Source organism: Streptomyces sp. NPDC052682, assembly GCF_040678435.1.
GTDB lineage: Bacteria > Actinomycetota > Actinomycetes > Streptomycetales > Streptomycetaceae > Streptomyces.
Map to the genome: position 1 here is coordinate 1 of NZ_JBFATS010000004.1, position 57,671 is coordinate 57,671.

Annotated in this window: 40 protein-coding genes and 1 rRNA gene (1 of these 41 running past the window's edge); 17 read left to right on the forward strand and 24 right to left on the reverse strand. The window is 73.3% G+C overall.

Annotated features, from left to right (window positions below; genetic code table 11):
• A 5S ribosomal RNA gene (rrf, locus tag AB0K80_RS06920) occupies positions 1-91 on the forward strand; the annotation flags it as partial.
• Positions 92-172: 81 nt separating this feature from the next.
• Here the strand turns inward: rrf and AB0K80_RS06925 are convergent.
• From AB0K80_RS06925 to AB0K80_RS06945, 5 genes are read right to left on the reverse strand one after another with little or no spacing between them, the layout of a single operon-like run.
• Positions 173-1,483 (reverse strand): DUF58 domain-containing protein, encoded by a 1,311-nt coding sequence (locus AB0K80_RS06925; protein ID WP_365666640.1) that lies wholly within the window; start codon positions 1,481-1,483, stop codon positions 173-175.
• Positions 1,483-2,472: a MoxR family ATPase gene (locus AB0K80_RS06930; RefSeq protein WP_365666643.1), complete on the reverse strand. Its 990-nt coding sequence runs from the start codon at positions 2,470-2,472 to the stop codon at positions 1,483-1,485. The genes AB0K80_RS06925 and AB0K80_RS06930 overlap by 1 nt, the downstream gene beginning before the upstream one ends.
• On the reverse strand, positions 2,472-3,665 hold the full coding sequence (locus AB0K80_RS06935) for a DUF4350 domain-containing protein (protein ID WP_365666644.1): 1,194 nt from the start codon (positions 3,663-3,665) through the stop codon (positions 2,472-2,474). Before AB0K80_RS06935 ends, AB0K80_RS06930 begins: the two co-directional genes overlap by 1 nt.
• Positions 3,662-4,366, reverse strand: a complete 705-nt coding sequence (locus AB0K80_RS06940) for a DUF4129 domain-containing protein (protein ID WP_365667290.1) — start codon at positions 4,364-4,366, stop codon at positions 3,662-3,664. The genes AB0K80_RS06935 and AB0K80_RS06940 overlap by 4 nt, the downstream gene beginning before the upstream one ends.
• 58 nt (positions 4,367-4,424) lie before the next feature.
• Positions 4,425-5,780 carry a glycerophosphoryl diester phosphodiesterase membrane domain-containing protein gene (locus AB0K80_RS06945; RefSeq protein ID WP_365666646.1) on the reverse strand — a complete coding sequence of 452 codons (1,356 nt, stop codon included), beginning with the start codon at positions 5,778-5,780 and terminating at the stop codon, positions 4,425-4,427.
• Between the two features lie 140 nt (positions 5,781-5,920).
• Here AB0K80_RS06945 and mtnA point away from each other — a divergent pair, with 140 nt between their 5' ends.
• From mtnA to AB0K80_RS06980, 7 genes are all read left to right on the forward strand, one after another.
• Complete coding sequence (mtnA, locus tag AB0K80_RS06950; RefSeq protein ID WP_365666647.1) at positions 5,921-7,069, forward strand: S-methyl-5-thioribose-1-phosphate isomerase; 1,149 nt, start codon at positions 5,921-5,923, stop codon at positions 7,067-7,069.
• 142 nt (positions 7,070-7,211) lie between these two features.
• The gene (gene mtrA / locus AB0K80_RS06955; RefSeq protein WP_365666649.1) at positions 7,212-7,901 is read left to right on the forward strand and encodes a two-component system response regulator MtrA; all 690 of its coding nucleotides are present in this window, start codon (positions 7,212-7,214) and stop codon (positions 7,899-7,901) included.
• A 1-nt stretch (position 7,902) separates the two neighbouring features.
• The gene (mtrB, locus tag AB0K80_RS06960; protein WP_365666652.1) at positions 7,903-10,020 is read left to right on the forward strand and encodes an MtrAB system histidine kinase MtrB; all 2,118 of its coding nucleotides are present in this window, start codon (positions 7,903-7,905) and stop codon (positions 10,018-10,020) included.
• On the forward strand, positions 10,010-11,842 hold the full coding sequence (locus AB0K80_RS06965; protein ID WP_365666654.1) for an LpqB family beta-propeller domain-containing protein: 1,833 nt from the start codon (positions 10,010-10,012) through the stop codon (positions 11,840-11,842). Before mtrB ends, AB0K80_RS06965 begins: the two co-directional genes overlap by 11 nt.
• Positions 11,843-12,023: 181 nt before the next feature.
• Positions 12,024-12,977, forward strand: a complete 954-nt coding sequence (locus AB0K80_RS06970; protein WP_365666656.1) for a ComF family protein — start codon at positions 12,024-12,026, stop codon at positions 12,975-12,977.
• A 313-nt stretch (positions 12,978-13,290) separates the two neighbouring features.
• Positions 13,291-13,986, forward strand: coding sequence for a ribosome-associated translation inhibitor RaiA (raiA, locus tag AB0K80_RS06975; protein WP_365666659.1), 696 nt, complete (start codon positions 13,291-13,293; stop codon positions 13,984-13,986).
• 203 nt (positions 13,987-14,189) lie between these two features.
• The gene (locus tag AB0K80_RS06980) at positions 14,190-14,936 is read left to right on the forward strand and encodes a response regulator transcription factor (protein ID WP_365666661.1); all 747 of its coding nucleotides are present in this window, start codon (positions 14,190-14,192) and stop codon (positions 14,934-14,936) included.
• Positions 14,937-14,952: 16 nt separating this feature from the next.
• Here AB0K80_RS06980 and AB0K80_RS06985 read toward each other — a convergent pair whose 3' ends face one another.
• Complete coding sequence (locus AB0K80_RS06985) at positions 14,953-16,125, reverse strand: crosslink repair DNA glycosylase YcaQ family protein (protein ID WP_365666664.1); 1,173 nt, start codon at positions 16,123-16,125, stop codon at positions 14,953-14,955.
• Positions 16,126-16,161: 36 nt separating this feature from the next.
• Entirely contained in the window at positions 16,162-16,740 is a 579-nt protein-coding gene (locus AB0K80_RS06990; protein WP_365666667.1) for a GNAT family protein, read from the reverse strand.
• A 280-nt stretch (positions 16,741-17,020) separates the two neighbouring features.
• Here AB0K80_RS06990 and secA point away from each other — a divergent pair, with 280 nt between their 5' ends.
• On the forward strand, positions 17,021-19,882 hold the full coding sequence (gene secA, locus AB0K80_RS06995; RefSeq protein ID WP_365666669.1) for a preprotein translocase subunit SecA: 2,862 nt from the start codon (positions 17,021-17,023) through the stop codon (positions 19,880-19,882).
• A gap of 77 nt (positions 19,883-19,959) precedes the next feature.
• Here the strand turns inward: secA and AB0K80_RS07000 are convergent, their stop codons facing one another.
• Positions 19,960-20,595 (reverse strand): Rv3235 family protein, encoded by a 636-nt coding sequence (locus AB0K80_RS07000; protein ID WP_365666671.1) that lies wholly within the window; start codon positions 20,593-20,595, stop codon positions 19,960-19,962.
• 334 nt (positions 20,596-20,929) lie between these two features.
• On the opposite strand from AB0K80_RS07000, the gene AB0K80_RS07005 reads away from it, so the two are divergent.
• From AB0K80_RS07005 to AB0K80_RS07025, 5 genes are all read left to right on the forward strand, one after another.
• Positions 20,930-21,445, forward strand: coding sequence for a hypothetical protein (locus tag AB0K80_RS07005; protein WP_365666674.1), 516 nt, complete (start codon positions 20,930-20,932; stop codon positions 21,443-21,445).
• Positions 21,446-21,519: 74 nt separating this feature from the next.
• Entirely contained in the window at positions 21,520-22,188 is a 669-nt protein-coding gene (locus AB0K80_RS07010; RefSeq protein ID WP_365666676.1) for an HAD family hydrolase, read from the forward strand.
• 883 nt (positions 22,189-23,071) lie between these two features.
• Positions 23,072-28,009 (forward strand): NAD-glutamate dehydrogenase, encoded by a 4,938-nt coding sequence (locus AB0K80_RS07015; RefSeq protein ID WP_365666679.1) that lies wholly within the window; start codon positions 23,072-23,074, stop codon positions 28,007-28,009.
• Positions 28,010-28,140: 131 nt separating this feature from the next.
• A complete protein-coding gene (locus AB0K80_RS07020; protein WP_365666681.1) occupies positions 28,141-28,599 on the forward strand; it encodes a GtrA family protein in 459 nt (152 codons plus the stop codon).
• Complete coding sequence (locus tag AB0K80_RS07025; protein ID WP_365666684.1) at positions 28,583-30,067, forward strand: hypothetical protein; 1,485 nt, start codon at positions 28,583-28,585, stop codon at positions 30,065-30,067. The genes AB0K80_RS07020 and AB0K80_RS07025 overlap by 17 nt, the downstream gene beginning before the upstream one ends.
• A 61-nt stretch (positions 30,068-30,128) precedes the next feature.
• On the opposite strand, the gene AB0K80_RS07030 is transcribed toward AB0K80_RS07025, so the two are convergent.
• The 4 genes from AB0K80_RS07030 to AB0K80_RS07045 all read right to left on the reverse strand — a co-directional run bounded on the left by AB0K80_RS07030 (position 30,129) and on the right by AB0K80_RS07045 (position 35,890).
• The gene (locus AB0K80_RS07030) at positions 30,129-31,796 is read right to left on the reverse strand and encodes a glycosyltransferase family 2 protein (protein WP_365666685.1); all 1,668 of its coding nucleotides are present in this window, start codon (positions 31,794-31,796) and stop codon (positions 30,129-30,131) included.
• The gene (locus tag AB0K80_RS07035; protein ID WP_365666687.1) at positions 31,793-33,988 is read right to left on the reverse strand and encodes a CDP-glycerol glycerophosphotransferase family protein; all 2,196 of its coding nucleotides are present in this window, start codon (positions 33,986-33,988) and stop codon (positions 31,793-31,795) included. The genes AB0K80_RS07030 and AB0K80_RS07035 overlap by 4 nt, the downstream gene beginning before the upstream one ends.
• Positions 33,989-34,140: 152 nt before the next feature.
• The gene (locus AB0K80_RS07040; RefSeq protein ID WP_365666689.1) at positions 34,141-34,983 is read right to left on the reverse strand and encodes an ABC transporter ATP-binding protein; all 843 of its coding nucleotides are present in this window, start codon (positions 34,981-34,983) and stop codon (positions 34,141-34,143) included.
• Positions 34,976-35,890, reverse strand: a complete 915-nt coding sequence (locus AB0K80_RS07045) for an ABC transporter permease (protein WP_365666691.1) — start codon at positions 35,888-35,890, stop codon at positions 34,976-34,978. Before AB0K80_RS07045 ends, AB0K80_RS07040 begins: the two co-directional genes overlap by 8 nt.
• A 152-nt stretch (positions 35,891-36,042) precedes the next feature.
• Between AB0K80_RS07045 and AB0K80_RS07050 the strand changes: the two genes are divergently transcribed.
• A complete protein-coding gene (locus tag AB0K80_RS07050) occupies positions 36,043-36,669 on the forward strand; it encodes a TetR/AcrR family transcriptional regulator (RefSeq protein ID WP_365666693.1) in 627 nt (208 codons plus the stop codon).
• Between the two features lie 617 nt (positions 36,670-37,286).
• Here AB0K80_RS07050 and galE read toward each other — a convergent pair.
• From galE to AB0K80_RS07065, 3 genes are all read right to left on the reverse strand, one after another.
• Positions 37,287-38,279, reverse strand: a complete 993-nt coding sequence (gene galE, locus AB0K80_RS07055; RefSeq protein ID WP_365666695.1) for a UDP-glucose 4-epimerase GalE — start codon at positions 38,277-38,279, stop codon at positions 37,287-37,289.
• Positions 38,280-38,343: 64 nt separating this feature from the next.
• Positions 38,344-39,948: a glycosyltransferase family 2 protein gene (locus tag AB0K80_RS07060; protein ID WP_365666697.1), complete on the reverse strand. Its 1,605-nt coding sequence runs from the start codon at positions 39,946-39,948 to the stop codon at positions 38,344-38,346.
• A gap of 265 nt (positions 39,949-40,213) precedes the next feature.
• Positions 40,214-40,672: a MarR family transcriptional regulator gene (locus AB0K80_RS07065; RefSeq protein ID WP_365666699.1), complete on the reverse strand. Its 459-nt coding sequence runs from the start codon at positions 40,670-40,672 to the stop codon at positions 40,214-40,216.
• 117 nt (positions 40,673-40,789) lie between these two features.
• Between AB0K80_RS07065 and AB0K80_RS07070 the strand changes: the two genes are divergently transcribed.
• Positions 40,790-41,203, forward strand: a complete 414-nt coding sequence (locus tag AB0K80_RS07070) for an organic hydroperoxide resistance protein (protein ID WP_365666701.1) — start codon at positions 40,790-40,792, stop codon at positions 41,201-41,203.
• 9 nt (positions 41,204-41,212) lie between these two features.
• Here AB0K80_RS07070 and AB0K80_RS07075 read toward each other — a convergent pair whose 3' ends face one another.
• The 9 genes from AB0K80_RS07075 to AB0K80_RS07115 all read right to left on the reverse strand — a co-directional run bounded on the left by AB0K80_RS07075 (position 41,213) and on the right by AB0K80_RS07115 (position 56,986).
• Positions 41,213-42,769, reverse strand: a complete 1,557-nt coding sequence (locus tag AB0K80_RS07075; protein ID WP_365666703.1) for a hypothetical protein — start codon at positions 42,767-42,769, stop codon at positions 41,213-41,215.
• 72 nt (positions 42,770-42,841) lie between these two features.
• Positions 42,842-44,110, reverse strand: coding sequence for a hypothetical protein (locus AB0K80_RS07080; RefSeq protein WP_365666704.1), 1,269 nt, complete (start codon positions 44,108-44,110; stop codon positions 42,842-42,844).
• Complete coding sequence (locus tag AB0K80_RS07085; protein WP_365666706.1) at positions 44,107-46,329, reverse strand: bifunctional glycosyltransferase family 2 protein/CDP-glycerol:glycerophosphate glycerophosphotransferase; 2,223 nt, start codon at positions 46,327-46,329, stop codon at positions 44,107-44,109. The genes AB0K80_RS07080 and AB0K80_RS07085 overlap by 4 nt, the downstream gene beginning before the upstream one ends.
• Position 46,330: 1 nt before the next feature.
• Entirely contained in the window at positions 46,331-48,535 is a 2,205-nt protein-coding gene (locus AB0K80_RS07090; protein WP_365666708.1) for a bifunctional glycosyltransferase family 2 protein/CDP-glycerol:glycerophosphate glycerophosphotransferase, read from the reverse strand.
• A gap of 163 nt (positions 48,536-48,698) precedes the next feature.
• Positions 48,699-49,016, reverse strand: a complete 318-nt coding sequence (locus AB0K80_RS07095) for a hypothetical protein (RefSeq protein ID WP_365666710.1) — start codon at positions 49,014-49,016, stop codon at positions 48,699-48,701.
• A gap of 157 nt (positions 49,017-49,173) precedes the next feature.
• Complete coding sequence (locus AB0K80_RS07100) at positions 49,174-50,091, reverse strand: carbohydrate ABC transporter permease (protein WP_365666711.1); 918 nt, start codon at positions 50,089-50,091, stop codon at positions 49,174-49,176.
• Complete coding sequence (locus AB0K80_RS07105; RefSeq protein ID WP_365666713.1) at positions 50,088-51,434, reverse strand: sugar ABC transporter permease; 1,347 nt, start codon at positions 51,432-51,434, stop codon at positions 50,088-50,090. The genes AB0K80_RS07100 and AB0K80_RS07105 overlap by 4 nt, the downstream gene beginning before the upstream one ends.
• A gap of 5 nt (positions 51,435-51,439) precedes the next feature.
• Positions 51,440-52,867 carry an ABC transporter substrate-binding protein gene (locus tag AB0K80_RS07110; protein ID WP_365666715.1) on the reverse strand — a complete coding sequence of 476 codons (1,428 nt, stop codon included), beginning with the start codon at positions 52,865-52,867 and terminating at the stop codon, positions 51,440-51,442.
• Between the two features lie 237 nt (positions 52,868-53,104).
• Positions 53,105-56,986, reverse strand: a complete 3,882-nt coding sequence (locus tag AB0K80_RS07115) for an FHA domain-containing protein (protein WP_365666717.1) — start codon at positions 56,984-56,986, stop codon at positions 53,105-53,107.
• A gap of 365 nt (positions 56,987-57,351) precedes the next feature.
• Between AB0K80_RS07115 and AB0K80_RS07120 the strand changes: the two genes are divergently transcribed.
• Positions 57,352-57,671, forward strand: the beginning of a protein-coding gene (locus AB0K80_RS07120; protein ID WP_365666719.1) for a serine/threonine-protein kinase. The gene runs 1,363 nt beyond the window's last position; the window shows 320 of its 1,683 coding nt (coding positions 1-320); its start codon is at positions 57,352-57,354; its stop codon lies off the right edge, out of view.

The window sequence follows — 57,671 nt, forward strand, 5'->3', positions numbered from 1 at the left end:
GCCCGGTTACATTCCGAACCCGGAAGCTAAGCCTTACAGCGCCGATGGTACTGCAGGGGGGACCCTGTGGGAGAGTAGGACGCCGCCGAACAATTCTTGGGAAAACCCCGCATCCATGTGATGCGGGGTTTTCTGCGTTTAGGGTGCATGAGGGGGCCGAGCCCCCTTCCTGCTACAGACGTCCCGCCATTTTCAGGGCCAGATACGCGTCGGCCAGAGCCGGCGCGAGGTCCTCGGGGGTCGCGTCCACGACCGTGACGCCGTGGCGGCGGAGCTGCTCCGCTGTGCGATGCCGCTCCGTCTGGGCCTGAGCCGCGGCTGCAGCGTCGTACACGGCGTCCGTGTTTCCGCGTGCCTTGGCCATCCGAGCGATGTGGGGGTCTGCCACCGAGGCCAGCAGGACCGTATGGCGCTGGGTGAGCTGGGGGAGGACAGGGAGCAGGCCCTCCTCGATGGGGGCCGCGTCCAGGGTGGTGAGCAGCACGATCAAGGAGCGGCGGGGGGCCGTACGCAGGGCTGTGGCGGTGAGGCCGCGGGCGTCTGTCTCGACGAGCTCGGGTTCGAGCGTGGCCATCGCGTTGACCAGGGACGGGAGTACGTCGCCGGCCGTGCGGCCTTGGACGAGGGCGCGGATGCGGCGGTCATAGGCGAGGAGGTCGACGCGGTCGCCGGCGCGGGAGGCCAGGGCGGCCAGGAGCAGGGCCGCGTCCAGGGAGGCGTCCAGGCGGGGGGCGTCGCCGACGCGGCCCGCCGAGGTGCGGCCCGTGTCGAGGACCAGGAGGATGTGGCGGTCGCGTTCGGGGCGCCAGGTGCGGACGGCGACCGTGGACTGGCGGGCCGTGGCGCGCCAGTCGATGGAGCGGGTGTCGTCGCCGGGGACGTACTCGCGCAGGCTGTCGAACTCCGTGCCCTCGCCGCGGGTGAGGACGCTGGTGCGGCCGTCCAGCTCGCGCAGGCGGGCCAGTTTGGCGGGCAGGTGTTTGCGGCTGGTGAACGGCGGCAGGACCCGTACCGTCCAGGGCACCTTGTGGGTGCCCTGGCGGGTGAACAGGCCGAGTGGGCCGTACGAGCGGATCGTCACGCGGTCGGCCTGGCGGTCGCCTCGGCGGGTCGGGCGCAGGCGGGTGGTGACGCGGCGGCGTTCGCCGGGTGGGACCGTCACGCGGTGGCGGGAAGCCGCCGTCTCCGTGCCTGGCAGCCAGGTGCTGGGGGGCCAGGCGTCGCGCAGATGGGCGCGGAGCGGGCGGCGGGACGGGTTGGTGACGGTGAGGGTGACGTCCGCCGTGTCGCCGAGGCGGACGGAGGTGTCGCCGGAGCGGGTCAGGCCCAGGCGGCGTACGGGGGCCGCCAGGGCGAAGTCGCAGGCGCATGCCACGGCCAGCGGGGCGTTGACGGCCAGGATGCCCGTCCAGCCGGGTTCCCAGATACCGACGGGGAGTGAGCCTAGGGCCGCGAGGAGCGCGGCGCGTCCGGTGAGTGCCATCAGCGGGGAACCGGGACGTGGGACAGGACGGCGTTGATGACGGAGTCGGTCGTCACGCCCTCCATCTCCGCCTCCGGGCGCAGCTGGACGCGGTGGCGCAGGGTGGGCAGGGCCAGGGCTTTCACGTCGTCCGGGGTGACGTAGTCACGGCCGGTCAGCCAGGCCCAGGCGCGGGCGGTGGACAGCAGGGCCGTGGCGCCTCGGGGGGACACGCCGAGGGTCAGGGACGGCGACTCGCGGGTGGCGCGGCAGATGTCCACGACGTAGGCCGCGATCTCGGGGGAGACCGTCGTCTTGGCGACGGCCGTGCGGGCTGCCTCCAGGTCGGCCGCGGTCGCGACGGGGCGTACGCCGGCGGCGCGCAGGTCGCGCGGGTTGAAGCCTGCCGCGTGACGGGTGAGGACGTCGATCTCCTCCTGGCGGGAGGGGAGCGGGACGGTGAGCTTGAGGAGGAAACGGTCCAGCTGGGCCTCGGGGAGGGGGTAGGTGCCCTCGTACTCGACCGGGTTCTGGGTCGCGACGACCAGGAACGGGTCGGGGAGCCGGCGTGGGGTGCCGTCGACCGTGACCTGGCGTTCCTCCATGGCCTCCAGGAGGGACGACTGGGTCTTGGGCGGGGTGCGGTTGATCTCGTCGGCGAGGAGGAGGTGGGTGAAGACCGGGCCGGGCTGGAAGGAGAACTCGGCGGTGCGGGCGTCGTAGACCAGGGAGCCCGTGATGTCGCTGGGCATCAGGTCGGGGGTGAACTGGACGCGCTTGGTGTCGAGTTCGAGGGCGGCGGCGAGGGCGCGGACCAGGAGGGTCTTGGCGACGCCGGGGACGCCTTCGAGCAGGACGTGGCCGCGGCAGAGCAGGGCGACGACGAGGCCGGTCACCGCGGGGTCCTGGCCGACCACGGCCTTGGCGATCTCGGCGCGCAGGGACTCCAGGGAGGCTCGGGCGGTGCCCGGGTCCCCGGTCTGCCCGGCGTTGTCAGTGGTCGGGTCCATCATGGACGGCGTACCTCTCTTTCGAGGGCGTCGAGTCGGTCGGCGAGTGCGATGAGTGCCGCGTCGTCGCTGGGCGGCGGGCCGAAGAGGAGGGTGTGCAGGTCCTGCCCGGTGTCGTGCAGGTGGGCGGAGAGGGCGGGGAGCAGGGCCTCGGGCGCGTGCGCCTGGGCCACGGGGACGCCTACGAGGGGGGCGAGGCGGGTGCGGGTGGTGGAGCGCAGAGCGGCGGCCGCGCGGTCGCGGGCGGCCGCCTTGCGGTAGAGGCGGGCGCGGCCTTCGACGGTTTCGGAGGCGCGGATCGCGACGGGGAGTCTCTCGGGCACGAGGGGGCCGAGCCTGCGTGCCCGCCACAGGGCGGCCAGGGCTGCCGCGATGAACAGTTGCAGCGTGCCCCAGAGCCAGCCCGCCGGGAGCAGGTCGAACAAGCCGCGTTCGTCCCGGTCGAGGGCCGTGGCGTCGGCGAGTGAGGGGAGGTACCAGACCAGATGGGGGCGGGAGCCGAGGAGTTGGAGGGCGAGCGAGGCGTTGCCCCGCTCGTCGAGGCGGTCGTTGAGGAGGATGTCGGGCGCGCCGAGGACGACGGTGTCACCGTCTCCGGAGGCCTCCGGGAGACGCAGCAGGGTGGCCAGGCGCTCGCTGCGGTAGCACTGGTCGGCGTCGAGGTGGGTGGTGGTGTAGCGGACGCCGCCGGTGTCGGCGGAGCCCGCGCGTCGGGCGGCGGGCAGGTCGCAGCCGGGGGAGAGGGTCGTGTCGAGGCTGGTGGCCGGGTCGGCGGTGACGCCGGGGGCGAGGCGTTCGACGGAGGCGCTGCCGGCGGCGACCAGAACGGTCCGGCCGCCGGAGTCGGCGAACGCCGAGCGCAGCCGGGACTGCTGAGCGGGCGTCAGGAGGTCGGGTACGGCGACCAGGAGGGTGGTGTCATGGCCCGGCGCGGCGGCCGCCTGGTCGAGGGTGGTGACCACGCGGGTGTCCACGCCCCGGTCGGCGAGGAGTTGGGCGACGGCGCGGCTGCCGTAGGGGTCGGCGGAGCGCGGGTCGAGTTCGCCGTGGCGGGCGTCGGACCGGACGACCGCGATCGCGACGGCCCCGACGAGGAGCAGGACGAGGGCGAGCACGATGCCTCGCGCACGGGTCCACAGCCGGCGGGCGGTGGGCGAGGCCGAGGTGGAGGGGAGGGTGGCCTCGGTGGTCATCCGGCGGCTCCCTGGCGGGTCGTGCTGTGGGTGGTGGCGGTGGCCAGGTGGGGCTTGGCCCGCTCCAGGTCGCGGTCGAGGTCGGCGATGCGGTGGTACGCCTGCTCGGTCGCGGACCGGCCGCCGTATGTGACGTCGTCGAAGTCCCGGGCGGCGGCGCGCAGTCGGTCGGTGTGGCCGGGCAGGGCGTGGCCGGCCTCCGCGGCGGCCTCGTCGGCGGTGCGGCCGGGGCGGACGTCGAGCAGGGCGCGTTCCTCCAGGGCGCGGACGATGGCGCGCATGCGTTCCTGGAGGGCCTGGCTCCAGTGGCCCTGGGCGGCGTGTGCCTCGGCGGCCGCGCGGTGTTCGGCGGCGCTGCGGGGGCGGTCGTCGAACAGGGCGGGGGCGGAGGTGGGCTGGCGGCGTGGGGTGCCCAGGCGCCACCACAGGGCGCCCAGGACCGCGACGACGGCCAGGACGATGACGACCAGGCCGAACGTGCCGCCGGGGGCCGCGTGGGAGGCGGTGTCGAGCAGGTCGCCGACCCAGTCCCAGAAGGCGTTGAGGGCGCGCTGGAACAGGCTGGGGTCGTTCTCGTGGTACATGCGCCTGGACAGTTCGCGCCGGGCCGCCTCCCGCGCGGGGTCGCGTGGGAGGGTGAGGGGCGGCTCGTCGCTCGAACGGGTCAGCGACAGCACGGTGGTGCCGTCGGTGCGCAGCACCGCCCGTACGGCGATGTCCGGCACCGTGCTGAGAACTCCCCCCGCCGAGATCACGCCATCAGCTCCTCGGGGTGGTGCCGGGGGCGTCCGAGCCGTAGCCCTGGACGCCGGCGGCGCGGGCGAGCTCCAGGTCGAGGGCCTCGCGGCGGATGCGCTGGTCGATGTAGAGGAGCACGGTGACGCCCGCGGTGATCGGGAAGGTGATCGTGGAGCCGATCACCGAGCCGATGCCGCTGACGACGAGGAACGTCCAGCCGATGTCGCCGGCGCCGTTGAGGAATCCGGCGATGCCGTCACCGCTGAGGGCGGCGGCGAGGAAGGTGAACGGGATGACGATGATCGAGGCGACGATGTTCGCGATGAACGTGGCGAGCAGCTGAATGCCGAAGATGCGCCACCAGGAACCGCGGACCAGCTTCGTGGAGCGGCTCATCGCCTTCGTGATGCCCTGCTTCTCCAGCATCAGCGCGGGCGAGGCCAGCGAGAAGCGGATCATCAGCCACAGCGCGACGACGCCGGTGCCGAGCATGCCGAGGATGGCGAGGGCGAGACCGGCTCCGCCGCCGCCCGCGACGGTCACCAGGATGCCGGGCAGGGAGCCCGCGGCGACGGTGCCCGCGGCGACGAGCAGCAGCAGGAAGATCAGCCCGAACAGCCGGGGGATCCGGGGCCGGGCGTCGCGCCAGGCCTCGCCGAGGGTCACCGACTTGCCGAGCACCGCGCGGCTGGTGACCGTGGTGAGCAGGGCGGTCGCGACCACGGTGCCGATGAGGGAGATCAGGAAGACGGCACCGGAGCTGAGCAGGGCGTCGCCCATGGCGCGGCTGAGTTCGTCGAGGCTGGCGCTCGGGTCGTTCAGGGCGTCGGTGCGGGTCTGGTCCAGGACGAGGCCCTGGAACAGCACGGCGACGACCTCGGTGAGGACGGCGACGGTCAGCGAGATGCCCAGGACCGTGCGCCAGTAGGTGCGCATGGTGGAGACGGCGCCGTCGAGGATCTCGCCCACGCCGAGCGGGCGGAGCGGGATGACGCCGGGCTTGGCGGCGGGCGGGGGTCCGCCCCAGCCGCCTCCCCAAGCGCCGTGACCGGCAGGGCCGCCGTAGCCTCCGGGGCCGCCGTAGCCTCCGGGGCCGGCGGGTGGCTGGGTGCCCCAGCCCGGGCCGGGCGGTGGGGGCGGCGGGGCCTGGCCGGGCGCGGGGCCGGTGGGGCCGGTGGGCGCGGACCACTGGCCGGGTGGCGGCTGCTCCTGGGACCACTTCACGCCCGGGCCCTGCGGGGCCTGGCCGGACTGGTCCGGCTGGTCCGAGGGCGGCCGGCCCGGTCGGTCGGCGGGCTCGGCAGGGCCGGACACGCCCGGGTTCTGCCCGTCGGACGGGGCGGATCCGGGCGATGCCCAGCCCGGAGTGTCGTTCATCGTCGCTCCTTCACGGTGCCCGTCCGCGGTCGCGGCGGCAGGTTGGCAGCCATCGTGCCATGGGGTGGTCATGGGCGGACCGGGCGAGGTAGGCGCTGCGTACCTTCAATTGTCCGCGGAAAAAGGGGCAGACTGACCGCATGGCTGATCAGTACGCGCACAGCGGCGAGGACAAGCGGCCGACCGACCTCCCGGCGATCCGCTGGGAAGAGCCCCCGGAGGGTCCCGTTCTGGTTCTCCTCGACCAGACGAGGCTGCCGGCCGAGGAGGTGGAACTCGTCTGTACGGATGCGTCCGCGCTGGTGGAGGCGATCAGGTCGCTCGCCGTGCGCGGGGCGCCCCTGCTCGGCATCGCGGGGGCGTACGGCGTCGCGCTCGCCGCCGCGCGGGGGTTCGAGGTGGACGACGCCGCCGACGCGCTGGCGGGCGCCCGCCCGACCGCGGTGAACCTCGCCGTCGGGGTGCGCCGCGCTCACTCCGCCTACCAGACGGCGCTGGCCAAGAGCGGTGATCCCCGGCAGGCGGCCGGGGCCGCCCTGGAGGCGGCACGGCAGCTGCACCGCGAGGACGCCGAGGCCAGTGCCCGGATGGCCGAGCACGGGCTGGCGCTGCTGGACGAGTTGCTGCCGGCCGGCGGGCACCGGATCCTGACCCACTGCAACACCGGGTCGCTGGTCTCGGGCGGTGAGGGCACGGCGTTCGCGGTGGCGCTCGCCGCGCACCGGGCCGGGCGGCTGCGGCGGCTGTGGGTCGACGAGACGCGTCCGCTGCTCCAGGGCGCCCGCCTCACGGCGTACGAGGCGGCGCGCAGCGGCATGGCGTACACGCTGCTCACCGACAACGCGGCGGGCTCGCTGTTCGCGGCCGGTGAGGTGGACGCGGTGCTGATCGGGGCGGACCGGATCGCGGCCGACGGCTCGGTGGCGAACAAGGTGGGGAGCTATCCGCTGGCGGTGCTCGCGCGGTACCACCATGTGCCGTTCATCGTGGTGGCGCCGGTGACGACGGTGGACCCCGACACGCCCGACGGGGCGTCCATCGAGGTGGAGCAGCGGCCCGGGCACGAGGTGACCGAGGTGATGGCGCCGCAGGTGCCGATGGCCGGTACGGAGGCCGTCGGCGGGATCCCGGTGGCGCCGCTGGGGACGCAGGCGTACAACCCGGCGTTCGACGTGACCCCGCCGGAGCTGGTGACGGCGATCGTCACCGAGGAGGGCGCCGTGTCGCCGGTGACCGCCGAGGCGCTGGCCGAGCTGTGCGCCCGGTCACGGCATGTGACGTCCGGTTGACGCGGCGGCGTCGTCCGGCGGCGACGAGGGCGGACCGTCCCCGCGGCTGCGGGCGAGGGCAGACAGTGGCGATGCCGTACGACTATCGTCACTGGCCAGTGAGGTGTCTCACCACTGCCTTCGCCACCGTTATGAGAATGGGATGATGTCGTTTATGAAGGGACGAGTCCTTGTCGTCGACGACGACAGCGCACTGGCCGAGATGCTCGGCATCGTGCTGCGGGGTGAGGGTTTCGAGCCGTCTTTCGTCTCCGACGGCGACAAGGCGCTGGCCGCGTTCCGGGAGACCAAGCCCGACCTGGTGCTGCTCGACCTGATGCTGCCCGGCCGGGACGGCATCGAGGTGTGCCGCCTGATCAGGGCGGAGTCCGGGGTGCCGATCGTGATGCTGACGGCCAAGAGCGACACCGTCGATGTCGTGGTGGGCCTGGAGTCGGGTGCCGACGACTACATCGTCAAGCCGTTCAAGCCGAAGGAGCTGGTCGCCCGTATCCGGGCGCGGCTGCGCAGGTCGGAGGAGCCGGCGCCGGAGCAGCTGTCCATCGGTGACCTCGTCATCGACGTGGCCGGTCACTCCGTGAAGCGGGACGGGCAGTCGATCGCGCTGACGCCGTTGGAGTTCGACCTGCTGGTGGCGCTGGCGCGCAAGCCGTGGCAGGTGTTCACCCGCGAGGTGCTGCTGGAGCAGGTGTGGGGCTACCGCCACGCGGCGGACACCCGCCTGGTCAACGTGCATGTGCAGCGGCTGCGTTCCAAGGTCGAGAAGGACCCGGAGAAGCCCGAGATCGTGGTGACCGTCCGTGGTGTCGGCTACAAGGCAGGACCGAGCTGACGTGTCCGGGGACAGTGCCGCTTCGGCGCCCGGCCGGTCCGGGGCCCGCGCGGAGCGGCCTGTCGGCCGGACGGCGCAGGGTTCCCGCTGGTCCCGGCTCCTGGAGAGCGGGCTGCTGCAGGGCGGGGTCCAGGGCAGTCCGGTCATCCGCCTGTTCGTGCGGTGGGTGCGCCGGCCGCTGCTGCCCGTCATGCGGCTGTGGCGGCGCAACATCCAGCTCAAGGTCGTCGTCACCACGCTGCTGATGTCGCTGGGCGTGGTGCTGCTGCTCGGCTTCGTCGTCATCGGGCAGGTCCGCAACGGTCTGCTGGACGCCAAGGTGAAGGCGTCCCAGAGCCAGGCCACCGGCGGGTTCGCGGTGGCCGTGCAGAAGGCCGAGGAGGCGGCGAGCGGCACCGGCGACGACGGCAGCACGGTGGACGGCCGGCCCGCGCAGAACGTCAACACGTGGCTGAGCGACCTCGTCGAGTCCCTCTCCAGCGGCGGCCAGGGCGCCTTCGACGTGGTGACCCTGCCCGCGGACGACGAGAGCGGCGGCGGGCGCGGGCCGCGCGCGTCCGGGTTCGTCGATCCGACGGCCAGCATCCCCAAAGCCCTGCGCGCGCAGGTCAACCACAGCACCGTGGCGGCCCAGAGCTACACGCGGATCATCTACAGCAACGGCAAGGACTCCCAGCCGGCGCTGGTCATCGGCAAGCAGGTCAGCGACCCCAACAGCGACCGGTACGAGCTGTACTACCTCTTCCCGCTCAGCCAGGAGGAGAAGTCGCTGAGCCTGGTCAAGGGCACGCTGGCGACCGCGGGGCTGTTCGTCGTCGTGCTGCTCGGGGCCATCGCCTGGCTCGTCGTACGGCAGGTCGTCACGCCGGTGCGGATGGCCGCGGGGATCGCCGAGCGGCTGTCCGCCGGCAAGCTCCAGGAGCGGATGAAGGTCACCGGCGAGGACGACATCGCGCGGCTCGGCGAGGCCTTCAACAAGATGGCGCAGAACCTGCAGCAGAAGATCAGCCAGCTGGAGGACCTGTCGCGGATGCAGCGCCGGTTCGTCTCCGACGTGTCGCACGAGCTGCGTACGCCGCTGACGACCGTACGGATGGCCGCGGACGTCATCCACGAGGCGCGGGAGGACTTCGACCCGGTGACCGCGCGGTCGGCGGAGCTGCTCGCCGACCAGCTCGACCGGTTCGAGTCGCTGCTCGCGGACCTGCTGGAGATCAGCCGGTTCGACGCGGGCGCGGCGGCGCTGGAGGCCGAGCCGATCGACCTCAGGGACGTCGTGCGGCGGGTGGTCAGCGGGGCCGAGCCGCTCGCGGAGCGCAAGGGCACGCAGATCAAGGTCGTGGGGGACCAGCAGCCGATCGTCGCCGAGGCCGACGCCCGGCGTGTGGAGCGCATCCTGCGCAACCTCGTCGTCAACGCGGTCGAGCACGGCGAGGGACGGGACGTCGTCGTCAAGCTCGCGGCGGCCGGCGGGGCGGTCGCCGTCGCGGTGCGCGACTACGGGGTCGGGCTCAAGCCGGGCGAGGCGACCCGGGTCTTCAGCCGCTTCTGGCGGGCCGACCCGGCACGCGCGCGTACCACGGGCGGTACGGGCCTGGGGTTGTCGATCGCCCTGGAGGACGCGCGGCTGCACGGCGGCTGGCTGCAGGCGTGGGGCGAGCCGGGCGGCGGCTCGCAGTTCCGGCTGACCCTGCCGAGGACCGCGGACGAGCCGCTGCGGGGTTCCCCGATACCGCTGGAGCCCAAGGACTCGCGGCGCAACCGCGGCGGCCTGACCGACGCCGGTGTGCCGCGGGGCGGGGGCGAGAAGTCCGCGACCGTTCCGGCACAGCAGCCGTCCGGACACGGGTCCCTGCGGGCGGCCCGGGACCCGATCGTGCCGCGCCCGGCGGCCGCCGCGCCCGTGGCCGATCCGACGGCGCTGCCCGGCAACGGCGCCCGCGTGGTGCCGCGCCCGGTCTCGGGCGCCCGGCGGCCGGACGACCCGTCCGGGGCTGCTGCAGCGGCGACGGGCTCCGAACCGACCCAGGAGGGCTCCGGCGGCGCCTCGGAGCCTGACGACGAGAACACCGGGCGCCGGGACGTGGACAGGCATGGGGAGGCATCGCGTGGGCGCTGACCGGGAGGGGGCGCGCCGACGGGCACGGGCACGCGCGCTGGCGTACGCCGCCTGTGGTGCCGTACTGCTGGCCGGGTGCGCCTCGATGCCCGACAGCGGGGATCTGCAGGGTGTCGAGTCCACGCCCCGGCAGGACACGCAGGTGCGGGTGTTCGCCATTCCGCCCGGCGAGGACGCCAAGCCCCAGCAGATCGTGCAGGGCTTCCTGGAGGCGCTGACCAGCGACGATCCGGACTACCGGACGGCACGGCAGTACCTGACGCCGGCGGCCGCCAAGGCGTGGCGGCCGGAGCTGTCCACCACGGTGCTGACGGACGGCCCGAGCACCGAGGCCGACAGCCCGGGGACCCGGGAGGACTCCGACGAGTACTCGTTCACGCTGACGGGGACCAGGGTGGCCACGGTCGACGCGCAGCAGGCGTACGCCCCCGCCACGGGCTCCTACAGCAGCAACATGCACCTCACGCGGGACAAGAAGACCCGCCAGTGGCGGATCGACGCGCTGCCGCAGGGCATCGTCATGGGGAAGACGGACTTCCAGCGCAACTACACGTCCGTCAACAAGTACTACTTCGCCTCCGACAGCGCGACGGGCGGCACGATGGCGCAGCCCGTGGCGGTCGCCGATCCGGTGTACGTACGCGAGCGGGTCGACCCGATGATGCAGGTCGTGCGCTCCCTCCTCAACGGGCCCACAAGGCGGCTCGGGTCCGCGGTCCGGTCGAGCTTCCCCGCCGGTACGGCACTGGCGAAGGGCGTCACCTCGCTGACGCTCGACGAGCGGAGCAAGCTGACCGTGCCCCTCAACGGCAAGGCGGCCGGTGTCGGCACCGAACAGTGCCACGAGATGGCCGCCCAGCTGCTGTTCACGCTGCGCGGCCTGCCGCCCGCGGTCGACGAGGTCGACCTGCGGGCGGGCGGGGCGCAGCTGTGCTCGCTCACCGAGGCGCGGACCGCCTCGGTGGCCGCCCGCGGGTCGGTGCAGCACCCCGAGTACCTGTACTGGCTCGACCCCAAGCACCGGCTGGTGCGCATCCCGGCGGACAGCGACAGCACGGAGGCGGACCCGGTGCCCGGGCCCCTGGGCGACGGGCGCGCCGCGCTGCGCTCGGTGGCCGTCTCGCGGGACGAGCACACGGCGGCCGGGGTGAGCCTCGACGGCGCCAAGCTGTACGTCGAGCCGCTGGTGAAGGACGGTGCCCTTGAGGATTCCGTACTGAGCAGCCGGGGCAGGAGCGAGGACGACCGGCTCTCGACGCCCAGCTGGGACCCGCAGGGCGATGTCTGGGTGGCCGACCGCAATCCCCAAGATCCCCGGCTGCTCCTGCTGGAGCGGGGTGAGGGAGAGCCGATTCAGGTGCGCGTACCGGGCCTGAAGGGGCGGGTCGAGGACGTACGCGTGGCCGCCGACGGGGTGCGCATCGCGCTGGTCGTGGAGGACGACGGCAAGCGGTCCCTCGTCATCGGGCTGATCAGGCGGGCCCACAAGCCGGACGGCAGGCCGGACGTCACCGTGGTCGATCCGCGGTCCGCCACGCCGGAGCTGGAGCAGGTCACCGCCATGTCGTGGGCCGGCGACAGCCGGCTCGTGGTGGTCGGCAGCGAGCACCGGGGGGTGGAGCAGATGCGGTACGTGCAGGTGGACGGGTCGACCCCGGAGGTGCCGGCTCCGGCGGCCCTGAGCAGCGTGAAGGAGGTCACCGCCTCCGGGGACGACGGGTTGCCGCTGGTGGCGTACTCGGCGGACGGGATCGTACGGCTGCCGTCCGGCGCGCAGTGGCAGAAGGTGACGAAGGGGACGGCGCCGGTCTATCCGCGGTGAGCGGTGCCTTCGAGCAGTGGTCCGGGAGCGGCTGCTTCCGCCGGGGTGAGATCCCGGCGGGGCGGCCGCTTCTGGCGTTCGGTCGGGGTGCTCATCCGCGTGGGGGAAGGGGCGGCGGTTTTCCACAGACGGTTTTCCACAGGGGTGGCCGGGCGGGGCCGGTGGGGGCACAGTGGTGGCCATGCGGGGGTGGTGGCAGGAGCTGACCGACCTGGTGCTGCCGGCCGAGTGCGCGGGGTGCGGCAGGGCTCGTGCGGTGCTCTGCCCGCGGTGCCGGGACGTCCTGAGCGGGGCCGTGCCGCGCCGGGTGCGGCCGGTTCCGGAGCCGCGCGGGCTGCCGGCGGTGTACGCGGCGGCCCGGTACGCGGACGAGACGCGGGCGGTGCTGCTGGCCCACAAGGAACGGGGTGCGCTGGCCCTGTCCGGCCCCCTCGGGGCGGCTCTGGCGTCAGCGGTGCGCACGGGGCTCGGGGAGCGAGGCGTGGCGGTGCGTCGCACGGCGGGTGCGCGGGTGCCCGTGCTGCTCGTTCCGGTGCCGTCGGCGCGCAGGGCGGTGCGGGCCCGGGGGCATGACCCGGCGCGGCGGATCGCCCTGGCGGCGGCGGGTGAGCTGCGGCGCGGCGGGGTGCCCGCGCGGGTGCTGACCGTGCTGCGGCAGCGGCGGGCCGTTGCCGACCAGGCGGGGCTCAACTCCCGTCAGCGGCTGGCCAATCTGGCGGGCGCGCTGGCGGTGGCGCCCGGCTGTGCCCGGCTGCTGCGGGACGGCCGGATCGTGCTGGTCGACGATCTGATGACCACGGGGGCGTCGCTGGCGGAGGCGGCCCGCGCCGTGCGGGCTGTGCTGCGGGAAGGGCGATCGGTGAGCGAGGGCGGGCGGGCGGCGCGGCTGGATCCGCGGGGACGGGTGGCCGACGGGGGCGGAGCGGGGCCGGTTTCGAATGGTGCGGTGACCGAGTCCGTGTACCTGGGTGAGACAGGGGAAGGCAGAGAGGAACGACACGACGGATCAAGGCGAGAGAGAGCGGTCCGGCGGGCCGGACGGCCGGGACCGGCGGGCGCGTACCCCGCCGGTGACGTGATCTGCGCAGCTGTGATCGCGTCTTCACCGGACTCTTTCGAAATGAACCGGAACTGACTGAGAACGTGGGTCGTTGCAGGTTATGAGACGGCCAATTCACCTGATCGGAGGTACGCCGCAGTAGAGGGTGACGACTTCCGTCCGGGCGAGATATGTTCGGTTGTGAGGGAAAGCCGCAGGCCACACCTCTCACTTCGGAATGCCGTGCCGCGGGTTTTGTGCAATCACCCGCGCCGGTGGAGTGGAGATCTCGCCCATGGGGGAGGAGGTGGGGAGTCACCGAGTCCGAGGTTCCGGGGCTGACCGGAATCTGGTGCGAAAGGGAGATGCTCCGCCACCGATGCGGAGTGATCCGGGAACGGAGTTCTGCGTGGACATCGTCGTCAAGGGCCGCAAGACCGAGGTGCCCGAGCGGTTCCGGAAGCACGTGGCCGAGAAGCTGAAGCTGGAGAAGATCCAGAAGCTCGATGGCAAGGTGATCAGCCTCGACGTCGAGGTGTCCAAGGAGCCCAACCCCCGACAGGCCGACCGCAGTGACCGAGTGGAGATCACGCTCCGCTCCCGCGGGCCGGTGATCCGGGCGGAGGCAGCGGCAAGCGATCCGTACGCGGCGCTCGACCTGGCGGCGGAGAAGCTGGAAGCCCGGCTGCGCAGGCAACACGACAAGCGGTTCTCGCGCCGTGGCGCGCGCCGGATCCCGGCCTCGGAGGTCGCCGACCACGTCCCGGGCGCGGCAACGCTCAACGGGATGGAGCTGGCCGCTCCTCGGGAGGAGGAGCAGGAAGCCGTCCCCACGAAGAAGATCGGCTCCCTGGAGATCAAGGGTGAAGGCCCCCTCGTCGTCCGCGAGAAGACTCACGTCGCAGCCCCGATGACCCTCGACCAGGCGCTCTACGAGATGGAACTGGTCGGGCACGACTTCTACCTCTTCGTCGACTCAGAGACGAAGGAACCCAGTGTCGTCTACCGACGGCACGCCTACGACTACGGCGTGATCCACCTCAGGACGGACACGATGGTCACCCACGCGCACTCCCCCGAGGCGGGCGGTGCGCTCGGCGGCTGACCGTGCCGCGTGACAGCACAGCCGGTGCCCCTGGAGCGCTCGTGCGCCCCCAGGGGCACCGGCGTGCGACCACTTCGCGCCCCGCACCGTCGCCCCGGTGCCATCCGGGCATGAAATCATGGCCGGACGGTCCAACCGGTGGGCCGTTGCCTTGGGTTGGCGATGGCTCAGGACCACAGGCCACAGCCTCAGGGGGAGGAACGATGGCGGACAGCTTCGGACCGATGCGTGACGAGGATGCCGACGACGGCGTCGTCGGCATGGGCCCGGAGGCGGGCTCGGAACGCAGAGAGCCGATCAGAGTGCTGGTCGTGGACGACCACGCGCTGTTCCGCCGTGGCCTGGAGATCGTGCTCGCGGCCGAGGAGGACATCCAGGTCGTGGGCGAGGCGGGCGACGGGGCCGAGGCCGTGGAGAAGGCCGCCGACCTGCTGCCGGACATCGTCCTGATGGACGTACGGATGCCCAAGCGGGGCGGGATCGAGGCGTGCACCTCCATCAAGGAGGTGGCACCCAGCGCCAAGATCATCATGCTGACGATCAGCGACGAGGAAGCCGACCTCTACGACGCGATCAAGGCGGGCGCGACCGGATATCTGCTCAAGGAGATCTCCACCGACGAGGTGGCTACCGCCATTCGCGCGGTCGCGGACGGGCAGTCGCAGATCAGCCCGTCCATGGCGTCGAAACTGCTCACCGAGTTCAAGTCGATGATCCAGAAGACCGACGAGCGCCGGCTCGTGCCCGCGCCGCGCCTGACGGACCGTGAGCTGGAGGTGCTCAAGCTCGTCGCCACCGGGATGAACAACCGGGACATCGCCAAGGAGTTGTTCATCTCCGAGAACACCGTGAAGAACCACGTGCGCAACATCCTGGAGAAGCTCCAGCTGCACTCCAGGATGGAGGCGGTGGTCTACGCGATGCGGGAGAAGATCCTCGAGATCAGGTGAGGGCCGCCGGTGACGGTCAGGCGGTCGCGCGGGCCAGTTCCCTGACGAGGGGCTCGCGCAGGTCCGGCGCGTCGACGCGCTCGACGCGGACGTCCGTGCAGTCCACCCAGCTCGCCGCCTCGACCAGGGCCTGCGCCACGGCCGGGACCGCTTTGGGGCCGTCCAGCGTGACCTGCCTGGCCACCAGGGTCCGGCCCTCGCGGGCCGGGTCCACGCGGCCGACCAGGTGGCCGCCGGCCAGGACCGGCATCGCGAAGTAGCCGTAGACGCGCTTGTGCTTGGGGACGTAGGCCTCCAGGCGGTGGCTGAAGCCGAAGATCCGCTCCGTGCGGGCCCGCTCCCAGATCAGGGAGTCGAAGGGGGACAGCAGCGTGGTGCGGTGGCGGCCGCGCGGGGATGTCTCCAGGGCGGCGGGGTCGGCCCAGGCCGGCCTGCCCCAGCCCTCGACCGTGACCGGCACCAGGCCGGAGTCGTCGATCACCGCGTCGACCTGCTCGCCCTTGAGGCGGTGGTAGTCGGCGATGTCCGCGCGGGTGCCGACGCCCAGCGCCTGTCCCGCCAGGCGGACCAGGCGGCGCAGGCACTCGGCGTCGTCCAGCTCGTCGTGCAGCAGCTCCTGCGGGACGGCGCGTTCGGCCAGGTCGTACACCCGCTTCCAGCCGCGGCGCTCCACGCAGACGACCTCGCCGTACATCAGCGCGCGCTCCACGGCGACCTTCGTGCCCGACCAGTCCCACCAGTCGTTCGTCTTCTTCGCGCCGCCCAGCTCCGTGGCCGTGAGCGGGCCCTCGGTGCGCAGTTGCTTGATGACCTGGTCGTAGACGCCCTCGGGGAGCTCGTGGTGCCAGTGCGGGCGGTCGCGGTAGGCGCGGCGGCGGAAGGCGAAGTGGGGCCACTCCTCGATGGGCAGGATGCAGGCGGCGTGGGACCAGTACTCGAAGGCGTGCGTGTCGCGCCAGTAGGCGTGCTCGACGGTCTTGCGGCCCACCGCGCCGAGGCGGGCGTAGGGGACCAGCTCGTGGGAGCGGGCCAGGACGGAGATGGTGTCGAGCTGTATCGCACCCAGGTGGCGCAGGACGCCTCGGACGCCGGCGCGGCGGTCGGGGGCGCCGAGAAAGCCCTGGGCCCGCAGGGCGATGCGGCGGGCCTCGTGTGCGGAGAGTTCTGCGGTGGGGCGCGGGGTCGTCATGGCATCGCACGATAGGGGGTGGGACTGACAGTCCGGCTACCCCCGGGCGGGCAGGTAGGGAGCCGTCGAGGGCAGGCCCAGGTCCGAGGGGAGGAGAGAGCCCACCCAGCAGTCGCGGCGGACTCCCTTGTTGTCGAGCGCGGAGCGCAACGTGCCCTCCAGGGTGAAGCCCGCGCGTTCCGCCACCGCGCGGGAGGCCTGGTTGCCGACCTCCGCACGCCATTCGACGCGGTCGATCGAGGCGTGTGTGAAGGCCCAGCGGCAGGCGGCGAGGACGGCCTCCGTGATGTAGCCGTGGCCGCGGTGTTCCTTCACGGCCCAGAAGCCGATCTCCGCGACGCCCGCCGAGCGCGCCATCAGGCCGATCACGCCCGCCAGTTCTGCGCCCTCCCCGGAGCGCAGGAAGACGCCGAAGGTGAACTCCGTGCCCCGCGCCCAGCCGTCGGGGACCTGCTGTTCGGTGAAGGCGCGCGCGTGCTCCGGGAGGTACGGCGAGGGGATGGTGGTCCAGCGCTGGATGTCGGGGTCCTGGGCGGCCGTGTGGACGGAGCCGGTGTCCTGGGGGCCGACCGCGCGGAGCACCAGGCGGTCGGTGGTGAGCGTGACGGGGTCCATCGGCCGATTCTGCTCGAGGAGAGCGGGACGGGACCATTCCTGCGCCGGCTGTGAGGGCGCGGTCGCGGATCGTGCGAATCGGCGGCGGGATGCGGCACCATCCGAGGGGGCCGGACGTTGTCCCTTCGAAGCAGACGTGAAAAGAGAAATGACGCAGCGGACGGTCACCGCTCACGGCAGGCTCCCGGCGTGGCGGGGTCCTCGCATACGATGGCCGTTGCTCAGTGAGTCAAGTGGTAACCGACCGTCCCAGGCCCGACCGGCAAGGAGACCAACCCCCGTGTCCGTCCTCTCGAAGATCATGCGTGCAGGCGAAGGCAAGATCCTGCGCAAGCTGCACCGCATCGCGGACCAGGTCAACTCCATCGAAGAGGACTTCGTCGACCTCTCCGACGCCGAGCTGCGGGCCCTCACCGATGAGTACAAGGAGCGGATCGCCGAGGCTCTCGCCGCGGAGCCCGACGAGTCCAAGCACGACGAGGTCATCGACAAGACCCTCGACGACCTGCTCCCGGAGGCGTTCGCGACCGTCCGCGAGGCCGCCAAGCGCGTCCTCGGCCAGCGCCACTACGACGTCCAGATGATGGGCGGCGCCGCCCTGCACATGGGTTATGTCGCCGAGATGAAGACCGGTGAGGGCAAGACCCTGGTCGGCACCCTGCCCGCGTACCTGAACGCGCTGTCCGGGCGGGGCGTGCACATCGTCACGGTCAACGACTACCTGGCCGAGCGCGACTCCGAGATGATGGGCCGCGTCCACCGGTTCCTCGGCCTGTCCGTCGGCTGCATCCTCGGCAGCATGACGCCGGCCCAGCGCCGCGAGCAGTACGCCTGCGACATCACGTACGGCACGAACAACGAGTTCGGCTTCGACTACCTGCGCGACAACATGGCGTGGTCCAAGGACGAGCTCGTCCAGCGCGGCCACAACTTCGCCATCGTCGACGAGGTCGACTCCATCCTCATCGACGAGGCCCGCACGCCGCTGATCATCTCCGGTCCGGCCGACCAGGCCACCAAGTGGTACGGCGACTTCGCCAAGCTGGTCAAGCGGCTCAAGCGCGGCGAGCCCGGCAACCCGCTCAAGGGCATCGAGGAGACCGGCGACTACGACGTCGACGAGAAGAAGCGCACCGTCGCCATCCACGAGTCCGGCGTCCAGAAGGTCGAGGACTGGCTGGGCATCGACAACCTGTACGAGTCGGTGAACACCCCGCTCGTGGGCTACCTGAACAACGCCATCAAGGCCAAGGAGCTTTTCAAGCGGGACAAGGACTACGTCGTCATCGACGGCGAGGTCATGATCGTCGACGAGCACACCGGCCGTATCCTCGCCGGCCGCCGCTACAACGAGGGCATGCACCAGGCGATCGAGGCGAAGGAAGGGGTGGAGATCAAGGACGAGAACCAGACGCTCGCCACGATCACCCTTCAGAACTTCTTCCGCCTGTACAAGAAGCTCTCCGGCATGACCGGTACGGCGATGACCGAGGCCGCCGAGTTCCACCAGATCTACAAGCTCGGCGTGGTCCCCATCCCGACCAACCGGCCGATGATCCGCAAGGACAACCCGGACCTCATCTACCGCACCGAGGTCGCCAAGTTCGAGGCGGTCGTCGACGACATCGAGGAGAAGCACCGCAAGGGCCAGCCGATCCTCGTCGGCACGACCTCCGTGGAGAAGTCGGAGTACCTGTCCCAGCAGCTGAGCAAGCGCGGCATCCAGCACGAGGTGCTCAACGCCAAGCACCACGAGCGCGAGGCGCAGATCGTCGCCCAGGCCGGCCGCAAGGGCGCCGTCACGGTCGCCACCAACATGGCCGGCCGTGGTACGGACATCAAGCTCGGCGGCAACCCCGAGGACCTCGCGGAGGCGGAGCTGCGCCAGCGCGGCCTCGACCCGGAGGAGCACATCGAGGAGTGGGCCGCGGCCCTGCCCGAGGCGCTCAAGCGGGCCGAGGCGGCGGTCAAGGCCGAGAAGGAGGAGGTCGAGAAGCTCGGCGGCCTCTACGTGCTCGGCACCGAGCGGCACGAGTCGCGGCGGATCGACAACCAGCTGCGCGGCCGTTCCGGCCGTCAGGGCGACCCCGGTGAGTCCCGCTTCTACCTCTCCCTCGGCGACGACCTGATGCGGCTGTTCAAGGCGCAGATGGTCGAGCGCGTGATGTCGATGGCGAACGTCCCCGACGACGTGCCGATCGAGAACAAGATGGTCACGCGCGCGATCGCGTCCGCCCAGTCGCAGGTCGAGACGCAGAACTTCGAGACCCGTAAGAACGTCCTGAAGTACGACGAGGTCCTCAACCGGCAGCGCGAGGTCATCTACGGCGAGCGCCGGCGCGTCCTGGAGGGTGAGGACCTGCACGAGCAGATCCAGCACTTCATGGACGACACCATCGACGCCTACGTGCAGGCGGAGACCTCCGAGGGATTCCCCGAGGACTGGGACCTGGACCGGCTGTGGGGCGCCTTCCGGCAGCTCTACCCGTGCAAGGTGACCATCGAGGAGCTGGAGGAGGCGGCCGGCGACCGGGCCGGGCTGACCGCCGAGTTCATCGCGGAGTCCATCAAGGACGACATCCACGATCAGTACGCGGCGCGTGAGGCGCAGCTCGGCTCCGAGATCATGCGTGAGCTGGAGCGCCGGGTCGTGCTGTCGGTCCTGGACCGCAAGTGGCGTGAGCACCTGTACGAGATGGACTACCTCCAGGAGGGCATCGGCCTGCGGGCCATGGCCCAGAAGGACCCGCTGGTCGAGTACCAGCGCGAGGGCTTCGACATGTTCCAGGCCATGATGGAGGGCATCAAGGAGGAGTCCGTCGGCTACCTGTTCAACCTGGAGGTGCAGGTCGAGCAGCAGGTCGAGGAGGTCCCCGTCGAGGACACCAAGCCGGTGGCCGACCTCGAGAAGCACGACACCGTGCCGGCGCAGGCCAACGCCCGCCCGGAGATCCGCGCCAAGGGGCTCGACGCCCCGCAGCGGCGGGATCTGCACTTCGTCGCGCCGACCGTGGACGGCGAGGGCGGTGTCATCGAGCGTGACATCCACGCCGACGACGAGCCGGTGCGTTCCCCGGCCGACGGCCTCACGCGGGCGGAGCGCCGCAAGCAGGCCAAGGGCGGGCGGCGCCGCAAGAAGTGACGTGAGCTCCGCGCGGAGCCGCGTGTGAGGAAGGGCCGGGCACCTCCAGGTGCCCGGCCCTTGTGTGTGCGACGGGTTCAGTGCTCGGCGGTGTGCCGCATGCGGGGGCCGCCCAGCTCCACGGCCGTGCAGCGCCAGCGCAGGTCCCGGCCCCGCTCCAGCCGGAAGGCCATGGCGCGCAGCTGGTCGCCGGCGCCGATCCGGGCGAAGACCTCGAAGACGCCCGGGCGGGGTTCGAAGTAACCGATGTCGCGGACGGCCGGGCGGGCGCCCCGGGTGCGCAGGGGGCCGCGCTCGGCGAGCCAGGCGAGTTCGTCGTAGGCGCGGCCCGCGGTGTGCCGGAGCATCCAGTGGACGGGGCGCTGGCCGCTGAGCACCAGCAGGAGGCGGTCGGCGAAGACGTCGGTGGGGCGTGGCTGCGGGGCGGCCGGGCGGGGCAGGTACCGGGCGGGGACGGGCGCGTCGGTCACCGGGACGGCGGCGCCGGTGGCCGGGGCCGGCCGGCCGGGGGCCGCTGCCGGGCGGCCGTCCGCCGGCCCGGTGCGGGGCGACGTCCGTGGTGAGACCGGTGGGCGGCCGGCTCCCGGGGCCGTGAGCGGCCTGGTGCCGCCCGGGGTGCGCGGCGGTGTGCCGCCCGGGCGGCGGGAGTCGCGGCGGCCGGGCGGGCGGCTGCCCGGCTGGTGGTGCTGTGCCCTGCTCATCACCTTGTGCACGAGTGGTCCCCGTTTCGACGGGCCCGGGTGAGTACCGGGCGGTAACTTGCGGTCGCTGATCTTGTACGGGGCCGTGAGGTGCGGCGGCAAGGAAGGCGGCCGCGCGTCGGGCGGGCCGCGATGTTCACTTATCCGGGTGACCGAGGGGGTTCCGGAGCCCGGGCCGACGGGGTGGTGCCGGGTGAATCGCGGGCCCGGGGCTGACGTGTGCGGAGTGCCGGACGGGGCCCCGAAAGGGGACGCCCGCACGTATCCTGAAGGCCCTCCGGGCGGGGGCGGCAGCCGCCCCCACCGGGGCCTTTGCGGCAGTCCCCGACGACGAAAGCGGCCGACCATGCGCGTCTACGTCCCCCTGACCCTCCCCGGTCTCGCCGAGGCGTACAAGACGGGTGAACTGGGGGCCGGGCAGTTCGTCGCGTACGCCGTGACGCCCGCGCTGCGCGAGTGGTACCTCTCCGACGACATCGAGGAACTGGAGTACGCGGCGCTGAGCCGGGCCGCGCTGGCCTCGCTGCGGCTGCTGGCGGCGGATCCCGGGGCGCCGCGGCGCCGGGTCGTGGTCGCCGTCGACGTACCCGACCGGGCGGCGAGCGCCGACCCCGACCGGGGGCTGGACCCGGCCGCGCTCGGCGAGGTGCGGGTCGCCGGGACCGTACCGCTGGCCAAGGCGGCCGCCGTGCACGTCGACGCGGCGGACGCGGAGGCGGACGTGGCGGCGGCCGCGGCGGCGCTCAAGGCGGCGGACGGCGGGGACGACGACGCGCAGTTCGTCGTGGACGGGGCCGAGGACCACGAACTGCTCTGGTACGCCACGCAGGAGATCCCGAACCTGGTGGGGCTCGCGGACTGAGTCCCGGGGCGCCTTCGGGGCGCATTGACCTGCTCGTCCCTCGGGTGTCAGTGGGGGCGGGTACGGTCTTGCGCATGAGGAAGGTGACGGGCGCGCACATCGTCTGGGACTGGAACGGGACGCTGTTCCACGACATCGACGCGATCATCGGGGCGACGAACGCGGCGTTCGCCGAGCTGGGGCTGGAGCCGCTGACGCTGGAGCAGTACCGGCAGCTGTACTGCGTGCCGGTGCCGAAGTTCTACGAGCGGCTGATGGGCCGGCTGCCGACCGAGGCCGAGTGGGAGCTCATGGACGAGATCTTCCACCGGTACTACGCCGAGCACCGGGTGACGTGCGGGCTCGCCGAGGGGGCCGCGGAGCTGCTGGCCGGGTGGCGGTCGGCCGGGCACAGTCAGTCGCTGCTGAGCATGTACGTGCATGAGGAACTCGTGCCGCTGGTGCGGGGGTTCGGGATCGAGCCGCACTTCGTACGGGTGGACGGGCGGACCGGGCCGTCCGGGGGCAGCAAGGCCGAGCACATGGTGCGGCATCTGGAGGCGCTGGTGGATGTGGTGCCGGAGCGGACGGTGGTGATCGGGGACGCGGCGGATGACGCGGTGGCCGCGTTGCATGTGGGGGCGCGGGCTGTGCTGTACACCGGGGGGTCGCACAGCCGGGTGAGTCTCGAGGCGGTGGGGGTGCCGGTGGTGGATTCGCTGGAGGAGGCGGTGGCTGAGGCGGAGCGGTTGGCTGCGGCCTGAGGGGCCGGGCTGGGCTGCTGCCGGTTGTCCTGCGGCCGGGCTCTGAGTGCTGTGGGCTGTGAGGTGCCCGGCGTGGGGGCTGGGCCGGGTGGGTTGCGCAGCCCGGCGCTACGGGGTGCCGCCGCGCCCACCCGTGCCGCCCCGGGCGGCACGCGTGCCCGCGGTTTCGGCGGTCGGCCTGCGGGTGCAGGTGACTGCGGGCTGCGTCGGTCGGCGGCTGTGAGGTGCCCGGTGTGGGGGCTGAGGCCGGGTGGGTCGCGTAGCCCGGCGTTGCGGGGTGCTGCGGTTTCGGCGGTCGGCCCGGGGGCGCGGGGTGTGGGTGCCGCGGGTCGCGGCGGTCGGCCTGGGGTGCGGGTGCCGCGGGGTGCCGTGGTCGGTCGGTGGCTGCACGTACGTGTGGCGGGCGGGGGCCGAAGGGGCGTAGCGGGCCGGTCTTCAGTCCGGGCGGCCCGGCGCACTGTGCAGAACGTCAAACTTCCACCCCCGGTTTTGTACACATACGGCTCATGACGGGCCCCCTGTAAGGAGCGATAGCCTGGTGGCGTGATCAGCGCGATAGTTCGCGGGGGCGTCACTGTCCCTGCCCTGCGCCCGGAGAGCACGGACGACATCCGTGTCCGGGTGGCGGTCGCTGGTCTTCGCGGGCGGGACGGGACATCGACGATTCCCGGGACGCCGAGCACTCCCCGGGCCGCAGCGTCGCAGACTGCGGCGTCCTGTGCGACGGGCAGCTCAAAAATGGCTCAGAAACCCCCGCATTTCTCGCCCTGCGGCATAGCGTCGGAACAGACCGGATACCCCGCGTCACGACGTGACGCTGGCAGGGCAGAGACCGTACTTCCTTCTACGTCACGCAACGGCGCGCGACAGGAGCCAGAGGACAATGCAGACCAAGCTGGACGAAGCCAAGGCCGAGCTGCTCGAGAGGGCCGCCCGGGTAGCTGAGAACAGCCCGGTCGGAGGGCACCTACCGACCGGGACGACGAGCGAGGGCGGCCCGGACACCCCGGACAGCGACTCCGTGCTCGCGTTTCTCCAGCGCTACTACCTGCACACCGCACCGGAGGACCTCACCGACCGTGACCCGGTCGACGTCTTCGGGGCCGCCGTGTCGCACTACCGGCTGGCCGAGAACCGCCCCCAGGGCAAGGCCAACGTGCGGGTCTACACCCCGACGGTCGAGGAGAACGGCTGGACGTGCACCCACACCGTCGTGGAGGTCGTCACCGACGACATGCCGTTCCTCGTCGACTCCGTGACGAACGAGCTGACGCGGCAGGGCCGCGGGATCCACGTCGTCATCCACCCGCAGTTCGTGGTGCGGCGCGACGTCACCGGCCGCCTCATCGAGGTGCAGCCCGGCCCGCCCGCCGGTGACCTCCCGCACGACGCGCACGTCGAGTCGTGGATCCACGTCGAGATCGACCGCGAGACCGACCGCGAGGACCTCAAGCAGATCACCGCCGACCTGCTGCGGGTGCTGTCCGACGTCCGCGAGGCCGTCGAGGACTGGGGCAAGATGCGGGACGCGGCCATCCGGCTGGCGGAGGGGCTGCCGGGCGAGCCCGTCCCCGCCGACCTGCCCGGACCGCAGGTCGAGGAGGCCCGCGAACTGCTGCGCTGGCTGGCCGACGACCACTTCACCTTCCTCGGCTACCGCGAGTACCAGCTGCGCGAGGACGACTCGCTGGCCGCCGTCCCCGGCACCGGCCTCGGCATCCTGCGCTCCGACCCGCAGCACGCCGGCGACGACCAGCACCCGGTCAGCCCGTCGTTCGAGCGGCTGCCCGCCGACGCCCGCCGCAAGGCCCGCGAGCACAAGCTGCTGGTGCTGACCAAGGCCAACAGCCGGGCGACCGTGCACCGGCCGTCGTACCTGGACTACATCGGCGTCAAGAAGTTCGACGCGGAGGGCAACGTCGTCGGTGAGCGGCGCTTCCTGGGCCTGTTCTCCTCCGCCGCCTACACCGAGTCCGTGCGCCGCGTCCCGGTCATCCGACGCAAGGTCGAGGAGGTGCTGGAGCGCGCCGGCTTCTCCCCGCACAGCCACGACGGGCGGGACCTGCTGCAGATCCTGGAGACGTACCCGCGGGACGAGCTGTTCCAGACGCCCGTCGGCGAACTCCAGTCCATCGTCACGTCCGTGCTGTACCTGCAGGAGCGGCGGCGGCTGCGGCTGTACCTGCGGCAGGACGAGTACGGGCGCTACTACTCGGCGCTCGTCTACCTCCCGCGCGACCGCTACACCACCGGCGTACGCCTGCGGATCATCGACATCCTCAAGGAGGAACTCGGCGGCACCAGCGTCGACTTCACGGCCTGGAACACCGAGTCGATCCTCTCCCGGCTGCACTTCGTGGTCCGGGTCCCGCAGGGCACCGAGCTGCCCCACCTGTCCGACGCCGACAAGGAGCGCATCGAGGCCCGGCTCGTGGAGGCCGCCCGCTCCTGGGCCGACGGGTTCGCCGAGGCGCTCACCGCCGAGATGGGCGAGGAGCACGCGGCGGAGCTGCTGCGCCGCTACGCCAACGCCTTCCCCGAGGGCTACAAGGCCGACCACACCCCGCGCAGCGCGGTCGCCGACCTCGCGCACCTGGAGCAGCTCGACGAGGAGCGCACCTTCGCGCTCAGCCTGTACGAGCCGGTGGGCGCCACGCCCGAGGAACGCCGGTTCAAGATCTACCGCCGGGGCGACGCCATCTCCCTGTCGGCCGTGCTGCCGGTGCTGAACCGGCTCGGCGTCGAGGTCGTGGACGAACGGCCCTACGAGCTGCGCTGCGCGGACCGCAGTGTCGCCTGGATCTACGACTTCGGGCTGCGCATGCCCACCCCCAGGAGCGGCGCGGCCTCCTTCGGCGACGACGCCCGCGAGCGGTTCCAGGACGCCTTCGCCGCCACCTGGACCGGCAAGGCGGAGAACGACGGCTTCAACGCGCTGGTGCTCAGCGCCGGGCTGACCTGGCGGCAGGCGATGGTGCTGCGCGCGTACGCCAAGTACCTGCGCCAGGCGGGGTCCACCTTCAGCCAGGACTACATGGAGGACACCCTCCGCAACAACGTCCACACCACCCGGCTGCTCGTCTCGCTGTTCGAGGCGCGGATGTCGCCCGACCGGCAGCGCGCCGGGCACGAGATCGTGGACGCCCTGCTGGAGGAGGTCGACGCGGCCCTCGACCAGGTGGCGAGCCTCGACGAGGACCGCATCCTCAGATCCTTCCTCACCGTCATCAAGGCGACGCTGCGCACCAACTTCTTCCAGCAGGCCGAGGACGGCCGGCCGCACGACTACGTCGCGATGAAGTTCGACCCGCAGGCCATCCCGGACCTGCCGGCGCCGCGCCCGGCGTTCGAGATCTGGGTGTACTCGCCGCGCGTCGAGGGCGTGCACCTGCGCTTCGGCAAGGTCGCCCGAGGGGGCCTGCGCTGGTCGGACCGCCGTGAGGACTTCCGCACCGAGATCCTCGGCCTGGTCAAGGCGCAGATGGTCAAGAACACCGTCATCGTGCCGGTCGGCGCCAAGGGCGGCTTCGTCGCCAAGCAGCTGCCCGACCCGAGTGTGGACCGCGACGCGTGGATGGCCGAGGGCATCGCCTGCTACAGGACGTTCATCTCGGCGCTGCTCGACATCACCGACAACATGGTCGCCGGTCAGGTCGTGCCGCCCGCCGACGTCGTCCGGCACGACGGGGACGACACCTACCTCGTGGTCGCCGCCGACAAGGGCACCGCGACCTTCTCCGACATCGCCAACGAGGTCGCCGGCACGTACAACTTCTGGCTCGGCGACGCCTTCGCCTCCGGCGGCTCGGCCGGCTACGACCACAAGGGCATGGGCATCACCGCCCGCGGCGCCTGGGAGTCCGTCAAGCGGCACTTCCGCGAGCTGGGCGTGGACACCCAGAGCGAGGACTTCACGGTCGTCGGCATCGGCGACATGTCCGGTGACGTGTTCGGCAACGGCATGCTGCTCTCCGAGCACATCCGCCTGGTCGCCGCCTTCGACCACCGGCACATCTTCCTCGACCCGGACCCGGACGCGGCCGTCTCCTACGCCGAGCGCCGCCGCCTGTTCGAGCTGCCGCGCTCGTCCTGGGAGGACTACGACAAGGAGCTGCTGTCCCAGGGCGGCGGCGTGTTCCCGCGGACCGCCAAGTCCATCCCGGTCAACGCGCACGTCCGCCAGGCCCTCGGCATCGAGGACAAGGTCACCAAGATGACCCCGGCCGACCTGATGAAGGCCATCCTCAGGGCGCCGGTGGACCTGCTGTGGAACGGCGGCATCGGGACGTACGTCAAGGCCTCCACCGAGTCCCACGCGGACGTCGGCGACAAGGCCAACGACGCCATCCGCGTCGACGGCAGCGACCTGCGCGTCAAGGTCGTCGGCGAGGGCGGCAACCTGGGCCTGACCCAGCTCGGCCGGATCGAGTTCGCGCTGCACGGCGGCCGGATCAACACCGACGCCATCGACAACAGCGCGGGCGTGGACACCTCCGACCACGAGGTGAACATCAAGATCCTGCTCAACGGCCTGGTCGCGGACGGCGACATGACCGTCAAGCAGCGCAACAAGCTGCTCGCCGAGATGACCGACGAGGTCGGCCGCCTGGTGCTGCGCAACAACTACGCGCAGAACACGGCGATCGCCAACGCCCTCGCCCAGTCCAAGGACATGCTGCACGCCCAGCAGCGCTACATGAAGCACCTGGTGCGCGAGGGCCACCTGGACCGGGCGCTGGAGTTCCTGCCCACCGACCGCCAGATCCGCGAGCGGCTCGCGCAGGGGCAGGGCCTGACCGGCCCGGAGACGGCCGTCCTGCTGGCGTACACGAAGATCACGGTCGCCGAGGAACTGCTGCACACCTCACTGCCCGACGACCCGTACCTGCGGGGACTGCTGCACTGCTACTTCCCGACCGCGCTGCGCGAGCAGTTCCCCGACCAGATCAACAGCCACCCGCTGCGCCGTGAGATCACCACGACCGTGCTGGTCAACGACACGGTCAACACGGGCGGTACGACGTACCTGCACCGGCTGCGGGAGGAGACCGGGGCGTCGCTGGAGGAGATCGTCCGGGCGCAGACCGTGGCCCGCGCGATCTTCCGGTCGGCCATCGTCTGGGACGGCGTGGAGGCCCTGGACAACAAGGTCGAGGCGGCCGTGCAGACCCGGATCCGGCTGCACTCGCGCCGCCTGGTGGAGCGCGGCACGCGCTGGCTGCTCAACAACCGGCCGCAGCCGCTGCAGCTCGCCGAGACGGTGGAGTTCTTCTCCGAGCGCGTCGAGCAGGTGTGGTCGCAGCTGCCGAAGCTGCTGCGCGGCGCGGACCTGGAGTGGTACCAGAAGATCTACGACGAGCTGACCGGCGCCGGGGTGCCGGACGAGCTCGCCACCCGGGTCGCCGGGTTCTCCTCCGCCTTCCCGACCCTGGACATCGTGTCGGTGGCCGACCGGATGGGCAAGGAGCCGCTGGACGTCGCCGAGGTGTACTACGACCTCGCCGACCGGCTGCGCATCACCCAGCTGATGGACCGCATCATCGAGCTGCCCCGCGCCGACCGCTGGCAGTCCATGGCCCGCGCGGCGATCCGCGAGGACCTGTACGCGGCGCACGCGGCGCTCACCGCGGACGTGCTGGCGGTGGGCAACGGCTCCTCGACGCCGGAGCAGCGCTACAAGAAGTGGGAGCAGAAGAACGCGGCGATCCTCGGCCGGGCACGCACCACGCTGGAGGAGATCCAGAGCTCGGAGACGTTCGACCTCGCCAACCTGTCGGTGGCGATGCGGACGATGCGGACGCTGCTGCGCACGCACTCGTAGGCGAAACGGGCCGTGAGGGCGCCCCGGGCTGTCGTGACGGCGGCCCGGGGCGCCGTGCCGTGCGGGCCTTCTTGGCGTGCCTTAGGGGGAATCGAGTGGAGGACTTACCGTTTCCGGCTAAGGCTTAGGAGGTGACCGTCAACCTGTCCGAGGAGCGGGTGGCAGCGCCCGCCCGGCCCGTGCGGCACGTCGTCCTCGAAGTGGTGAACTTCGGGATCGTCGGCGGCAGCGGCGTCCTCGTCAACTTCCTGGTCTTCAACGTGCTGCTGCACGCCCTCGCCTGGCCCGCCATGGCGGCGACCGTGTCGGCCAGCGTCGTCGCCATGGGCACCAACTACCTGGGCTTCCGCTACTTCACCTACCGCGACCGCGAGGCCCGCACCCGGCGGCAGATCACGCTGTTCTTCGTCTTCAGCGCGCTCGGCGTGGCCATGGAGAGCGGCCTGTTCTACGCCGGGTACCACGGGCTCGGGCTGCACGGGCCGGTCGAGTCGAACGCGGTGAAGGCGGCGTCGATCGTGCTGGCCTCGGCCTTCCGGTTCCTGGTGTACCGGACGTGGGTGTTCCAGCACGATGCGCACCGCGCCTAGGACGGCGGCCGGGCCGGCGCTCGCCGCGCAGACCGGTGCCGCAGCCGTCGTCCTGCTGCTCCTGCTGGTGATCGTCCGGCTTCCGTGGGTCGGCGACCTCGGCATGCACGCGGCGACCGTCGAGCGCCTGCGGCACGACCTCGTCGACCCGGGCAACCCGCTCGTCGACGCCGACACGCCGAGCCCCTACTACTCACCGTGGATGCTGCTGCTCGGCGCCCTCGCGCGGCTGAGCGGATGGTCGGTGTTCGTGGTGCTGCGCCTCGGCGCGCTGGCAGGGCTCGGCCTGCTGGTGACCGGCGTGGTGCGCTACGTCCGCACCCTCAGCACCCATCGGGCCGCCCCCGCCCTGGCGCTTTTGTGCCTGCTGTTCCTGTGGGGCACGTCCCTGTTCGCCTGGAGCGGCTTCCTCGGCCTGAACTCCCTCGCGCTGACGGTGTCGTACCCGAGTGTCTTCGCGCTCGGCCTGGCCTTCCACTTCTGGGCGTGGCTGACGCGGGCGCTGCGCGCGGCGGCGAGCGGGTGGGGCACGTGGCTCGGGCTCGGGGTGCTGTGGGCGGTCATCCTGCTCGTGCACCAGTTCTCCGGTGTCGTGGCCTCGCTGGGCGCGCTCGCCGTGGTGCTCGCGGCCCGGCCCGGGCGCCTGGTGTGGGTCCGCCTGGGCGGCGGGCTGGGGCTGGGGCTGGTGGTCCTGCTGCTGTGGCCGTACTACGACTTCTTCGCTCTGTTCGGTGCCGGCGCCGACCTGGAGGCGGTGCACCGGCCGCTGTACCGGGATCTGCCGGGCCGCTACTGGCTGGTGCTGCCCGGGGTCGTCGCGCTGGTGCTGAGGTGGCGGCGGGACCGGCGGGATCCGCTGGCGCTCTTCTTCCTGCTGGGCGCCGCGGTCGTCGCGGCGGGCGCCCTGAGCGGCCACTACTCCTGGGGCCGCGCGCTGCCGGCCGCTCTGATCCCGGCCCAGCTCGCGGCGGCCCTGGAGACGGTGCGGGCGGGTGCCTCGCGGGCGGTGAGGGCCGGCTGGGCCTGCGTCCTGGCCGGCGCGCTGGCCGTGGGAGCCTGGACCCAGGTCGGCACGGTCGGGTACGTGGTACCGCGCGGTGACCTGCCGGAGCCCGTCGCCGCCAGGTACCGGCCGCCGTGGCGGGGCTACCACTGGATCACACCGTGGGTGAGGTACGGGGACGTGGTGATGGCGCGCACGTTCCCGGCGCGTCAGATCCCCGCCTACGGGGCCTACACGGTGGCCCCCGGCTACCCCGACTTCTTCCTGCCGGACGAGCGGCGCCGCCAGGCGGCCGTACGGCGGTACTTCACGGCCGGGACACCGGCGGGCGAACGGCGGCGGATACTGCGGGAGTACGGGGTGCGCTGGGTCGTGGACGCCGGGCGCGGGCTTCAGGGGACGCCCGGGCTGCGGGCGGTGGCCCGGGGGCCGGACGGGCAGGTGCTCTACGCGGTGGTGCGCTGACCGGCCGTCGTACCGCGGTGCCGGTGCCGGGCGTGCCCCTGGCACCGCCCGCGACCCGGTGTCACCGCAGCACGCTCGCCACCAGGCGTGCCGCCCGCTTCACCCGGGGCCGCGCCACCCGGCGCGCCACGGGCCGCAGGACCCGTGCCGTCACTCCCACCGGTTCCCACCGGATCTGCAGGCGGCCCGAGCCGTGGCCCTCCGGCTCCACCGTCACGCGGTGCGGGACCGCGCCGCCCCGGTAGCCGACGCGGGCTGTCAGGGACGGGAAGTCCAGGGGGGCCAGCAGCAGGCCCGTGTTGCCCTGGCCCTGGTGGTCCAGGCGCAGCAGGGGGTGGCGTACGCCCGCGAAGCCGTGCAGGGGGAGGGGCGCCGTCGCCAGGTCCAGGTGGACGTGGCCCTCGAAGACGCCCGGGCGGACCGGGCAGAGGCGGAAGGGCAGACGCAGGCGGCGCCGGCCGGGGGCGAGCAGGAGCGTCGCGCGCTGCGGGCCCACCGGCAGGCGCAGGCCGGGGTCGTACGTACGGACGGTGAGGTCGACCGAGGCGCCCGGGCCCCGCGTCACCTCGGTGATCTCGTGGCGGAACTGGGCGCTGAAGAACGGCCGCGTGTCCAGCTCCAGATCGGACACGTCCAGCTCGCGGCGGGCCTGCTCGGACTCGGGGATCTTCTCGCCCCAGTAGACGCGGCCCCGCGCGTCCGCCGTGACGTGCCTGGGCGCGACACCGTGGCCGAGCCCCCGGGCCGCCAGCCGGGCGTCGGCCAGCCGGCGGTCGCGGACCAGTTGCAGCACGATGCGTTCGGCGCGCGGGAGGCGGGCGTACGCCCCGGGGGACAGGGTCCGGAGGTAGGGGTCGACCAGGTCCGCGAAGGCGGACAGCCACGCGTCGTCCCGGTACGGCAGGTCCCCGGCGTACATCCGGAAGTCGTGCTTGAGGAACTTGTGGTCCTTGTCCTCACGCAGCGACTCGTGGCCGCTCTCGGCCAGGAAGGCGTCGATGAGCCGCTGGACGTGGACGCGGTCGCGCACGTTGCCGAGCCGGTGCCGCTGGTTGGATATGGAGGCCGCGTCGGAGGCGGCGTAGGGGGCCACGTACCAGCGGTACACCGGCTCCGGGATGATCGTGAACGTCTTGGCCAGGCAGTACGCCTGCGCCGAGAACAGCTGGTCCTCGTAGTGGATGCCCTCGGGGAAGCGCAGCTCGTGCCGGTCGAGGAAGGCGCGGGCGTACATCTTGCTGGTCGACAGGTGCTCGAAGAACAGGCGCGGGTCGGCCTCGATGCCGTCCAGCGTGCGGCGCTCGGCGACCAGGTGCGGCATCCACGTCGAGCGGCGCCCGCTGTCCACCCGGACCCGCTCCACCGCGCCCATCGCGAAGTCGATCTCCCGCTCGCGGTGCGCGGCCAGCAGCAACTCCACCGCGTTGTCGGGGAGTTCGTCGTCGCTGTCGAGGAACATCACGTACGGGGCCCGGGCGACCTCCAGGGCCCGGTTGCGCGGCACGCCGCAGCCGCCGCTGTTGCGCTCCAGGCGCAGCACGCGGACGCGGGGGTCCTGCGCGGCCAGCCGCCGTGCCACCGCGGGGGTGTCGTCGGTGGAGTGGTCGTCGCTGATGACGATCTCCAGGTTCGCGTGCGTCTGGCGGCGGACGGACTCCACGGCCCGCGTAAGGCGTGCGGCGTCGTTGTGGACGATGACCGTCACGGTGACGTCGGGGGTGGTCGTCACGAGAGGGCCTCCTGCGGAGTCGGGGCGGGCACGCGTTCCGACGGCGGCAGCACCGGCGGCAGCTCCCGCTCGTCCTGGCCGAGGAAGACCCGGCGTACGACCCGTTCGGCGGCGCGGCCGTCGTCGTACTCGCAGAACCGGCGCCGGAAGGCGGCCCGGGCCTTGGCCGAGCTCTCGTCGCGCCAGGCGTCGGTGGTGAGGATCTCCGTGAGCTCCCCCTGGGTGCGGGCCACCGCGCCCGGCGGCTCGGCCATCAGGTCGAAGTAGACGCCGCGGGTGGTGCGGTACGTCTCCCAGTCGTCGGCGTAGATCACCAGCGGCCGGTCGAGGTTGGCGTAGTCGAACATGATCGAGGAGTAGTCCGTGACCAGGGCGTCCGCCGCCAGGCACAGGTCCTCGACCGGGTCGTAGGAGGAGACGTCGATGAGGCGGCCGGTGCGGCGCAGACCGGTGAGGGGGGAGGCCGCGCGGTCGTAGAAGTAGTGGCCGCGCACCAGCAGGACGGTGTCCTCGCCGAGGCGGTCGGCGAGGGCGGCGAGGTCCAGGCGAGGGGTCCAGCCCGCCTCGTAGTCGCGGTGGGTGGGCGCGTAGAGGATCGCCCGGCGGCCCGGCGCGATGCCGAGGCGGTCGCGCACGGCCCGCACGTGCGCGGCGCCGGCCGTGTAGTAGACGTCGTTGCGCGGATAGCCGTAGTCGAGGGAGACGAAGCGGGACGGGTAGGCCCGCTCCCACATGCGCGTGGTGTGGCTGTTGGCGGAGAGGCTGTAGTCCCACTTGTCGACGCGCTCCAGCAGGGCCTGGAAGTCCAGGCCCTTGGCGGCGGCCGGGAACTGCATCTGGTCCAGGCCCATGCGCTTGAGGGGGGTGCCGTGGTGGGTCTGGAGGTGGATCGCGTCGGGGCGTTTGACCACGTCGTTGGGGAAGTTGACGTTGTTGACGAGGTACCTGGCCCGGGCCAGGACCTCCCAGTAGCGGCGGGTGCCGGGGACCACGTGGTCCGTGCCGGGCGGGAGCAGGGCCGCGTTCTGCGCCGTCACGACCCACACTGGGTGGATGTGGGGGGCGAGTGTGGCCAGCTTGGCGGCGATGGCGGCCGGGTTGCAGGCCACGCCCCGGTTCCAGTAGGCGGCGAAGACGGCCAGGTGCGGATCGACCGGGCGGTTCAGCGCCCTGCGGTACTGCTGGGCGCGGAGCTTGGCGCCGGCCTGGCGCCGGCCGCTGCGGACGGCCGACCTGGCGGCCCGGCGGGTGCGGTTGGCGGCCTGGAAGGCGCGGTACCTGCCGTAGGCGCCCTCTTCGAGGAGGGCGCGGCGGATGCCTTCGAGGCCGGCCGGGCGGCGGTGGCCCTCGGGGCGGCGGCGCAGGGCCGCGAGGGAGGCCCGGCGGAAGAACTCGCGCGCGACCGGCTCCGGCAGGCCGGCGCGGGCGAAGGTGCGCAGACAGTCGCGGACCATGACGTCGTACAGCACGGCGTACGCGGCCGGGCGGTCCCGGGTGAGGTCCAGCAGGGCCTCGTAGCGGTCGACGAGGGCGTAGCGCTGCGCGGGCGTGACCGGCGGCAGGCTCTCGGCGCGCAGGCGGCGGTCCTCGTAGGCGACGTGGGGCAGACAGGCGACCCGGCCGGCGAGCAGCAGGGTGGCGTACGCCGCGTACGCCTCGTCGTCGGTGGCCAGGTGCTCGGCGTGGGCGTGCCAGAAGGCGGTGCGTATCGCGCGGGTGCCCAGCAGCGGGGTGAGCCGCAGCAGCGGCACGCAGTCGTCGAGGGCGAGGTCGGCGCGGCCCGCCCGGGCCAGCAGCGGGCCGTCGGGGGAGGGCAGGCCGGCGGCCTGCCAGGTGCTGCGGACGTGGTCCAGCAGCAGCACGTCGACGGTGTCGGGCAGGCCGGCGGTGTGCTGGGCGACGGTGTGCGGGGCGCCGGCGGGCAGGCCGTCCTTGGCGTGCACGAACTGCAGCCAGCGCCCGGTGGCCCGGGCCGCCCCGGCCGCCCGGGCCGCGGCGTCGCCGGTCCCGTCGGGAAGGGGCAGCACCTGGACGTCCGGCGCGTGCCGTTCGGCGGTCTCCCGGGCCCAGTCGCCGACCGCGGCCACGATCACCTCGGCGTCCGGCAGGGGGCGGGCGGCGAGGGAGTCGAGCAGTCCGGTCAGGTGGTCCTGGGTGTTCGGCCCGTGGACGATGACGCTGAGCTCGGGCATCGCGGGGACTCCTTCATCTCGTCGCTCCAGACGCGCCTATCCGGTCATGGTGTCACCAAAGTGATGAACCAGACGGGTGGAATTGCGCCTCATGGGGGAAGAGGCGCTTTCGTCCCCTGCGGTTCCCTATGTACCGGCTGGGCGAGTACCGGCTAGGCGTGTGCCGGCCGGGCGGCGGCGGAGGGCTTCGGCCGGGGCTTGGCGGACTTGTCCCCGGTGAAGGCCTCGTACTCCTTGAGGACCTCCTCCGTCGGCCCGTCCATGAGCAGCTCGCCGCGCTCCAGCCACAGCACCCGGTCGCAGGTGTCCCGGATGGACTTGTTGTTGTGGCTGACCAGGAAGACCGTGCCCGCGTGCCGGCGCAGCTCGCGGATGCGGTCCTCGGAGCGCTTCTGGAAGGACCGGTCGCCGGTCGCCAGGGCCTCGTCGATGAGGAGCACGTCGTGGTCCTTGGCGGCGGCGATGGAGAAGCGCAGCCGGGCGGCCATGCCGGAGGAGTACGTGCGCATCGGCAGGGTGATGAAGTCGCCCTTGTCGTTGATGCCGGAGAAGTCGACGATGTCCTGGTAGCGCTCCTTGATCTGCTCGCGGGACATGCCCATGGCCAGGCCGCCCAGGTGCACGTTGCGCTCGCCGGTCAGGTCGTTCATCAGGGCCGCGTTCACGCCCAGCAGGGAGGGCTGGCCGTCGGTGTAGATCCGGCCGTTCTCCACGGGCAGGAGCCCGGCGACGGCCTTCAGCAGGGTGGACTTGCCGGAGCCGTTGGTGCCGATCAGGCCGATGGCCTCGCCCTTGTAGGCGACGAAGGACACGTTCTTCACCGCGTGCACCCGGCGCACCCCGGCCGCCTTCTCGGCCTGCTTGCGGCGCAGCATGCGGTTGAGGGCGGCGGTGGCGGAGCCGCGGCCGGCCCCGGTGCCGTTGACCCGGTAGACGATGTCGACGCCGTCGGCGACGACGGTGGGGATCTTCTCGTTCGCGGTGCGGTCAGCCACGGCCGTACGTCTCCTCAGCCTTCCAGAAGTAGATGAAGCCGCCGACGCCGGCCACCAGCGCCCAGCCGATGGCGAGGGCCCACACGTGGTGCGGCAGCTGGTGCGCGTGGAAGCTGTCGATCAGGGCGAAGCGCATCAGGTCGATGTAGACGGCGGCCGGGTTGCTCTCCAGGGCGACCGTCACCAGGTGCGGCAGGCTGTCCTTCTTGGCGAGCTTGTCGATGCTCCACATGACGCCCGAGACGTACATCCAGGTGCGCAGCACGAACGGCATGAGCTGCGCGATGTCCGGGGTCTTGGCGCCCATCCGGGCCATCACCAGGGAGACGCCCGCGTTGAAGCTGAACTGGAGCAGCAGGGCCGGGAGCGCCAGCAGCCAGGAGACGCGGACCGGCACGCCGAAGCAGAGCAGGATCACCACCAGGGCGCCCATGGAGAACATCAGCTGCTGCAGCTGCTGCAGGCAGAAGGAGATCGGCAGCGCGGCGCGCGGGAAGTGCAGGGCCCGTACGAGGCCGAGGTTGCCGGAGATCGCGCGGGTGCCCGCCATGATCGAGCTCTGCGTGAACGTCCAGATGAACACGCCCGTGACCAGGAACGGGATGTAGTCCGGCACGCCGTGCTTGGTGCCGAGCAGGACGCCGAAGATGAAGTAGTACACCGCCGCGTTCAGCAGGGGCGTCATGACCTGCCAGACCTGGCCGAGCTTGGCCTGGCTGTACTGGGCGGTGAGCTTGGCGGTGGCGAACGCGCTGATGAAGTGGCGGCGAGCCCACAGTTGGCGGACGTACTCGGGCAGCGAGGGGCGGGCGCCGCTGACCGTCAGGCCGTGGCGGGCGGCCAGGGCCGCGAGGTCGTCGTCGGCCGGTATCGCTGTCGGGGGCGGTGTGTTCAGGACCTGGCTCACATCCGCTGCTTTCGTTCGGGGAGGGGGTGGGCGTTTACGGGATTCTTGACGTTCTCTTACGTCGGGACGGGACCGTATCGTCGCAACGTGAGCGTAGGACGATCGAGCGTCGGAACGCAACCGTTTCGTCGCTACGGCCTATGCTGTGCGGCATGACGACGAACGCCGACGAGCCCCAGCCGCGTCAGCGCCGCCGGGCCCCCGCCGGGGCGGCCGTGCTGCGGGAGGACGTGACGGAAGCCATCCGCGCCGCCGTCTTCGAGGAGCTCGCGGCGGTGGGGTACGCGCGGATGTCCATCGAGGGCATCGCGCGGCGGGCCGGGGTCGGCAAGACGGCGGTCTACCGCCGGTGGCGTTCCAAGCTGCACCTGGTGCTCGACATCGTCTCGGCGCTGGCCGTGCAGGGGCTGCCCGTCCCGGACACGGGCTCGCTGGAGGGTGACCTGCGGCTGCTCTACGAGGTCACCTCGCGCGCCCTGCGCCACCCGGTCGCCTCGCAGATCCTCCCGGACCTCCAGGCCGAGGCGGCGCGCAACCCCGAGATCGCGCAGGCCCTGCAGAAGGCGCTGCGCGAGGGGCAGGACGGGGTGGCCAGCGGCATCGTGACGGCGGCGGAGCGGCGAGGCGAGGTCCGGTCCGGCATCGACCACGATCTCGCCCTCGACCTGATCTCGGGCCCCTTGTACTGGCGCTCGGTGGTGATCCGCAGCCCCAAGCTGCCGAAGGGGTACCTGGCGGCCCTGGCCCGGGCCACGGCGGAGGCACTGAAGGCGGTCTGAGGGCGGCTCGGCGGGGTGTGTTCGGCCGGTTCGGCTCAGCGTGTCGGCCGCCGGACGGGTGGGCCGGCTTGGCTGGGCCGGTCGGGCGCGGGGGCGGGACTGGTTCGGCTGTCGGTGTGTCAGCGGGTGGGTCCGCCGATCCGGCTCAGCCGGTCGGGTGGATCCGGTCGCTTTTGCTGAGGCGGTCGGGCGGCGGATGGGTCGGTCGGTTTGGTTGAGCCGGTCAGGCGCGGGGCGCCTGCCGATCCGGCTCAGCCGGTCGCGGGTGCGTCCGGTCGGTCTGGCTAAGCCGGTCGGTCGGTTGGTGCGTTCGGCCGGTTCGGCTCATCCGCCCGACCGCCGGGCGGGTAAGTCCGCATGGCTGGGCCGGTCGGGCGCGGGGCGGGTGCGCCGATCCGGCTCAGCCGGTCGTGGGTGGGTCGGCCGGTTGGCTGAGGCGGTCGGGCGGCGGATGGGTCGGTCGGCTCGGCTGAGGCGGTCAGGTGCCGGGCGGGTGGGGCGGTCGGGTCGGCTCAGCTGGTCATCGGGGCCGAACGCGAAGGGGCAGCCCCAGGGCGGCGTCACCGGTGACGGCGGCCGCGGCGCTCGGGGCGGGACGGCCCGGTCGTTCGCGCGGGCTAGTGCCGTGCCGCCTCCGGATGGAGGCGTACCCAGCCCTCCCACGCCGAGGTGATCATGTCCTGGACGTCGTGGCGGGCCTTCCAGCCGAGTTCCGCGGCGGCCCGGTCGGCGGAGGCGACGACGCGGGCCGGGTCGCCGGGGCGGCGGGGGGCGACCGTGGGCGGGCGGTCGTAGCCGGTGATCGCGTTGATGCGGTCGATCATCTCGCGGACCGAGACGCCCTCGCCGCGGCCGATGTTGAGGGTCAGGTCGCGGCCGGGGGCGGCGCGCAGGGCGCGGGCCGCGGCCACGTGGGCCTCCGCCAGGTCGACGACGTGGATGTAGTCGCGCACGCACGTGCCGTCCGGGGTCGGGTAGTCGTCGCCGAAGATGCGCGGGGGAGCGTTGTGCGTGAGCTTCTCGAACACCATCGGGATGAGGTTGAACACGCCGACGTCGGCGAGCTCGGGGCGGGCCGCGCCCGCCACGTTGAAGTAGCGCAGCGAGGCCGTGGACAGGCCCGTCGCGCGGCCCGTGGCGCGGACCAGCCACTCGCCGGCCAGCTTGGTCTCGCCGTAGGGGGACATCGGCGCGCACGGCGTGTCCTCGGTCACCAGGCCGTCATCCCGGGCGGTGTCCGGCATGCCGTACACCGCCGCCGAGGAGGAGAACACGAAGGACGGGACGCCCGCCGCCGTCACCGCCTCCAGCAGGACGCGCAGGCCCTCGACGTTCTCCCGGTAGTAGTGCAGGGGGCGCTCCACGGACTCGCCGACCTGCTTCTTCGCCGCGAGGTGCACGACCCCGGTGACGCCGTGGTCGGCGAGGGCGCGGGCGACCCGGTCGCCGTCCAGCGTGGAGCCCACCACCAGCGGCACCCCGTCCGGCACGCGCTCGGCGACGCCGGTGGACAGGTCGTCGTACACCACCGCCTCTTCCCCCGCCTCGGTCAGCGCCCGTACGACGTGCGCCCCGATGTAACCGGCGCCGCCGGTGATCAACCAGGTCATGTGCGGTCGTCCCCTCGTCAGGTGGCCGGTGGGTGTCCCGCCCGCCGGTGAAGCGGGCCGGCTCTCAGTGAAGCAGGCGCCGTGCTCGTGCGCGTACCACGGACATCACACCGCGTACGCCGGGTGCCACGCGCAGCGCCAGGGCACCGGAGTGGGTCGCGTAGGGCTGGACGAGGACCACCCCGTGCCGGGCGCTCGGGACGGCGCGGCGGCGCAGCAGACCGGCGCCCGGCAGCGCGTGCGCCGTGACCTCGCGGCTCGCCCCGTCGCCGAAGCGGACCCGCAGGTGCAGGTCCCAGGTCCCGGGCCCGGACGCCGCCAGCTCCGCCAGGTCCACGGACGCCCCGGCCGTCCAGGTGCCGCCGGACCGCTCCAGGGCGGTCGTGCGGAGCGGGGAGGTCCGGTCGTCCTCCCGGCGCCGCCAGGCCACCTCCACCGACCTCGGCTCCGCCTGGGCCAGCCGCCCGTACATCTCGTGCAGGCGCAGCCGCAGCCGGGTGCCCCGCGCGCGGGGCCGCAGCCCGGCCTCCACGGCCAGCGGCAGGAGGCCGACCGGATGGGTCAGCAGGGCCTCCAGGGACACGTCGGGCAGATCGTCCGACCAGACGGGCGTGCCGTCCGCCGTGCGGGCGTACGGCGGCAGCAGGCGGGCCGGGCGGGCCGCCAGGTCGCGCAGCCGGGGCAGGTCACGCGGCTCGGGGGAGGCCAGGATCACCCGCCCGATCAGCCGGCCGGGCGCGGCCGGGTTGCGCGTCCAGTCGGCCGCGTCGTACTCCGCGAGGTGGGCCCGGGTCAGCTCCCACCAGGCGCGCCGGTAGGACGCGTCGCGCAGCCCCAGCTCACGGACGTACATGCGCAGGTCGTGGTCGAGGAACTTGGCGCGGGCCGCGCGGGCCAGCTGCTTCTGCCCGGCGCCCAGCAGGATCTCGTACGCCAGGCGGCACGCGTGCGTGCGGGCCCGCCAGTTGCCGGCGTCCGCGCGGTCCAGCGAGATCGACAGCCGCCGGGCGGACCGGCGTACGTGCCAGACGTACACCCGGTCGGGGACGAGCACGAGGCGCGGGCCGGCGGCGAGCACGCGCGCGGTGAAGACGACGTCCTCGTACGGGAAGCGGCCCTCGGGGAAGCGGATGCGGTGCTCGCGCAGGAAGTCCGTGCGGTACAGCTTGTTGACGCACAGCGTGTCGTGCACCAGGCGCGGTCGCTGCGCCGGGCGGGCGAGGACGGCGCGTTGTGCGTACAGGCGCTCCTCCCACGGTGTCTCGCGCCCCGAGGGCAGCTCCCGGCGTACGCACAGTCCGCCCGCGACCTGGGCGCGCTCCTGCTCGGCCGCCCCGAGCAGCGCGTCCACCGCGCCGGGCGGCAGGACGTCGTCGCTGTCCAGGAACATCACGTAGGGCGCGGTCACCGCGTCCAGCCCGGTGTTGCGCGGGGTGCCGCAGCCGCCGCTGTTGGTGCGGCGGCGGACCACGGTCAGGCGCGGCTCGGTCGTGGCCAGACGGGCCAGCAGGCCGGCGCTGCCGTCCGTGGAGCAGTCGTCGACGGCGACGACCTGGCGCACGGCGGGGCCCTGCGCGAGGGCGGACCGCACGGCGTCCGTCACATGGGCGACGTCGTCGTACCCGATGACCACGACGGCCACCGCGGCCCGGGAAGGGGGAGCGTTCATGGGCGTCCCTGGACGGATGCGCGGACGGGGTGAGGTTTGGTCCCGCTATGGGGTGGTTGGTACCCCGTGGGGAAGACGCTCCACACCCGGTTCCGGTTCACTCCTGGCGGCCGTTTCTGCGGTCCGGGGCCGACCCGGGCGGCGGCCGGAGCGGGGAAGCGGCGGCGTCTCATCACGCCGGATCGTAAGCCGGGCGAATGCCATGAGCGCGTCGATACTCCGCCACAGGACGGTAAGAGCTCGCCAAACAGGCCAATCGGGTTTCTTACCGCTGCTGGTCCGCCGCCGTGTCCAGGGCCGTGGTGAGGCGGTCGAGGCGGTCGCGCAGGTCGCGGATCTCGTCGAGGTCGAAGCCGGTCGCGGCCGCGATCCGGCGCGGCACCTCAAGCGCCCGCTCCCGCAGGGCCAGGCCCTGGCCGGTCAGCCCCACCTCCACCGAGCGCTCGTCGCGGGCACTGCGCTCCCGGCGCACCAGGCCGGCCGCCTCCAGCCGCTTGAGCAGGGGTGACAGCGTGCCGGAGTCCAGGCGCAGGTGCTCGCCCAGCTGCTTCACGGGCAGCGTGTCGTGCTCCCAGAGCACCAGCATCACCAGGTACTGCGGGTAGGTGAGCCCCAGGTCCTTGAGGATCACGCGGTAGACGCCGCCGAAGGCGCGCGAGGCGGCGTTCAGCGAGAAGCAGATCTGCTGGTCGAGGCGGAGCCAGTCCGCGGCGGGCGAGGTCATGCGTCCAGGATACCTGTTTGCCCGCCATTTAGTTGTGCACAACTTAATTGTGTGCTCTACTTCTGGACGTCACCGACTCGCCTCCTCACCGAGGCCCGCACAGACGGAAGGTTCTCCATGGACGCGCTCTACACCGCTGTCGCCACCGCCACCCACGGCCGCGAGGGACGCGCCGTCAGCTCCGACGGCACCCTGGACCTGGCCCTCGGCATGCCCGTGGAGCTCGGCGGCAACGGCCAGGGCACCAACCCCGAGCAGCTGTTCGCCGCCGGGTACGCCGCCTGCTTCGGCAGCGCCCTCGGTCTGGTCGGCCGGCAGGCGAAGGTCGACGTCAGCGACGCCGCCGTCACCGCCGAGGTCGGCATAGGCAAGCAGGGCGAGGGCTTCGCGCTCGCCGTCACCCTGCGCGTCGAGCTGCCCGAGGGCATCGACGAGGCGACCGGCCGCAAGCTGGTCGAGCAGGCCCACCAGGTCTGCCCGTACTCCAACGCCACCCGCGGCAACATCCCGGTCGACCTCGTCATCGAGTAACCGCCGCGGTCACCCCCCGACCCGGGCCAGCACCTCCCCCGTCCGCCGGCTCCACGCCACCACCACCGCCTCCTCGGGCACCGGATGCCAGCGCGTCAGCAGCAGCCAGCGCACGCGGTGGCGGCGGGCCAGGGCGGTGCGCTCGGTACGGGTCGAGTCCGGGGCGAGGTAGGCGCGCACGTCGGCGAGCAGCCGCCGCCGCTGCCGCTCGTCCAGCGCCGGGTCCGGCCAGGCGGGCGCGGCCAGGTTCGCCCCGTGCCCGGCGATCGCGTGGACGGCGTAGTAGCCGTCGGTGATCACCACCTCGCCGGGCCGGATGTACCGGGCCGCCCAGTCGTACGACGGCCAGCGCGGCGGCTGGGCGAAACCCACCGGGTCCAGGGCACGCGGTACCACCGCCCCCGCGTGCACCGTGAGGAACCCGGCGCAGGCGCCCGCCGCCGCGGCCCCGCCCAGCACCCGCCGCCACACCGGCCAGGGCCGGGCCGCCGCGAGCTCCACCGCCAGCGCGAACTGCGGCGGCACCAGCGCCAGCCCCAGGATCCGGCCGTAGGTGTAGTGGCCGCTGACCCAGCCGTACGCCACCACCAGGCAGTCCGCGGCGAACATCAGCACCAGCGGGTCCCGCGCGGAGCGGCGCCACCGCAGCCACAGCGCGGGCAGCCCCAGCAGCGCCAGCCCGTACCGCTCGCCCAGCCGCAGGTACAGCCCCCGGTGCATGGCGTCGACACTGCCGTCCGTGGCCAGCGCGAACACGTCGAAGTACGGCCAGGACCCCGCGACCAGCAGGGCCGCACCGCACGTCACCGCCCAGCGCGCGGCCACCGCGGCCCGCCGGCCGCGCTGCCACCCGGCGACCAGCGCGACGGCCCCCAGCCCGGCCGCCACGGAGGTGATCGGGTGGACCAGCAGGATCACCCCGTACAGCACCCCGGTCCCCGCGTACCCGGCCAGACCCCGCTGGCCGCTCGGCCCCACGAACCGCACCGGACCGGCGTCCCGCGCCCGTGCGCCCGTCAGCGCCCAGGCCCAGAAGGTGAGCCCGGCCGCGCACGCCGACGGGTAGCCGAGCGTGCCCGTCATCGACATCAGGCCCAGATAACCGCTCCACCAGGCGCGTTCGGTGCCCCACAGCAGCGTCATGGCGCCCAGCGCGAGCACCGGCGCCCAGGGCCGCGGGCTCAGCACCCGGACGAAACGGCCGAGCCCGGTCAGCAGCACCAGCAGGTTCACCGGCCCGGTCAGCTTCACGACCTCCCAGCCGGTCAGCCCCGTCAGCCGGGCGAAGAGGCCCTGCACGACCGCGTATGGCGAGTAGTACGGGCTGCCCGCGCCCGGCAGGTCGGCACTCGGGTGGCGCGGGTGGAGCAGGTCGGCCCTGAGCCGTTCGACGACCGCCGCGTGCTGCCCGGCGTCACAGCACAGCGGCACCCGCCAGTAGGCCAGCGACATCACCAGGAAGAACAGGAACCCGGCGAACTGGTAGGGGGTGGGGCGCCAGGGACGGCCACCGCGCAGCGCCGTCGCGCCGCGCGCGGTCCACCGGACAGGGAGCGTCTGTGACATTGGCGGTATGTTCCCGCCCGCGTCAACGCCCTGACCTGCCGTCACCTCATCGGGTGACTCCGGCCGGAGGCACTACCGGGCCAGCCCCACCGGAGTCCCCTGCGCCGGCACCGGCACCCGCCCCCGGGCCGCCGGCTCCAGCAGCAGCGGCACGCCCAGCACCGGCAGCAGCCACGCGAGCACGATCAGACGGTCGCCCCAGATGGTGATGTCCGGGTGCCCCGCCTGGGTGAGGATGCCGGTGAACGCGGCCGCGGCCAGGAAGCCGCCGAAGGCGGGGCGGCGCCGCGCCCCCCACGCCCCGGCCGCCAGGAAGGCGAGGAACAGCGGCTGCCACAGCTGCCGCCGCAGCCACTCCACCCAGAAGTTGACCTGCAGATGCAGGAACTCCCGCCACGGGTCGGCCCGGTCGGGCCGGGCGAAGTGGCCGGTGAGCAGGTCCTGCAGGCTGTCCGACTCGGACGGGTAGCGCAGCAGCCGGGCCAGCAGCACCGTACCGAGCACGGCCGCGCAGCCCACGCCCACCAGCGCGAGCACCCCGCGTCCCGGTGCCCGGCCCCGCCGCCACCGCCGTACGGCCAGCAGCGCGCCCGCCGCCGCCAGGCACACCCCGAGGAACAGCGCCTGCGAGTGCTTGACCGTGAACAGCGCGGCCAGCGAACCGCCCACCAGCGCCACACCGGCCCGCCCCCGCCGGCCTTCCAGCACCAGCGCGCAGCCCCACAGCGCCGCCAGCGTCAGCGCCAGCAGCAGCCCCTCGGTCATCGGGCGCATGGCGGTCGTCCCGCACGGCAGGACGTAGTACAGGGCCTGCCCGGTCAGTGCCAGGGGCACCGGCACGGACAGCGTCCGCAGCACCAGGAACGCCAGCACCCCGCCCGCGGCCGCGATGACCACGCTCGCCGCCCACAGACCCCACGTCACGCCGAGGACCGTCACGAACGGCACCAGGAAGACCGGGTAGCCGGGCCGCACCTCGAAGATCCGCATGAACCGCTCGGACATGAACGGCACGGTGTGCCCGCCCGTCTGGCCCGCCCGCAGCCGCGGCTCGACATACGCCCACTCCCGGGCCTCGCACTCCGACCTCACCCGCGGGGCGGGGTCCGGGCGGTGGAAGCGCACCACGTCCACGCTCTGGTTGCGCCGCGCGAGCGCCGCCTTGCCCATGCAGGCGTAGTCGATGGTGACCCGCGCCGCCTCCCGCTTGGACTCGCCGCGCAGACTCAGGGCGTACGACAGGTAGTTCTTGGTGTCCGGAGTGTCCCGGCCGGAGACGTTCGCCAGCTGGAGCACGGCGAACACCGCGGCCAGGACCAGCACCCAGGTGCGCGGCCTCACGACGACGTCAGCACGTCACGGCCGGCCGACGGAGCCGGCAGGACGTCCCGGACCGCGACCGGCGCGGGCATCCGCTCGCCCAGCATCAGCGTCCGCACGACCCGCTCGGCGGCCCGCCCGTCGTCGAACTGGCAGAACCGGTCCCGGAACGCCGACCGCAGCCGCGCCGCGTCCTCGTCCTGCCACGCCCCCGACGCGAACAGCCAGGCCAGCTCCCGGTAGGAGCGCGAGACATGGCCCGGCGGCTCGGCGGTGATGTCGAAGTAGGCGCCCCGGCTGGCCGCGAACGCGCCCCAGTCGTCCGCGTGGATCACGATCGGCCGGTCCAGCAGGGCGTAGTCGAACATCAGGGCCGAGTAGTCGGTGACCAGCACGTCGGAGGCGAGCAGCACGTCCTGGACGTGCGGTACGTCGGTCGCGTCTACCAGCACCCCGCGCCGGTGCAGCTCGGCCAGGCCCAGGCCCCGCGCCGGGCCGCCGGCGAGGGAGGGGTGCAGGCGGACCACCAGGGTGTGGCCGCCGCCCAGGTCCGCCGCGAACCGGGCCAGGTCGATCCGGTCCACGTGCCCGCCCCGGCGGTAGTCCCGGCGGGTCGGCGCGTACAGCACCACCGTGTGGTCCTCGGGGACGCCGAGCCGGGCCCGGACCTCCCGGCCGTGCTCGGGACCGGCGCCGACCAGGACGTCGTTGCGCGGGCTGCCGGTGCGCAGCGAGGTGAAGCGGCAGGGGTAGGCCCGCTCCCACACCAGCTCCGAGTGCAGGTTGGCGACCAGGCTGTAGTCCCACCGGTCGGCCCGGCGCAGCATCTGCGGCACGTCGAAGCCGTGCCGGGCGCCGGGCTTGTCCAGCAGGTCGGCGCCCATGTACTTCAGGGGCGTGCCCTGGTGGGTGTGGATGTGCGTGCTGCCGGGGCGTTTGACCAGCCCGCCCGGCCAGTTGACGTTGTTCACGAAGTACGTGGCCCGCTCGGTGATCCGCCGGTAGGCGGCCGAGCCCAGGATCACGTGCTCGGTGTCCTCGGGCAGCCGGGCCGCCAGCTCCTCGTCGGCCAGGACCCACACGCCCCGGATGTGCGGGGCCAGCTCCCGGGCCTTGTGGAAGACGGCGGCCGGGTCGCCGAGGACGCCCCGGTGCGAGAACGCCGAGTACACGGCGAGGTCCGGGTCGAGCGGGCGGAGGGTGTGGAGCGCGGTGCGGACCCGCCCGGCGCGCCCCAGTGCCGCACCCCGCGCCTGCCGGGCCCGCCGCCCCAGCTCCCGGGCGGCCCGCCCGCCCTGCCGCCGCAGGACGTAGGCCGCGTAACTGCCCTCCAGCACCCGCAGCCCGGCGGGCACCTCGGTGCCCGCCGGCCGGTGCGCGCGGAACAGCTCGGCGGTGCGGCGGAAGAACTCGCCCTTGGCGGACGGGGGCAGCCGGTCCGGCTTGGCGAGGATGTCCAGGCAGTGTTCGCCCATCTTGGTGTGCAGCACCGGCCGCCAGCTCGCCAGCGCCGGGCGGGAGTCGACGAACGCGAACACCCGCTCGTACTGCTGGTGGATGTCGAAGTGCTTGCGGCTGGTGGTGGACAGGATGTTGCCCTGCCGGCGCTGCCGGTAGTACAGGCAGATCCGGTCCAGCGTGGCGATGCGCTCCGCGCTGAGCAGCACGGGGAACGTCCAGGGCGTGTCCTCGTAGTAGCCGGGCGGGAAGGCGAAGCCCTCCCGGGCGACGAACTCCCGCCGGTAGGCCTTGTTCCACACCACCATCAGCAGGTCGAGGACCTCGGGCCGCTGGGCCGCCGTGAAGGTGCCGTCCCCGGCGTCCGCCAGCACGTGCGCGAGGACGTTGCGGCGCGTGGCGCCCCACCAGTAGGTGCGGGCGTAGTCGAAGACCAGCACGTCCGGGTCGGCGGTCTCCGCCAGCCGGTCGGCCATCGCGCGCAGCGCGCCCGGGGTGAGGGTGTCGTCGCTGTCGAGGAAGAGCAGGTAGTCGCCGGCGGCGTGCGGCAGGGCCGCGTTGCGGGCCCGGCCGAGCCCCACGTTCTCCGTCAGGTGCAGCACCCGGACCCGCTCGTCGCGGGCCGCGTACGCGTCGAGGATCGCGCCGCTGCCGTCCGGTGAGCAGTCGTCCACCGCGATCACCTCGATGTCCCGGTACGACTGCGCCAGCACCGAGTCGAGACACTCGCGCAGGAAGCCCTGCACCTTGAAGCAGGGGATGATGACGCTGAAGCGCGGCACGTCAGCTCCTCACCAGGGTCGTCGCGGCCGGGGCGGGGACCCGCTCGGCGAGCGGGAGCACGGGCGGAATCGCCTCCGGCGGCTCACCGAGGAAGATCCGGCGCACCACCCGCTCGGCGGCCCGCCCGTCGTCGAACTCGCAGAACCGCTCCCGGAAGGCGGCCCGCAGGGCGGCCGACTCGGCGTCGGCGTACGACCCGTCGCGGAACACCCGCGCCAGCTCCTCCGGCGTCCGGGCCACCGGGCCGGGCGGCGCCGCCATCAGGTCGAAGTAGACGCCCCGGGTCTCCCGGTAGACGTCCCAGTCGTCGGCGTACACGACGATCGGCCGGTCCAGGTTGGCGTAGTCGAACATGATCGAGGAGTAGTCGGTGACCAGGGCGTCGGCGGCCAGGCACACGTCCTCCGACGAGCGGTGCCCGGTCACGTCGATGACCCGGCCGCCGCTGCCGCGCCCGCCCCGGTCGTAGAAGTAGTGGGCGCGCAGCAGCACGACGACGTCCTGTCCGGCCGCCGCGCAGAACGCCTCCAGGTCCAGCCCGCCCGTCTCGAACCCGGTGCGGTAGTCGCGGTGGGTGGGCGCGTACAGCACGGCCGTCGCGCCCTCGGGAACGCCCAGCTCCTTGCGGACGCGGGCCACGTCGTCGGCGGACGCCGTGTAGTACACGTCGTTGCGCGGATAGCCGTACTCCAGCTGCTCGTAGGAGCCGGGGAAGGCCCGCTCCCACATCTGGGTGGAGTGGCGGTTGGCGGACAGGTTGTAGTCCCAGCGGTCCACCCGGCCCAGCAGCTTGGCGAAACTGCCGGTCGCGGCGGCCACCACCGGGTACGCCGACTGGTCCACGCCCATCGTCTTCAGCGGCGTGCCGTGCTGGGTCTGCAGGTGCACGCTGCCGGGGCGCTTGACCACGCCCTCGGCGAAGTTGGCGTTGTTCACCAGGTACGTGGCGCGGGCCAGGACCTCCCAGTACCGGCGGCTGCCGATCACGGCGTACTCGACGTCCGGCGGCATGGTGTGCTCCTGACCGGCCTCCACGAGGAACACCGAGCGGATGTGCGGCGCCAGGACGCGGGCCTTGGCGTGGATCGCGGCCGGGTTGCAGGCGTAGCCGCGGCCCCAGTAGGCGCAGTACACGGCGAGGTGCGGGTCGAGGGGGCGGCGCAGTTCGGTCTCGTACCGCAGCCGGGTGCGCAGCCCGTGCGGGCGGGGCAGGTGCGCCAGGGCCTTGGAGGTGGCCTGGTGGGCCTCGCGCAGCGCGCGGAACGCCGGGTACGCGCCGCAGGCCAGCAGCCGGTGCTGCACGCCGAGGCTGCCGCCGGGGGGCTGGAAACCGGCCGGGCGGTGCCGGCGGTACAGCGCGCCGGCCCGGCGGAAGAAGGCCCGGCGCCCGGCCGGCAGCCGCTCGGGGTGGGCGGCCGTCCTCAGGATCGCGGCGAACAGCTGCTCGAACAGCGGCCGGGCCCGCTCGGGCGGCAGGCCCTGCTCGGCGGCCCGGGTCAGCACCAGCTCCGTCTGGTCCAGCAGCTCGGTGTGGTGCGCGCCCGGCAGGTTCAGCAGGCTGCCCTGCCGCCGGACGAGATGCCGCACCACCACCGACCGCTCCACCGCCGTCCGCTCCGCCGCGAGCAGGGCCAGGCCGCCCCAGCCGACGTCCGTGAAGTGGCCGTCGGGGAAGGTCAGGCGGTGCGCGGTGACGAACGCCCGGCGCCAGGCCGCGCTCCACGCCGGCAGGTGCACGCCCGTCAGCCGGGGGGCCTGGCCGGGGGCGAAGACACCGTCGGGCGCCGAGGCCAGCAGCGCCGCGGCCGGGTTGTGGGGCTCGCCCTCCCACCAGGGGGCGCGCTCGTGCGCGAAGTGCAGCACGTCCACGTCGCCGGTGTGGGTCAGGCGGGCGTCCAGGGCCGCGAGCGCGCCCGGCACCAGGACGTCGTCGCCGTCGAGGAACAGCAGATACGCGCCGGTCGCCGCCCGCATTGCGGTGTTGCGCGCCCCGGCCAGCCCGGCCGACGGCGGGGAGTGCACGGGCGCCACCCGGCAGTCCCGCTCGGCGTACCGGGCGGCGACGTGGGCCGCGGGGGAGTCGGGAGCGTCGCAGACCGGGATCAGCTCGACGTCGCCGAAGGACTGCGCGAGGACCGAGTCCAGCGCCTGGGACAGCCGTCCTGCGACCCCGTGGGAGGGGACGATGATGCTGAAGCGGGGCATGTGGCTCTTTCTGTGTCGACCTGCTGCGTTGTCCTGTGGGGGCGGCCGCGCTCAGGTCACGGGAGACGGCCGGGCCGCCCCGTCGGCCGCCAGGTGGGCGGCCGGGTCGGGGTGGGCCGCGAGGAACCGGAGGGCATGCGGACTCCCGGAGGGCGAACGGCCGTCAGAGCCGGTCGTTGACGGTGGGGGACGGCGTGGGCTGCTGCGGCACGGTCGTGAACGGCGACGGCGCCTCGGCCGCAGTGGGCATCGGGCGCAGCCGCTCCTCCCGCGGCACCACCGGCGGCACGCCCCGCCGGCCGGGCAGGACCTGGCGCACCACCCGCTCGGCGGGGTGCCCGTCGTCGTAGGGGCACTGCCGGCGGCGGAACTCCGGGCGCGGCTGGGGCGAGCGCGAGCCGCGCAGGTGCCCGGTGTCGAGGAAGAGCGGGAAGTCGCCCGTGGCCCGCTCCGTGCCGGCGTTGCGGGCGGCAGGGGACAATCACACTGAACCTGGGCAAGAGGCATCCATCGGTCGGCGCGGGCGTTCGGCCCGGGAACGGCCGATGGGCCGTCCCGGTTACGGCGGCTGCTGCAACCGGGGGACGCGAAGGGGCGGACCCGTCAGGGGCCCGCCCCTCGATCGCCTCTCCTTGGGGCTACTTCACCGCGCCCGCCATCACACCCGACACGAACTGCCGCTGGAACGCGAAGAACACGGCCAGCGGGACCACCATCGAGATGAACGCGCCCGGCGCCAGCACGTCGATGTTGTTGCCGAACTGCCGTACCTGCGTCTGCAGCGCGACCGTGATCGGCTGGCTCCCGGCGTCCGTGAAGATCAGCGCGACCAGCATGTCGTTCCACACCCACAGGAACTGGAAGATGGCCAGCGACGCGATCGCCGGCGCGGCCAGCGGCATCACCACCCGTACGAACAGCCGCAGTTCACCGGCGCCGTCCAGCCGGGCAGCCTCCAGCAGCTCGCGGGGGATCTCCGCGAAGAAGTTCCGCAGCAGGAACACCGCGAAGGGCAGGCCGAAGCCGACGTGGAAGACGACCGCGCCGACGATCGAGCCGAAGATGCCGATCTCGCCGAAGAGTTCGGCGATCGGGATCAGCGCCACTTGCACCGGCACCACCAGCAGCCCGACCACGCCCAGGAACCACCAGTCGCGGCCCGGGAACTCCATCCAGGCGAAGGCGTACCCCGCCAGCGAGCCGATCACCACGACCAGGACGGTCGCGGGGACGGTGATGTAGACGGTGTTCAGCAGGGAGCTGGTGATGTCCTCGTTCTCCAGCAGCCGCCGGTAGGCGCCGAAGGTCAGCTGCGACGGCTCGGTGAACACGTTCCACCAGCCGTTCGCGGCGATGTCCTCCGGGGCGCGCAGACTGGCCAGCAGCAGACCGATGGTCGGCACCAGCCAGAACAGGCCGACGACGATCAGGAACACCCGCAGCAGACCGCCGCTGACGCCCTCGGCGAGCCGGGCACCCAGGGAGTGCCGGGCCTTGACGGTGGCGGCGGGCGGCGGTGCCGCCTTGGTGGGGAGACTGCCCGCGTCCGCGGTCATCGCCGCACCTCCCGCCTGAGCCGACGAATGTTGAACCACATCACGGGGATGACCAGGAGCAGCAGGAACACCGCGATCGCGCTCGCGATGCCCGGCTGGTCCTCGGAGAAGCCCTTGCGGTACAGCTCCAGCGCGAGGACGTTGGCGTCGTCCTGGGAGGAGCCCGGGGCGATGATGAAGACCAGGTCGAAGATCTTCAGCACGTTGATCATCAGGGTGACGGTGACGACCGCCAGGACCGGGGCGAGCAGCGGCACCGTGACCCGCCGGAACACCTGCCACTCGTTCGCGCCGTCCACCCGGGCGGCCTCCAGCAGTTCCCGGGGCACGCCCGCCAGCCCCGCCGCGATCAGCACCATCGCGAAACCGGCCCACATCCAGATGTACGCGCCGATGATCGCGGGTGTGACCAGGGACGGGCCGAGCCAGTCCAGCCCGTTGTACGGCTCCTTGAAGTTGCTCGCCGGGAGCCGCAGCTGGGCGCCGTCGGCCTTGGCGGGCAGTGTGAAGGTGCCGTCGTCGCCGGCCCGGGTCGACGCCACGACCTTGCCGTCCTTGACCGCCTCGATCCGCATCCCGGCGTAGCCCAGCTCGGAGGCGTCGGGGGTGTTCAGCTTGCCGACGCCCTTGCCACGGGTGAAGTCCTGCCAGGCCGTGCCGGTGATCTTGCCCGGCTCGGGCTCGGCCGCCACGGCCTTCTTCGCGTCGCCGGGCATCAGGTCCGGGGCCACACCCACCAGGGGCAGGCTGACCACCTGGCCCGCACGGACCGGGGACTTCGTGACGAACGCGCCCCCGCCCGCCGCCCGCAGCGGCGACTCGCGGCCCGGGTGCGCCTTCGGGAACGCCGAGGACTGGGCGAAGGTGTCATGGACGCCCACCCACACCGCGTTCGCGACGCCCTTGTCGGGGTCCTGGTCGTACACCAGGCGGAAGATGATGCCCGCCGCCAGCATCGAGATCGCCATCGGCATGAAGACGACCAGCTTGAACGCCGTGCCCCAGCGCACCCGTTCGGTCAGCACCGCGAAGATCAGGCCGAGCGCGGTGGCGACCGTCGGCGCGAACACCACCCAGATGACGTTGTTCTTCAGGGCGGTGCGGATGCCCTCGTCGGTGAAGAGGGCCTTGTAGTTGTCCACCCCGGCGAAGCCGTTGCCGGACTGGTCGTAGAAGCTGCGTACGACCGAGTACCCGATCGGGTACACCACGAGCGCGCCGAGCAGCACCAGGGCGGGCAGCAGGAACAGGGCCGCCACCGTCTTGCGGGTGCCCGTCACACTCTTGCGCGACTTGGGAGCGGGAGGGGCCGCAGGGGCCCCTCCCGCCGTGGCCGACGCCATGCCCATCAGCCTCCGTAGGCGGCGGCCGCGTCGGCCTCCAGCCTCCGCTGCGTACCCGCGACGTCCTTCGGGTTCTTCAGGAAGTCCTGGAGCGCCTTCCACTCACCCTTGCCGGGCGTGCCGCCGAAGGCCTGCGGGGCCTGGTCGGACATGTCGAAGCGGAAGTCGTCCCCGGAGTCGATGAGCGCCTTGGCGATCGTGCGCTGCACCTCGTTCGGGTACGCCGAGTTCGGCACGCTCTTGTTCGGCGAGAGGTAACCGCCCAGCTTGGCCTGGATGGTGGCCGCGTCCGGGGAGGCCAGGAACTTGGCCAGCGCCTGCGCCCCCTTGGAGTCCTTCAGGATCACCGCCGCGTCGCCGCCGGAGACCACCGGAGCGGTGTCACCCACCGCCGGGAACGGGAACACCTTCGCGTCGGTGCCGACCTTCGACTTGGTCTGCTGGATGTTGACCTGCGCGAAGTCGCCCTCGTAGACCATGGCGGCCTTCGGCTGGTCGCCGCCGGTGAAGACCTGCGTGACGGAGGCCGGGAAGTCGGTCTGCAGCGCGCCCTTGGCGCCGCCCGCCACGTAGTTCGGCTTGCCCCAGATCTCGGCCAGCGTCTTCAGCGCGTCCGCGACGGACGGGTCCGTCCACTTGATCTCGTGCTTGGCCAGCTGGTCGTACTTCTGCGGGCCCGCCTGGGAGAGGTAGACGTTCTCGAACCAGTCGGTGAGCGTCCAGCCCTCCGCGCCGCCGACCGAGAACGGCGTGACGCCCGAGTCGTAGACGGCCTGCGCGGTGGTCAGCAGGTCCTTCCACGTCTTCGGCTCGCTGGCTCCGGCGTTCTCGAAGACCTGGGCGTTGTACCAGATCAGCGACTTGTTGGCGGCCTTGTAGTAGACGCCGTACTGCTTGCCGTTCACCTTGCCGATGTCCTGCCAGCCCTGGGAGTAGTTCTTGCCCAGCTCCGACTGGACGTCGGAGTTCACCGGCTTGGCCCAGCCCTTGTCGACGGCCTGCTTGATGGCGCCGGGCTGCGGCAGCATCGCGACGTCCGGCGGCTGGCCGCCCGCCACCTTCGAGCCGATGAAGTTGATGATCGGGTCCTGGGCGGGCACGAAGGTGACCTTGGCGCCCGTGCGCTTCTCGAACTCGGCGAGAACCTTCTTGAAGTTGGCCTGTTCGGCGCCGGTCCACACGGCGGCGACCTCCAGGCTCTGCCCGTTCAGCTTGGGCAGGGTGACGGAGTTGCCGGTGTCCGGCGTGCTGCCGCCGGTGTCGGTGTCGCCGTCGTCGCCGCCTCCGCAGGCGGTGAGGGAGAGGGCGAGCGCCGCGACGACGGCCGCTGCGGCTCTGCCCGCCGTCGGGTGCCGGGTGGGGTGCTTGGTCGGGTGCCTGGTCGGCTGTTTGGGAGACCTGCGTGTCCGGATGGTGCTGCTCGTGCTGCGCATCACTGCCCCGTTCTTCGTTCCTCGTCGAACGTCGAGCGCTGTCCCGTGCGATCTGGTCTACGCCCGGGGGGTCGGGTCGGCAAGAGCGCACCGGCTGTCAAGGAGGACATCGTGACCGCGTCGTGACGCGGCGGGCCGGGGGCAGCCGAACTCGACCGTCCCCCCGGCCCACAGTCTCGTGCACGACGGACGCGACGGCATCTCGACGCGGTCCGTGCGGGCGTCCGCGACGCGGCGCTACAGCAGCGACGGCACCCGGACCGCCGCGACCTCACGCGCCGCGCGTTCCAGCGCGCTGGCGAGCAGCGCCAGGTCCGTCGGTCCGTTGCCCAGCTCCCGCACGGGACGCCGGGCCGGCGGGTCACCCATGCGGTGCCACTCCAGCGGCACCACCGTGGGGCGCAGCGTCGCCGTGCGCGGGATCCGGCCGGTGACCCGGCCGCCCTGGAACGGGGTGACCCGCCCGTCCGCGTGCGCCAGGCGGCCGCGGCCCGGGGCCGGTTCGTCCGGTCCGGGGGCCGGCGGGTCGAGCGTGATCCGCAGGGTGGCCCGCCGGACCGGCTCGGTCTGGGCCGTACGGGTACAGGGGCCGGTGGCCGCCACCAGGTGCACGCCGAGCCGTTCGCCGTCCCGGGCCACGGCCTCCAGCGCGCGCATCACGGAACCGGCCGCGGGCCGTCCGGGTGAGCCGAGCGCGGGGGAGACCAGCGCGTCCAGGTCGTCCACGACCACGACGAGCCGGGGCAGCGGGGGCGCGGCCTCGGTCTGCCGGCGGGCCGCCCCCGGCCGCAGCCGGATCGTCGTACTGGGCGGGGCGTCCAGGTCGCCGGTGGGCTCGGCGCCGCCCGCCGTGCCGCGGGTGGCCGCCGTGCGCTGGGCGACCATCCGGCCGGACAGCGCGCGGCCGGTGTGCCACTCGGCGAAACCGGACCGGCCCAGCAGCTCGGCGCGCCGCTTCAGCTCGGCGGTCAGCGACTGGGCGAACTCCCGCATGCGGACCGGGTCGTTGGCGGCCAGATGGGTGGTGACGTGCGGGACGTCCGTGCACACGCGCAGGCCCTCGCCGGCGCCGTCCGAGCCGGTGCCGCCCCGGCCGTCCACCAGGACGACGCCGAGCCGGTCCGGCCGCTCGGCGGCGGCCAGCGACGCGACGACCGCCCGCAGCAGCTCCGTACGGCCGCTGCCCGCCGGTCCCTCGATCAGCAGGTGCGGTCCGTCGGCCGCGAGGTCCACCCCGAGCGGGCCGCGCGGCCCGGCGCCCAGCACGGCGCACACCCGCCCGCCGAGCGCCTCCGGGTCGTCGGCGGCGTCCGCCCAGCGCGCCATCAGCGACGCCGGGGTGGCCCGGGCCAGACCCAGCTCGTCCAGGAGCCGGGCCGCCTGGGGCAGCGGGGCGGACACGCGCGGGTGCCGTTCGGCGGCGGCGGTGTCCGGGCGCAGCGGCGCCAGCGCCCGGGCGAACCGCTCCGCCCAGGGCAGGGAGACGGCGTCGACGGTGGCGATGGTGCCGTGGCTGATGGGGGCCGGGGCGGCGCTTCCGGTGGCCGCCTGGCCGGGGTGGGCCACGCGCATCAGCCGCAGGGCCGTCGCCACGTCGCCGCTGAGCAGGGCGACGGCACCGCACTCCCGGAACGCCGGCGACACCGCGCAGGCCGCCTCGTACGTCTCCGTCACCGGGGACACCGGGGAGGCCGCGGCCGTCTCGGCCAGGCACACCACGTGTATACCGGCGCGCGGCCCCTCCAGGGCCAGCCGCGCCACCGCCTCCCGCACACCGGCACCACCGGGGTCGCCGTCCACCACCAGCACCGTGTACGGCCCCGTGAAGCCGTCCGCCGCGCCGGCGCCGGCGTCGTCCCGGGCCCAGGAGGGGCGCCGGGCCGGATCGCGGGGGGCGGGCCGGGCCTGCGGCGCGAGGTCCTCCAGGCGGCGCAGGAGTTCGCCGGTGCGGGCCGTGGCCTGCTCGCGGTCGTAGGCGAGCAGCAGACGGCAGTCCTGGCCGTGTCCCGGGCGGACGTGCGGCAGCCAGCCCAGCCAGGACCATGCGGCGGTGCGCTCCTCCACCGGCCGGGCACGGTCGGCGCTGACCAGCACGATCTCCAGGGTGTCGGGGGAGTGCAGCGCGGCCAGCTGGGCCAGCACCGCGCGGGCCAGCCCGGCGAGCCGGTCCCGCGGCCCGGCCAGCCCCAGCGCCCCCACCTCGCGCAGCCCGGCGGTCACCGGCACGGCGGGCAGCAGGCGCGAGCCGTCCGGTGCCGCCCGGTCGGCGGTGCCGAGCCGCACCGCGAGCACCTCCGGGTGCCCGGGCCCGCGCTCCCACAGACGCGGCCCCGGACCCAGGGCCGTCAGCAGCAGCGTGGCCGGATCCGGCCAGGTCTCCCGTACGGGCCCCACCGCCGCCGGGGGCTCGGCGACCGCCTCGGCCGGCTCCTCCTCGTACACCGCCTCGGGACCGGCCTCGTCCTGGTCGCCGCGCCCCCCGGCCAGCCGCCGCGCCCACGCACCGAGCCCGCCGCGCCGCCGCCCACCGCCCTGCTGGGGCAGCTCGGTGCCGCGCAGGGGGGTGCCTTTCCGGCCGGTGGAGCCAGGGGCGCGGTCGTCGGGGTCGGCGAGGCCGGCGCCGTCGACGCCCGGGCGGGAGCCGGGGACGCCGCCGGGCGAGAAGCCGGGAGCGCCGCCCGGTCGGGAACCGTCGCGGGCCGGCGTGCCCGGGGTCCGGGGAGCCGGGACACCGGGGGCCGAGGTACGGGGATCCGCGCTGCCGCGCCCCGAGCGATCCGGGGGTGTGACGCCGTGCGGGGCGGCGTCCCTGGGGGGCGTGCCGCCGTGCGGTGCGCTGTCGTCCCGGGACACGGCGGTGGGGGACGACGTGGCGGCCGGAGCATGGGGAGAAGCGCTGCTGTGGGCTGTCGTACGGGCGGTCGTGCCTCCGGAGGCCGCCGCGCCGGGGCCCGTGGGGGCCGCGCCCGGCGCGCCGGGGGCCCGGGTACCCGGAGCCGCCGCACCGGGGTGCGCGGTTGCGGACACCGCCGTGTAGGCCGTGGGAGCCGCCGGCGCGGCCTCGCCGGGGCCCGCCACCCCGGACCGTCCCGGGTGGCCCGCCACCCCGGACCGTCCCGCGTGCGTGTCCGCCTCGCCCGGCACCGTCGGCGCCCGGTGCCCGAGGGGAGCCCGGCTGCCGTCCTCGTCCGCCCGCGTCCCGGGGCGCACGGCGAAATGTTCATCGGAGTTCCCGCCGGAGGGGCGCCCGGCAGCCGGGCCCGCCCCGGAGACCTCGCCCCGGCTCTCCACGGCGGGTGCCGCACCCTGCCCGGGCACCAGGGGCGGCTCATCCGGGCCGTGTCCCCTGCCCGGGGTCCCCCAGCCCGCCGTGCCGTGGGAGTGGTGCGTGACCTCGCCGGGGCCTGTCGGGGCCGGGGCCGAGCCCGCCGCAGCGCCGGAGGGGTCCGGCACGCGCACGTGGCCCTCGCCGTCGGGGGCCGTCTCCACCCGGCCACCCGGGCCGCCGGGCGGGGCCAGCCGCAGCGCCGACTCGCCGATGCGCAGCAGGGCGCCCGGGGGGAAGCGCACCGGGCGGGGGCCCACGCGCCGGCCGTCCAGCGTCGTGCCGTTGGTGGAGTCCAGGTCGGCGACCGAGACGCGCCCGTCGGCGGTCACCGTCACCGCGCAGTGCAGCCGGGAGACGTCCGGGTCGTCGAGCGGCACGTCGGCGTCGGCGGAGCGGCCGACGCGGATCTCGCCGCCGTGCAGCAGATGGACCCCGCCCGCGTCCGGTCCGGCGACGACGTGCAGCTGCGCCGGGGCGTCGTCCAGCTCGGGGTGCGGCTCGGGCTCGCCGGGGGCGCCCACGCACAGCACGGCGCCGTCGGTCAGCGGGGGTTCGCCGAGCGTGCAGCGCTGGGGGTCGAGGCGCAGGTCACCGGCGTACAGCACCGCCGTGCCCGAGCCGGACTCGCGGCCCGCGCCCGCCTCACCGGCGACCGCGGAGGCCAGTGCGGACGCCACCGCGGCCAGAGCCGTACCGGCGGGTGCCGTGACCAGCACGTCGCAGCTCGCGGCGCGGCCCCGCGCCCCATCGGGCGGGCCCAGCGGGTCTACGACGGTCAGCCGGATCTGCATCGCCGTCAGCGGTCCCTTCTGCGCGGGCGCGGAGTCCCCCACCCCACACGAGCACGTCGGCCAGTAACTCCCCGCATCCTCGCACCTGTCACTGACAACACGCCCGCCGCTCGGGAAGAAGTGATCTTGATTGGTCGGCTCTGCCCGCAAAAGTGCCTGACAGACGACACCCCGCCGACCGCTTGAGATCGGTCACGCCCGGTTTCGGCAACCTGGAGACCGAGGCGAGCGTCTTTCCTTCGAACGTGTACGGGGACCGGTACGTAAGACCCACAGAAAGACGACAGTCCGGTCCTCGGCACCCGGCACTACAGTGGGTCGGAGCACAGGCAAGCAGGCAAGGCAAGCAGCAGGGAGCGCGTGACGTGCGGCCAGTCGGCAGCAAGTACCTGCTCGAGGAGCCGCTCGGACGCGGCGCCACGGGCACCGTCTGGCGAGCCCGCCAGCGGGAGACCGCGGGCGCCGAGGCGGCCGTGCCCGGACAGCCCGGCGAGACCGTGGCGATCAAGGTCCTCAGGGAGGAGCTGGCCGGCGACGCCGACGTCGTGATGCGGTTCCTGCGGGAGCGCTCCGTCCTGCTGCGGCTCACCCACCCCAACATCGTCCGGGTCCGCGACCTGGTCGTCGAGGGCGATCTGCTGGCCCTGGTCATGGACCTCGTCGAGGGCCCCGACCTCCATCGCCA

What these genes read in the sequence shown, in the direction of transcription:
- AB0K80_RS06990 (WP_365666667.1), bottom strand. Translation starts at nt 16,740, where the DNA reads ATGGACCCCGTCACGCTCACCACCGACCGCCTGGTGCTCCGCGCGGTC.
- mtrA (WP_365666649.1), top strand. Translation starts at nt 7,212, where the DNA reads ATGATGTCGTTTATGAAGGGACGAGTCCTTGTCGTCGACGACGACAGC.
- AB0K80_RS07100 (WP_365666711.1), bottom strand. Translation starts at nt 50,091, where the DNA reads ATGACCGCGGACGCGGGCAGTCTCCCCACCAAGGCGGCACCGCCGCCC.
- AB0K80_RS07060 (WP_365666697.1), bottom strand. Translation starts at nt 39,948, where the DNA reads ATGAACGCTCCCCCTTCCCGGGCCGCGGTGGCCGTCGTGGTCATCGGG.
- AB0K80_RS07015 (WP_365666679.1), top strand. Translation starts at nt 23,072, where the DNA reads ATGCAGACCAAGCTGGACGAAGCCAAGGCCGAGCTGCTCGAGAGGGCC.
- AB0K80_RS07065 (WP_365666699.1), bottom strand. Translation starts at nt 40,672, where the DNA reads ATGACCTCGCCCGCCGCGGACTGGCTCCGCCTCGACCAGCAGATCTGC.
- AB0K80_RS06970 (WP_365666656.1), top strand. Translation starts at nt 12,024, where the DNA reads ATGCGGGGGTGGTGGCAGGAGCTGACCGACCTGGTGCTGCCGGCCGAG.
- AB0K80_RS06945 (WP_365666646.1), bottom strand. Translation starts at nt 5,780, where the DNA reads ATGAACGACACTCCGGGCTGGGCATCGCCCGGATCCGCCCCGTCCGAC.
- AB0K80_RS07010 (WP_365666676.1), top strand. Translation starts at nt 21,520, where the DNA reads ATGAGGAAGGTGACGGGCGCGCACATCGTCTGGGACTGGAACGGGACG.
- AB0K80_RS06980 (WP_365666661.1), top strand. Translation starts at nt 14,190, where the DNA reads ATGGCGGACAGCTTCGGACCGATGCGTGACGAGGATGCCGACGACGGC.
- AB0K80_RS06935 (WP_365666644.1), bottom strand. Translation starts at nt 3,665, where the DNA reads ATGACCACCGAGGCCACCCTCCCCTCCACCTCGGCCTCGCCCACCGCC.
- AB0K80_RS06925 (WP_365666640.1), bottom strand. Translation starts at nt 1,483, where the DNA reads ATGGCACTCACCGGACGCGCCGCGCTCCTCGCGGCCCTAGGCTCACTC.
- AB0K80_RS06985 (WP_365666664.1), bottom strand. Translation starts at nt 16,125, where the DNA reads ATGACGACCCCGCGCCCCACCGCAGAACTCTCCGCACACGAGGCCCGC.
- AB0K80_RS06930 (WP_365666643.1), bottom strand. Translation starts at nt 2,472, where the DNA reads ATGGACCCGACCACTGACAACGCCGGGCAGACCGGGGACCCGGGCACC.
- AB0K80_RS07105 (WP_365666713.1), bottom strand. Translation starts at nt 51,434, where the DNA reads ATGGCGTCGGCCACGGCGGGAGGGGCCCCTGCGGCCCCTCCCGCTCCC.
- AB0K80_RS07050 (WP_365666693.1), top strand. Translation starts at nt 36,043, where the DNA reads ATGACGACGAACGCCGACGAGCCCCAGCCGCGTCAGCGCCGCCGGGCC.
- AB0K80_RS07115 (WP_365666717.1), bottom strand. Translation starts at nt 56,986, where the DNA reads ATGCAGATCCGGCTGACCGTCGTAGACCCGCTGGGCCCGCCCGATGGG.
- galE (WP_365666695.1), bottom strand. Translation starts at nt 38,279, where the DNA reads ATGACCTGGTTGATCACCGGCGGCGCCGGTTACATCGGGGCGCACGTC.
- AB0K80_RS07070 (WP_365666701.1), top strand. Translation starts at nt 40,790, where the DNA reads ATGGACGCGCTCTACACCGCTGTCGCCACCGCCACCCACGGCCGCGAG.
- AB0K80_RS07075 (WP_365666703.1), bottom strand. Translation starts at nt 42,769, where the DNA reads ATGTCACAGACGCTCCCTGTCCGGTGGACCGCGCGCGGCGCGACGGCG.
- AB0K80_RS07035 (WP_365666687.1), bottom strand. Translation starts at nt 33,988, where the DNA reads ATGCCCGAGCTCAGCGTCATCGTCCACGGGCCGAACACCCAGGACCAC.
- AB0K80_RS07005 (WP_365666674.1), top strand. Translation starts at nt 20,930, where the DNA reads ATGCGCGTCTACGTCCCCCTGACCCTCCCCGGTCTCGCCGAGGCGTAC.
- AB0K80_RS07110 (WP_365666715.1), bottom strand. Translation starts at nt 52,867, where the DNA reads ATGCGCAGCACGAGCAGCACCATCCGGACACGCAGGTCTCCCAAACAG.
- AB0K80_RS07090 (WP_365666708.1), bottom strand. Translation starts at nt 48,535, where the DNA reads ATGCCCCGCTTCAGCATCATCGTCCCCTCCCACGGGGTCGCAGGACGG.
- AB0K80_RS07025 (WP_365666684.1), top strand. Translation starts at nt 28,583, where the DNA reads ATGCGCACCGCGCCTAGGACGGCGGCCGGGCCGGCGCTCGCCGCGCAG.
- mtnA (WP_365666647.1), top strand. Translation starts at nt 5,921, where the DNA reads ATGGCTGATCAGTACGCGCACAGCGGCGAGGACAAGCGGCCGACCGAC.